Origin of the sequence: Kribbella yunnanensis (assembly GCF_039529655.1) — a bacterium.
Taxonomy (GTDB): domain Bacteria; phylum Actinomycetota; class Actinomycetes; order Propionibacteriales; family Kribbellaceae; genus Kribbella; species Kribbella yunnanensis.
The window spans coordinates 5,966-63,636 of the sequence record NZ_BAAANF010000013.1 but is presented as its reverse complement, the minus strand read 5'-3'; the positions used below and the strand labels follow the sequence as shown (position 1 = coordinate 63,636).

Here is a 57,671-nt window from a genome sequence, read left to right as displayed (position 1 = left end):
GTGGTGGCCCCCGCTCCCCCGCAGCCGCCGACGAAGGCGAGCGTGGCAGCCGATCGACTGCGGCCGTCCAAGGTATCGACCAGTCGGCCGGACAACGCGACCTCGTCGGCAGGTAGCCGGAACACTGCTTCCGCGCCGACATCGAAGGCGTGGCGGTACAGCTCATCCGAGACCGATCCGGATCCGGCCAGTACGACGCCGGTACGTCGTACTGGCGTGGTGCGGGCCAGTCCCGCGACCAGGTCGTCGCCGACGATCACCAGCGGGTAGTTGAGCCAACTGCGTCGCAGGCCGTGCAGATCGCGCTCGACGAGTGGCGTGATCGAAGCCGCGGCGGCGAGCCGGAGCAGGTCGTCAAGCAGTCGTTCGTTGGTAGTTGCCATGAGCACCGATGGGCGAAGCGCTGTGGGGTCCATGCCAAGAAGATGCAGTCGTCACCGGCGTTCCGGACAGCCCACTACTGCCCTGTGGACAACGGATTGTCGGCTTTCCGCCAGCAGCGGGTATCCGCCACAGTGAGCCCGCGACCAACTCGGCGGAAACAGTTACCGTTCCTTTCGAAGTGTCTTTAACTAAATTTCACCGGACGCTTTTCCCCGCCCCAGTTCCGGAGGACCGCCCCATGAGTCGATTGCGTTTTCTCACTGCGACGGCCGCAGTGGCCGCTACCGCCCTGGTCACTGCCGCCGGCGTCTCGCTCGCGAGTGCCGAGCTGCCATCTGCCGCCCCGGCCACGCAGGCCGACGTGATGGCACCGGCCGCGGCCGGCGGCGTCAAGACCGCCTACTTCACCCAGTGGGGGATCTACGCCAATGGGTTCTACCCGAAGAACCTGATCACCACCGGCGCCGCCGCCAAGCTGGACTTCCTGAACTACGCGTTCGCGAACATCCACCCGACCAACCACACCTGCTTCATGGCCAACCAGGCCGCGTCGCAGGACGAGAACAACCCGAACGCCGGTGACGGTGCCGGTGACGCGTTCGCCGACTACGGCAAGTCCTACGGCGCCGACATCAGCGTCGACGGAGTCGGTGACGTGTGGAACCAGCCGATCCAGGGCAACTTCAACCAGCTGAAGAAGCTGAAGGCCAAGCAGCCGAACCTGAAGATCCTGATCTCGATCGGTGGCTGGACGTACTCGAAGTACTTCTCCGACGCAGCGTCCAGTGATTCGAAGCGGAAGACGTTCGTCACCTCCTGCCTGAACATGTTCATCAAGGGCGACCTGCCGGTGATCGACGGCTTCGGCGGTGCGGGCAGCGCGGCCAACATCTTCGACGGTGTGGACCTCGACTGGGAGTACCCCGGTTCGCCGAACGGCCATGTGGGCAACCACTACAGCGCTGCGGACAAGCAGAACTTCACTCTGCTGCTGGCCGAGTTCCGGTCGCAGCTGAACGCGCTCGGCAGTGCCAACGGCAAGCGCTACTACCTGACCGCCGCCACACCGGCCGGGCAGGACAAGATCGCCACGATCGAGACCGACAAGATCGGGCAGTACCTCGACTACAACAACGTGATGACGTACGACATGCACGGTGGCTGGGATGCCACCGGGCCGACGAACTTCCAGGACCCCCTGTACCAGGCGCCGAACGACCCGAGTAACCCGATCCCACCCGGTACGGCGAAGTACTCCGTCGACGGTGCGGTCAAAGCGTGGACCACGGGCGATCCGGCGTACGGCATCCCCGGTGGGTTCCCGGCGAACAAGCTGACTATCGGCTACCCGTTCTACTACCGCGGCTGGAAGGGTGTGCCCAGCACTGCCAACGGCAAGTACCAGACCGCGACCGGTCCGGCCGACGGACATGCGTTGAGTGGCAACGTTCCTGGCGTTTCCTTCTACAAGGAGCTGACCGGCTTCGTCGACAACCCGTCTGCCACCTTCTGGGACGACACCACCAAGTCGTCGTGGTTCTACCAGGGCGGCACCTTCTGGACCGGTGACAACCAGCAGTCCATCAAGGCGAAGGCGGACTACGCGCACTGCAAGGGTCTGGCCGGCGCAATGATGTATTCGATGGAGGCGCTCGACGCCGGCGTCACGCTCTTCAACCACGTCGTGAACGCGGTCAACGCGGACACTCCGGGCTGCAGCGGTCCCACGCCGACCCCGACGCCCACTCCTACTCCCACCCCGACGCCGACTCCCACCCCGACGCCGACTCCCACGCCGACGCCGACTCCGACACCTACTCCCACCCCGACTCCGACGCCCCCGACGGCCACCCCGTGGGCGCCCAACACGTCGTACGCAACCGGTGCACTGGTGAGCTACAACGGCCTTACCTACAAGTGCATCCAGGGCCACACGTCCCTGACCGGTTGGGAGCCGCCGAACGTCCCCGCACTCTGGGGCAAGGTCTGATCACGTCCCGCCCTCTGATCGGAGCAACATGAAACGCATCTCGATGGCGATCGCAGCCATCACCGCAGTAGTGCTCGCACTTCTTGTCGCACCGGCCGCGAACGCGGCCGGGGTCATTGCGACCTTCACGAAGGTGTCTGACTGGGGCAGCGGCTTCGAGGGCAAAGTAACCATCAAGAACGACACCACGAGCTCAGTGAGCACATGGTCGGTGGCACTCGACTTCCCGTCGGGCTACTCGATCTCGAGCTCGTGGGACGCCACGCGGAGCAGCAGTGGGCAGACCCACACGTTCACTCCGCCCGGCTGGGCCGGACCGCTGGCACCTGGCGCCAGCGTCACCTTCGGCTTCAACGGCAGCCCGGGTAACTTCCCCGGTCTGGCCGCCTGCCGGCTGAACGGTGGCTCCTGCTCCGGCGGCGGCCCGGTCACTCTCCCGGGTGCACCGAGCGGCCTGTCCGGTACGTCGACCGCCTCGACCGTGAGCCTGTCCTGGTCCGCGGCCAGTGGTGCAGCCAGCTACAACATCTACCGCAACGGCGCGAAGGTCGGTACGTCGACCGGTACGGCGTACACGGACTCCGGTCTCACCGCCAGCACGAGCTACAGCTACCAGGTGAGCGGTCAGAACAGTGCAGGCGAAGGCCCGAAGACCGGATCGATCTCGGTCACCACGAAGGCCGGTACCGACCCGGTCGGCAGCCGGCGGGCAGCGCCGTACCTGTACATGGGCTGGGGCGACCCGCCCAACCCGCAGACCGTCATGAACGCCACCGGCATCAAGTGGTTCACCATGGCGTTCATCCTGTCGTCCGGCGGCTGCAACGCGGCCTGGGACGGTACGCGACCACTGCAGGGCAGTGCGGACGCCACTGCGATCTCGCAGATCCGTGCGGCCGGCGGCGACATCGTGCCGTCGATCGGTGGCTGGAGTGGTAACAAGCTCGGCCCGAACTGCAGCACACCGGAGGCACTGGCCGGTGCGTACCAGCAGGTCATCAACGCCTACAACCTGAAGGCGATCGACATCGACATCGAGAACTCCGACGAGTTCGAGAACGAGGTGGTCCAGGACCGCATCCTGAACGCCCTCAAGATCGTCAAGCAGAACAACCCGGGGATCCAGACGATCCTCACCTTCGGTACGTCGACCACCGGCCCGAACTACTACGGCAACCGGCTGATCGAGCGGTCCCAGGCACTGGGCGCCAACATCGACGTCTTCACGCTGATGCCCTTCGACTTCGGCAGCTCGAACATCTACAACGACACCGTCGGCGCCTCGACGGGTCTGAACAACAAGCTGAAGTCCGTCTTCGGCTGGACCACCGCCCAGGCCTACGCGCACCAGGGCATCTCCGGAATGAACGGTCTGTCCGACCAGCAGGAGATGACGACGACGGCGACCTGGCAGAACATCACCAACTGGGCCAAGACCAACGGCCTGGCCCGGCTGGCGTTCTGGTCCGTGAACCGGGACCGCGGCTGCGCAGGCGGCGGCGTGGTCTCCAACTGCAGTGGTATCGCCCAGCCCGACTGGGAGTTCACCCGCATCACTGCAGGCTTCTGACGGTCTGTACGGCGGGTGCTCGTCAGGGGCACCCGCCGTACCGGCTCAGGTCGAGACGACTGGGCGGGACCGGACAAACGTGCGGAACCGCTCAGCAGCAGGTGCCAGCTGCGCCCGGAGTCGCCAGGTCATCCCGATCTCGCGGCGTGACTGCACTCCGGCCAGCGGCACCGCCACCGCGCCACTGTCACTGCCGCGGATCGCACTCGACGGCAGAACTGCCACACCGAGCCCGGCACCGACCAGACTGTCGATGGTGTTCAGGTCGGTGGCCTCGAACGCCAGTCGCGGTACGAAGCCCGCAGTACGACACAGCTCGTCGGTGATCCGCCGAAACCCGAACCCTGGTTGCAGACCGACGAAAGGCTCGTCTGCAGCCGTAGCCAGCTCTACGCGCCGCCGGGAAGCCAACGGGTGTCCTGGTGGGACGTGCAGCGCCAGCCGTTGCTGCTCGAGCGGGTGCCAGCCGAACCGCTCCGGATCCGGCCTGGGCGCCGTGAGACCGATGTCCGCATCACCATTCTCGAGGTCCTCGACGATGCCGGTCGAGGGGCCCTGCCGCAGCGCGAACTCAGCACTGGGGCCTACCGCCCGGAACGCCTTCAGCAGATCCGGCAGCAGACTCGTGGCCACCGAGTGCAGGAACGCCAGCCGCACAATTCCCGACTCCGGATCGAGCAGCTCGTCGATCCGATGCTGAGCACGGTCGACGGCCGCTGTCCCCGCGCGAGCCGCCTCCAGCACGATGCGGCCGTACGGATTCAGGCGTAGCCCGCGATGCTCACGCTCGAACAGCGGTACGCCGAACGCCTCCTCGACCCGGCGCAGCGACCGGGACAGATTGGGCTGGCTGGTACCCAACACCGTCGCCGCAGCGGTGAGGTGTTCGGCCTCCGCGAGTACGGCGAACCAACGCAGATCCTCGACATGCATACGGATATCGTATCTATTTCTGCTGAGATCGACATTTTACGTATCCCCGCGATCGTGGCACCGTCGAAGACATGCACCAATCTGTCGCAGTCGGCTACCGGCCCGGAGACGCGGCGTACCGCCGGCTCTCAGTGGCACTGTTCGCAGCCGGGCTGGCGACCTTCGCCCTCCTCTACAGCACCCAACCGCTGCTCCCCGACCTGTCCGAGTCGTTCCACGTCTCCCCCAGCCAGAGTGCGTTCAGTGTGTCGTTCGCGACATTCGGCCTCGCTCTGGCGCTGCTGGTGGTCGGACCGGCGTCAGAGGCGATCGGCCGAACCACTCTTATGCGTTGGTCGGTCGCCGGTACGTCGCTCTTCGCACTACTCGCCGCGTTCGCGCCCACCTGGCATGCGCTGCTCGCACTGCGCGGTCTGCAAGGGATAGCGATGGCCGGTCTGCCAGCTGTAGCTATGGCCTACCTGCGCGAGGAGGTCCACGCCGACAGCCACGCACGCGCCAGCGGCCTCTACATCGCCGGTACGGCGGTCGGTGGCATGTCCGGCCGTCTTGTCGCCGGCGGTTTGGCCGACCTCGGCGGATGGCGGTTCGGAGCCGCCGGAATCGCCGTACTGGGTCTGGTCTGCGCAGCAGTCGTCTGGTGGCTTCTGCCGTCATCGCAGAACTTCCGTCCAGGTTCCGCACGCCCATTCTCTGGCCGGATACTGCGAGACCCCGCACTACTTGCGCTGTATGGAATCGCAGCCACTGCTATCGGGGGATTCGTAGCGGTCTACAACGGCGCAGTGTTCCGGCTGTCAGGCGAGCCCTACCTCCTGACCGCCGGTGCGTCCGGACTGGTCTTCTGCGTCTACCTGCTCGGATCGGCCGGGTCCGCAGGTGCCGGACTGCTGGCAGACCGCTTCGGACGACGCGCCGTCGTACCAGTGGGCTGTCTGATCACCCTGGCCGGCGTAGCGATCACTCTGGCCGCGCCACTACCACTCATCGTGCTCGGACTGGCAGTGCTGACGGCAGGGTTCTTCGCAGTCCACGGAGTCGCCAGTGGCTGGGTTCCAGCCCGAGCACACGCCGCAGGTATCGGAACCGGCCAGGCCTCGAGCATGTACGTGTTCTCGTTCTACCTCGGCTCATCCATCTTCGGAGGTCTAGCCGGTACGGCGTGGAGTCGCGCAGGCTGGAGTGGTGTCGCAGTGGAAGCCGGCGTGCTGTTCGCAATCGCTCTGGTGTTGGCACTCGCCCTGAAGGCTGTTCCTAGACTGGACACGTGACCAAGGCAACGGATGCGGCTGACCAGCTCGGACTGAGCTACGAACTGACCCAGCACGGCCCGGTGAACTCACTGGAGGAGGCCGCCGCGGCGAGGGGTATCGAACCGGCCAAACTGATCAAGACGATCGTGGTGCGGCTGGCGGACGACGACTACCGGTTCGTCCTGGTCCCGGGCGACCGTGAGATCGCCTGGCCGAAGCTGCGCACGCTACTCGGCGTGAAGCGGATGTCGATGCCAGACAAGGACACCGCCTTCGCGGTCACCGGCTACCTCCGCGGCACGATCACCCCGCTGGGCAGCACCCACGCCTGGCCGGTGATCGCCGACGAACGCATCACCGGCACCATCTCCATCGGCGGCGGCGACTTCGGCACTGGCATCACAGTGGACGCCGACGAGCTCGCGAAGGCCCTCAACGCGACAGTCGCCGATGTGACCGACTGAACCGACGGGGTGGGTGAAAGCCCACCCTATGAGTGGTTGAAGGGCCATGCCCCGGAGCGCTGATCCCCGGTTGGCTGGATGACATGACAACCACCGTGGATCCACCGGTCCGTGTCGGGAAACCCGCCGTCTGGGCGCTTGCCTTGCTGGCAGCCGCCACCGGCACCCTCGAGTCGGTAGTGACACCGACGCTCCCACTCCTGCAACGCGAACTGTCGATGAGCCGTGCTGAAGGAGCATTGCTCGGCGTCGCCATGCTCATCACGGGCGCCATCATCGCGCCCATCGCCGGCAACCTCGGTGACCGTTTCGGCGGCAAATGGGTCATGGTCCGGCTGATGGCGGTCGTGGCGACCGGTGGCCTGGTGTCCGCGCTGGCACCGAACCTGCCGGTCCTGCTGCTCGGTCAGGTACTGGAGGGCGCCATGGTCGGCGCGATGCCACTCTCGTTCATCCTGGTCCGCAAGCACCTCCCAGCGGGAGAGTCCGCGGTGGCCATCGGGGTGGTCAGCGGCATGTTCGTCGGCGGCGGCATGCTGGGCACGTTGATGGCCGGTCCGATCGCGGAGGGGCTGTCGCGGCACTGGATGTTCGCGATCCCGACCATGGCCATCGTCATCACGACCCTGGCCGTCCATCGGCTGATGCCGAACGATCCGCCGGCCCGGTCGGACGCCCGGATCGACTGGCCCGGTGTGGTGCTGCTGAGCGGCATCTTGGTGACGCTGATGGCCGTACTCCAGGTCGCACCCAACGCCATCGACCAACCGCTCCTGCTCGGCGCGCTCGTCGTACTGCTGGCCGGTCTGGTGACCGGATGGATCCAGGTTGAGCGCCGTGCTGCCGCACCGATGATCGATCTGCGCCTGCTGGCGAAGCCTGCGCTGTGGAGCTCCTATGTGATCACCTTCGCCGTCTGCGTCGGCACCGCGGGGGCGACTTACCTCGTGCCGCAGCTGTTCGACGTGTCCGCGGACGGGTACGGCTTCGGGGCAAGCCCCACCGACATCGGGCGCTACCTGTTGCCCAGCGCTATCGCGGCGGCCGTCAGCGGTCCGCTCGGTGGGCTCGCAGTACGGCGCTTCGGCTCGAGTGCCGTGCTCGCGACCGGAATCGGCGTCATGACGACCGCACTGTTCGCCCTGGCGTTCGTACACGCCGAGGTCTGGCACCTGGTCGTCGGCAAAGCGCTGATCGCCCTGGCGAGTGGCGTCTGCATCACCGCAATGGTCGTCAAGACCGCCGACGCGGTCGACGAGGAGAGCACCGGCATCGCCACGAGTCTGGTGCTGGTGACGCGCGTGCTCGGCTTCGCGTTCGGCGTACAGGTCAGCGGCTCCATCCTCGACGCCGGGAAGCTCTCCGGTACGACGGTCCCGGCTGAATCGGCGTACAGCACCGGCTTCGTCATCGCCGCCACCGTCACCGCACTGTCCCTGTTGGTCATCCGCACACTGCACAAGGGAGTCAAAGCATGAAGGCCCTGATCTCTGGAGCAAGTATCGCCGGCCCCGCGCTCGCGTATTGGCTGAACCGCTACGGCTACACAGTCACGGTGGTGGAGCGGGCGGGCGCACCACGCAGCGGTGGCTACCCCATCGACATCCGCGGCACCGCACTGGACGTCGTCCGGCGGATGGGGATCCTCCCGCAACTGCAGGACACCAAGATCGACCTGCGGCGGATCACCTTCCTCAACGAGGACGGCAGCACGGTTGCCGCAGTCAATCCGCACGCCGTCGCCGGCAGCGATGCCGGACAGGACCTGGAGGTACGGCGCGGAGACCTGACCAAGGCCTTGTACGCCGCAGTCCGTGACGACGTGGAGTTCGTATTCGACGACTCGATCGAGTCACTCGACCAGTCCGACCGGGGAGTCGACGTCACGTTCACCAGTGGTGGCACAGGGACGTTCGACCTGGTGTTCGGCGCGGACGGTCTGCACTCACGGACCCGGGCGCTTCTGTTCGGTCCGGAAGAGCAGTTCCTGCACTACCTCGGGTACTGCTTCGCTGGGTTCAGCATGCCCAACACCTTCGGCCTCTCCGACGAGGTGGTCATGTGGAACACCCCAGGCAGAGCTGCGGCTGTCTATGCCGTCGGCGACGACGAGGTGCACGCGCTGCTGACCGTCGCACAACCACAACCAGAGCCGTCACCAGACCTGATCGCTGAGACCTTCAGCGACGCGGGCTGGGAAGTGCCGCGCATGCTGACAGCGCTCCGCGACGCGGATGATCTGTTCGTCGACACCGTCAGCCAGGTCCGGATGCCACAGTGGTCCAGAGGCAACGTGGCACTGGTGGGCGACGCGGCCTACGCACCGTCGTTTCTGACTGGGCAGGGCACCAGCCTGGCGCTGGTCGGCGCGTACAGGCTCGCGCACTCCGTAGCCAACGAGGGCTTGGCGGCGTACGAAAGCAGCAACCGCGCGTTCGTGACCGCGAACCAGGGCAAGATCGGTGTGGGGGACGCCAAGCTGATCCCCACCACCAGTCAGGCACTGGAACAACGCAACACGATGCTGCGCAACTTAAACCAGTAGGCCTCGCTGTCCGGCGCGGAGGCCTGCTTGGAAGCGGGTGGTGGCGTCGAGGGCTCGGAGGATGCGCTGCATGCGGCGTTCGACGGTTCGTTGGGCTACTCCTAGTCGGCGGGCGATGGCCTGGTCTGTCAAGCCGGCAGCGGCCAGCGAGAGCAGTTGCTGGTCCTCGAAGCTCAACGGTCCGTCCGATGGCGTCGGGGACAGCGGACTGCCCTGATGCCAGAGGAGGTCGAAGAGTCGGAGTAGTCCGTCGAGCAGGCTGGACGGACCGACCTCGACGATCACGTCGTGGCTGGTCGGCAGCAGCGCCATCCGGCGATCGACGACCAGCATCTTGAGCGGTACGTCGCGCAGCATCCGGCAACCGGTGGATCGCGCAGCCATCAGATCGGTCGGCTCGGACAGCGAGTCCATGTCGAAGATCGTCCGGTACGTGACGCCGTGCGCCCGACGCGCCTCGACCGGCACGACGACGTACGGCGGTCGGTCCAGCACCAGTACTTCGTCCTGAGCGCACTGCTGCGCTTGGTAGAACCGCTGGGCGACCGCTTCGACGCCACGGATCACTGTGAACGCGTCATGCCGGGCTCTGAACTCGGCAGTCAGCACAGAGGCACCGACTCGGGCTTCGACGATGGCTGCCTGTTTCCGCAGCGCTAGTAACTCGACTGCTGCCTCAGGGACCGCTGGGAAGTACCGGGCTGGCCTCCCGGGCATGCGAGAGGCCAGCCCGAGTGAAAGCAGTGACCGCAGATGTCGGCTGACCCGAGTGGCCGGCCAGCCGGTGTCGTTCGCCAGGTCTGTCGTTGTGGACTCCGGGCGGGCCAGAAGCGCCCGATAGAGCTGCTCGTCCTCCGAGCAGACACCGAGCGCTTCCAGCACCGGAGCGGGGCGGTAGTTGTGCATCAGGGCAGGGCGTGGACGTGGGAGCCGACCTGATTCGCGAACGCGTTGCCGTTCAACGCATCCCAGTTGGTCGACCACGTCATCGCACCGCGCAGTGTCGGCCAGGGGGTGGTCGGCTTGTAGCTGCCGCAGTTCGTACCGCGCGCCAGACAGTCCAGCGCGTTGTTCACGATCGTCGGCGAGACGTAGCCACTACCAGCGGCCCGAGTCGACGCAGGCAGGCCCAGACCGACCTGGTCGGGACGCAGGCCGTTCTGCAGCATGATGCAGGCCTGTGCGGTGATGAAGTCGACCGAGCCCTGTGAGTACACCTGTCCGTTGCAGCCGTTCATCGAACCGGAGTTGTAGTACTGCACGTTGACGATGGTCAGGATGTCCTTGATCGCCAGCGCGAGTTTGAAGTACTCGAACGTCGTCGCCTGCATGTCGATCGTCTGCGGCGCCATGGTGATGATGAGGCCGCTACCGAACTGACTCTGCAGGCTGCGCAGCGCCTGGCCCATGTACTGCGCGTTGACGCCGTTCTCGAGGTCGATGTCGATCCCGTCGAAGCCGTACTCGCGCAGCACGCTCAGCGAGGTGCTGGCGAAGTTGGCCGCCGCAGTGGCGTTCGCAACCGAGATCGTCCCGTTCTGGCCACCGACCGACAGGATGACCTTCTTCCCGGCCGCCTTCTTCGCCGCGATGTCGGACTTGAACTGCGCGACCGTGTAGCCGCCCAGCCCTGCACTGTCGAGGTTGAACGTGATCCCACCCGGCCGGGCGGCATCCGCGTCAGCGAAGGCGACCGCGATCAGGTCGTACGCCGCAGGTACGTCAGAGATCTTCTGGACGGTCGCACCGTTGTTGAAGTTCTGCCAGTACCCGGTCAGCACGTGCTTGGGCAGGCTCCCGCCCGGATTGGTCGGCCCACTGGTCGTCGTCCCCGAGACCGAGGCGCCGTACGGCGAGCAGTTGCCGCTGGGGTCACACGCCCGCACCTTGAAGCTGTACGTCGTCGTCGGGCTCAGCCCGGTCGCCGTCCAGTTGGTGACGTTGCCGACGCTCTGTGCGGCCTCAGTCCCGCGTACGACGTCGTAGTGGTCGATGCCATTCGCATCTGTCGCGGCTGACCAGTTGAGCTGCAGCGAGCTCGACGTCGGGCTACCGACAGCCAGTCCGCCGGGAGTGGACGGCGGAGTGGTGTCCGGCGTACCGCCCGGGCCATCCAGTACGACGTCATCCGCGCCGTACGGCGGTAGTCCGTACCAACCGTGCAGGTAGATGGTCACCGACGTGGCCGAGGCGCTCGTGGTGAAGGGGACGGTCAGCTGACTCCAGGAGCTGCTGGTGGTCCAGGTCGACGCTCCCCCGTCCACACCGAGGTAGACGTTGGACCCGGTCACCCACGCCGACAGCGTGTACGCCGTACTGGGGCGGACCGAGATCGTCTGGCTGCAGCGTCCGATGTCGGAACCGCTGGGGGCCGACTGCAGTCCGTAGGAACCGGAGTGGGCGGAGCTGGTCACAGTGCCGGCAGCGCACTGCCAGCCGGACAGCGTGCCGGACTCGAACGAGCCGTTCACGACGAGGTTGGTGGCGGCATGTCCGGTCGCTGGGACCAGGACGAGACCCATCAGGGCGAGGACAAGGGCGATCAGGCTGGTGATGACCGCTGCCTGGGGGCGGCGTGCAGGCGGTTTCATGATTAGAAACTGTGGCTGCGTAACTACATTGTCAAGACCCTGCATAAAGTGAACGCGCTCTCACGCTGAGGAAACTGAAAAATATACAGATTCTGTACAGTGGAACGCGCTTCCCGCGAGAGCCCGCAGAATGGAACCTCGAAACTTTCAAACGCTCCATCGCGTAGCGAGAGCGACCTGAAGGAGGAAAGGCGACGGCCCCCGGCGGGGGGGGTGACCGGGGGCCGTCTTCGGCCACGGGCTCGGGGGGAGGAGCCGGGGGCCGTTCAGGAGGCGACAGTCTGCCACTGTCAGGGGGTATGTACCCCCCAAGTCTGGATCTCACACATCTCAGTTCTGTTGCAACCAGATGCGCACTTCCCAGGCGTCGCGGCCGGTGAACCGACCGTTGCGACCAGTACCACTGTCACACTGATCAACAGTCTAACGGGAGAGTCGCCAACACAAAAGCCCGGGTCGCCCGGCGTTTCTCCCGGATGCCTATCCTCGACCTCATGGAGCACGCCGAACAGCCCTCTGAGACCGCCCGATCGGCCGCCTTCTTCGATCTGGACAAGACCATCATCGCGCGCTCGAGCACGCTCGCTTTCTCCCGGCCGTTCTACGCCGGCGGGCTGATCAACCGGCGCGCCGTGTTACGCAGTGTGTATGCCCAGTTCGTCTATCTGCTCGGCGGCGCCGACCATGACCAGATGGAGCGGATGCGCGAATACCTGTCGGCGATGTGCACCGGCTGGGATGTCGGGACCGTGAAGGCGATCGTCGCCGACACCCTGCACCACATCGTCACGCCGATGATCTTCGAGGAGGCGGTCGAGCTGATCGACCGGCACCACGCGGCGGGCCGGGACGTGGTGATCGTCTCGTCGTCCGGCGCCGAGGTGGTCGAGCCGATCGGGGCGATGCTCGGAGCCGACAAGGTGATCGCCACCCGAATGGTAGTTGCCGATGGCAAGTATACCGGCGAGATCGCGGACTATGCCTACGGGCCGCACAAGGAGACCGCGATCCGGGCGCTGGCCGCGACCGAGGGTTACGACCTGGCGGCCAGCTACGCCTACTCGGACTCGATCACCGACGAGCCGATGCTGGCCGCGGTCGGACACCCGTTCGCCGTCAATCCGGACAAGGCACTGCGCCGGCTCGCGCAGTCGCGAGACTGGCCGGTACTGGATTTCAGCGAACCGGTGGGCCTCACCGAGCGTTCCCGCCTCAAGGATGTACGGCGTCCCGCACTGGCCGCCGGCGTGGTCGCGGGGATCGCTGCCGGGGCCTTCCTGCTGGCATCCAGGCGGCGTGGCAGATCATCGGTTGAGTAGCTGAAAGCTGAAGTTTGCTTCATTCTTCTCAACTCCATGAACACCGCGCTTACCCTTCACAGGAAGGGATTTCAGGAGTACAAAGGAAGCACAAAGGATCTTCGGATCCGGTAGAGATTGCACGGCGATCCGGCACCCACGCGGCGACCAGCCCATCCCAACCGGGCAGCGCGACCCAGGCCAGTCCTGTGGCGGCAGACAGGTGCACGCATGGTAACCAGATCGACGTGCCAGCGACGGCGCTCTCCCCGTGAGAGCGCCGTTCGCATTTCCCAGTACTACAGCGAATTCAGCCCGCCAGTGGTGACCGCTCGGCTCCCAGGGCAACGACTTCACAGGATCGGAGCAACCAATCCCGGACGCCGACCAGACCTCGCGCTGTGTAGTCATTGAGCGCCGGCACATAGGTTGCCGACAACTCCCAGTGACCGAGCTCCGGAACCGTGACCGCGACCGGATCGATGCCTCGGGCAACTAAAACCGCGCGCTCCGCGGCCCGGGCGACCAATCCGTTCGCGGTCGGGAAGGGACGCAGTACGGCGAGCTCGGCGTGCACGATCGCGGCAACCACCAGGCCCGGCGCCTTGGACGGCTGACTCAGCGCCTTGCCCAGCGCGCTCAGCCGCTCCCACATCTCCTCGGCGGGCGGTGCCGGCGGCAGTCCGGGGATGTCGTCGGGCACGGGCTCGCGGCTGGTCCGCAAATGGCCCAGTGTCGGCTCCGGTCCCAGGTCCGCCCCGGCCAACTGGTGCAGTCTGGTCCAGACCTGGACTGGTGCGGTGTCCACCTGCGGCGCAAGCCGCATCAGCTCACCGGTGATCCGGACCGCACCGGTGACCAGCGGGTCCGCACTGCCCTCCCGTGCCTCGTCCAGCGTCGCCGGACTGCCCGCCAGTGCAGCCGACGCGTGCGCACCCCGCAGCAACGCCTCAGCGGTCATGTCCGCGCCCACCTTGCGCAGTCCCCTGTCCCGGAGCAGTACGTCGACCGCATCCCGCGCCGCGCGCGCTGCCGACCCCACCCCCTCCAGACCGGCGAGTGGCTCGAACACATCTGTTGTCATAGCTGCAGCCTAAGATGACGTGGCATGGCGCTCGGTACCGTCCCTAAGTTCAGCATCGTGGTCCCCTGCCATGCCTCGCGGGCGTGGCTGCGACCGTGCCTGGACTCGGTGCTCAGCCAGTCGTTCACCGATTTCGAGGTGCTCGGGGTCGACGACGCGGACGCTGACGGCTCCGGGCGCATCCTGGACGAGTACGCCGCGGCTGATCCGCGGGTGCGGGTGCTGCACCTGGAGGAGAACGTCGGGCTCGGTCCGGCCCGGAATGCCGGGCTGAAGGAGTGCCGCGGGGAGTACGTGCTGTTCCTGGACGCCGACGACCTGTACCTGCCCGGCTCGCTGGAGGCGATCGCCCGCCGGATCGACGACACCGGGCAGCCGGACATCGTGCTGTTCGACTACGAGCGGATCTTCTGGGACGGGCGGCTGGTCGGCAACCAGCGGCACGACGCGTTCGCCCGGGAGGGCGCCGGGGTGTTCACCGCGGCGGAGCGGCCGATCTTCCTCACCTTCCTGGAGATCGTCTGGAACAAGGCCTACCGGCGCGACTTCCTCAGCCTGCACGGCTTCGCCTTCACCGCCGGCTTCTACGAGGACGCGCCCTGGACGTACTCCACGATGCTCACCGCGGAGCGCATCGCCACCCTGGACCGCGTGGTGGTGCACTACCGCCAGCACCGCACCGGGGGCAACATCCACGCCACCAGCGGCCGCCGGCAGTGGGACATCTTCGACCAGTACGACCGGGTGCACGCATTCATCCAGTCCGATCCGGAGCTGGCCGGCTGGCGCCGGTTCGCGTTCGACCGGTCGCTGGACCACATCCTCGCCGTACTGGCCAAGCCGGAGCGGATCGCACCTGAGGACCGGGCTGACTTCTTCCATGCGGCCCATGCGTTCGCCAAGCGGTGGAAGCCGGAGGACTACACCACTGACCGCAGCAGGCGCGGGTTCCGGCGCTGGCAGCTCATCTACGACGACTATGCGACGTACTCGACGCTCAAGGTGACCGGGAAGGTCCTGCAGATCCCGAGTCCCCGCAAGACCGCCGGCAAGCTGCTGCACCGCGCCAAACTCGACCCGAACCTGGCCGTGTACGCCGCCTCCCGGTGCACCCGGTACGCGTGCAACCCGCGGGCGATCTACGAGAAGGCGGCCGAGCTGGCGCCACAGGTCCGCGGGGTCTGGGTGATCGAGTCGGAGCACCTGGCCGACATCCCGGAGGGCGTCGAGTACGTCGTCGCGGGGTCACCGGCGTACCAGAAGCTGCTCGCGCGGGGCACGTACTTCGTCAACAACGCGAACTGGTCGAAGGATGTGCAGAAGCGCCCCGGACAGGTCCATCTGCAGACTCAGCACGGCACACCGCTCAAGACGCTGACCATTGCGCCGGACTTCGAGCAGGTGGACCACTGGGACTTCAACCTGTCCTCGAACCGGTACTCCTCGGAGATCTGGGAGCGCACCTACCCGTCGTACTTCGAAGAGCTCGAGTACGGGTACCCGCGCAACGACAGGCTGCTGGCGGCGACTCTGGAGGAGGTCCGGGCGGTCAGAGCGTCACTCGGGTTCGACGACTCGCAACTGGTACTGCTGGACGCCCGCGAGGAGTCACACTTCGACCTGGGCCGGCTGGACGAGGCGGTGGTGCTCGATGCGAACGCCGGTCCGCGTCTCGACGACCTGATGCTGGCGGCCGACGTACTGATCGCGGACTACTCCCCCCTCACCTTCGACTACGCGAACCTGGACCGTCCGATCGTGCTGCTGATCGACGGGCCGCCTCGGGACGCCTACTTCGATGTCACCGAGTTCTCCCCCGGTGTGGTCGCTCGGTCGGCGGAGGAGCTGTTCGCTGCGTTCCGCACTGGTGCTTTCGCCGCACCAGAGGCCGCCAAACACCGCCAGCTGTTCCGAGAGCGCTTCTGCGAGTACGACGACGGCCGGGCCGGCGAACGCGTCGTACGGCGGGTGTACCTGGGCGAGGACGACGTACCGGCGATCACGCCGTTGGCCGAGCGGTCACCGGCACCATCGGCGTACTGGAGCAATCGTCATGCATAATGGCTGACATGACGCGACGACGACAGACTGCCTGAACACCTCAGCCTTCCCTGTTCACGTCTGTCGTTTTGAAGGACTTCTCTCATGTCCGCTGTGTCGTCTGTGCTTGCCTCCAGACTGTCCGATGCGTCCACCACCGCCTTCGGTATCACCCTCGATCCCGAGCTGCGGTCGGCGACCAAGCCTGAGTTCGGCCACTACCAGACCAATCTGGCGCTGCGGCTCGGCAACCAGCTCAGCCTGCCCCCACGGGAGGTTGCTGCGCGCCTGGTCGCCGCACTGAAGGTCGACGACCTGTGCGAGACCCCTGCGATCGCAGGGCCCGGTTTCGTCAACCTGACCTTGCGGTCTGACGTTCTGGCGGCCGCAGTCAACGACCGTACGGCGTTCGCGCCGCGGGGCGAGCGGGTTGTCGTGGACTACTCGCAGCCGAATGTGGCGAAGCAGATGCATGTCGGCCATCTGCGGTCGACCGTGATCGGGGACGCCGTCTGCAACGTGCTGCGGTACGTGGGCTACGAGGTGATCCGGCAGAACCACGTCGGCGACTGGGGCACGCAGTACGGGATGATGATCGAGCAGCTGCTCGAAGAGGACCTGGACCCGGAAACCCTTGATTTACAGGGCTTGCAGGCGCTCTACGAGCGGAGTCGGCGGCACTTCGACAGTGACGGTGACTTCGCGGATCTGGCCCGGCTGCGGGTCGTCGCGCTGCAGACCGGCGATCCGGCGACCCGGGCGAGCTGGCAGCGGATGGTGGACGTCAGCCTGGCGGACTTCGAGCAGGTGTACGCACGGCTCGGCTCGGCGCTCACCAGAGCCGATGTAGTCGGCGAGAGCGCCTACAACGACGACCTGCCAGTGATCGTGGCCGAGCTCGAACAGGACGGTCTGCTGACCGAATCCGAGGGCGCCTCCTGCGCGTTCCTGCCCGGGTTCGTCGGACGCGACGGTGAGCCGCTGCCGGTCATCGTGCGGAAGTCGGACGGCGGTTTCGGCTACAGCGCTACCGACCTGGCGGCGATCCGGCATCGGGTGAAGACCTTGCACGCCAAGCGGATCGTGTATGTCGTCGACCACCGGCAGGCGCTGCATTTCGACATGATCTTCACGCTGGCCCAGGCAGCCGGCTGGTTGCCGCCGACAACTACAGCTGAGCATGTGAGCTTCGGCACCGTGCTGGGCCCCGATGGCAAGCCGTTCAAGACCAGAGCCGGCGGCACGGTCAAGCTGACCACCCTCCTGGAGGAGGCGGTGGAGCGGGCCGACGCGCTGCTGGCCGACAGGACTGGTATTGACCGCGCTGCAACCGCCGTGGCCGTTGGCATCGGGGCGATCAAGTACGCCGACCTGTCCAGCGACCGGGACAACGACTACGTGTTCGACCTGGACCGGATGGTCGCCATGTCCGGGAACACTGGTCCGTACCTGCAGTACGCGCATGCCCGGCTGACCCGGCTGCTCACGAAGGCCGGCGAGACCAGTGGCCTGGTGACTGTTTTGGAGCACCCGGTGGAGCAGCGGCTGGCGCTGCTGCTGACTGGCTTCGACGACGTCGTACTGCAGGTTGCGGAGACGCTGCAGCCGCATCGGCTGTGTACCTACCTGTACGAGCTGGCCGCTGTGTTGTCTGTGTTCTACGAACAGTGCCCGGTGTTGCGGGGTGAAAACCGGAGCAGCCGGATCGCGCTGTGCGCGGCGACCCGGCAGGTGTTGCAGGATGGGCTAGGTCTACTGGGCATCGCGGCACCCGACGCGATGTAACTGTCTGAAGGGGGTTGTCGATGCTGCCGTGGTCGATCGACTGGGCGGGAAGACTCGAGCAAAAGACGTACGACAGCGCGTTGCTGCGGGGGAACCCGCTGGGCGACCCGCACGAGCGGCCGGTGCTCGTCTACCTGCCACCCGGGTACGACGAGTCCGAGCAGCGCTACCCGGTGGTCTACGTGACCATGGGGTACACCGGTCATCTTGGGATGTTCTTCAACCGCGTGGCCTTCCGGCAGCCGTACCCGGAGTTGCTGGACGCGATGTTCGCGGTCGGCGACGTACCGCCGGCCATCGTGGTGTTCGTCGACACCTGGACCCGGTTGGGCGGTAGCCAGAGCCTCGACTCCCCCGGCGCCGGCCAGTACCTGTCGTACGTGTGCGACGAGATCGTGCCGTGGGTGGACGCGTCGTACCGGACCATCGCGGACCGCGACCACCGGGCGATGACTGGTAAGTCCAGTGGCGGCTACACCGCCATGGTGATGCCCCTGATGCGCCCCGACGTTTTCGGCGCCCTGGCGACGCACGCGGGTGACGCGAGCTTCGAGCTCAGCTACCGCAGCGACTTCCCCCGGATCGCCCGCATCCTGCGGGACAAGTACGACAGCGACATCCAGAACTTCCTGAAGGACGCCGCTGGGAGAGCAGGCCGGCTGCAGAACGAGGACATCGAGCTCTACGAGATCTATGGCGTCTCCTCGGCGTTCTCCGCCGAGCCGGATGGGACCGTGCTGCTGCCGTTCGACGACCTCGGCGAGGTGATCCCTGAGGTCTGGGAGCGCTGGCTGGCGCTGGACCCGGTCGAGATGCTCAAGCAACCGCAGTACGCCGACGCAGCGCGCTCGATGCGAGCCATCTGGATCGACGCCGGCCGCAGCGACGAGTACTACCTCGACCTCGGTGCGACTGCGTTCCACCGCGGTCTGCAGGCGATCGGCGTACCGGAGGAGAAGGTGTACTTCGAGCTGTTCGACGGCAAGCACGGCGGAATCGAGTACCGGTACCCGATGGCCGTCCGCTGGCTCAGCGAGCGGTTGCAGTGACCTGGCCCGAGGGGATCGTCGCCCGGTCGATCACCACGGGCGACGCACCCGCCTGGGCCGACCTACTCGCCGCCCGCGAGGCATTCGACCAGGACGGGGAGAACTACGACGCCTCCGACCTCCTGGAGGAGCTGGAGGACCCGCAGCTCGATGCCGAGCGGGCCACCGTCGGACTGTGGTCCGGCGACCAGATGATTGGCTACGCGAAGATCCATCCGGCCAGGACGGTCGTCGACGTCGATCGGGTGAGCGTCGAGGGCACTGTGCATCCGGAGTGGCGCCGGCGCGGTCTGGGCGGCGCTCTGATGCGCTGGACCATCCACGCCGCTGGTGAACAGCACGCGGCGACCTTCCCGGACTCCCCCGGTGAGGTTCGGGCAAGTGCCAAGAACACCCACGAGGGCTCGATCGCCATGCTGCGTGGCCTCGGCTTCGAGGAGGCCCGGTACTTCTTCGACATGAAAGCGCCATTGGACGGGCCGCTCCAGTCCTTCGAGACACCGGACGGTCTCCAGCTGGTGCACTACGACCCGTCGTTCGACGAGGCACTGCGGGTGGCTCACAACGAGGCCTTCCGCGACCACTGGGGTTCCGTGCCGCGCGATCCGGAGAGCTGGAAGACCCACGTGACCGGCTCGCGGGCGTTCCGCCCCAAGCTGTCGTACGTCGTACTGGACGGGGACACGGTGGCGGCTTACGCGCTGGGGTACGAGTGGGCCGCTGACACCGCGGTAACCGGGATTCGCGAGGTGTACGTCGGTCAGGTCGGCACGCGGCGCGCGTACCGCGGACGTGGGTTGGCCCGGGCTGCCCTGGCGACAGTGCTCGCCGAGGGGGCCCGGGCCGGTTACCAGCGCGCCTCGTTAGGAGTGGATGCCGACAACCCCACTGGTGCCCTCGGTCTCTACGAGAGCCTTGGCTTCGTTGTCCACAGCAAGTGGATCACCTTCCGCCGGGCCCTGTGAGCGGCGTAGCCAGGTCCACGGCTTCACGCTGATCACGATCATCGAGAGGCTCAGTACGGCGTACACGGCCGCACCGATGAAGGCTGCGTGGACACCGTCGGTCAGTACGGCGCGAGGCGTCGTACCGGCTGAGCCACGGCTCGCCGTACCGAAGACGGTGACGAGGATGCCGAGGCCCAGTGCGCCACCTACCTGCTGGACGACGTTCAGCAGACCGGATGCGGCGCCGGAGTCCTCCGGTGCGACGTTGGCGATGGCCCGGCCGACCAGCGGGATGAAGAGCATGCCTGCGCCGAGTCCGAAGACCACCATCGGTCCGACCACGTTGGCGAGGTAGGTGCTCGACGCGTCCAGCTGGGTGAGCCAGAGCGTGCCGGTGGTGATCAGCAGCGAGCCGAGGAGCATTAGACGCGTACCGTCGATCCGGTTGAGCACCCTCGGGACGACGCGCGATGCGGCGAACAGCAGACCGGTCATCGGCAGGAACGCCAGCCCGGCCGCCAGCGGGCTCAGCTCGAGCACCCCCTGCAGGAACTGCGTCAGGAAGAAGAACATCCCGAACATCGTGCCGACCACCAACAGCATGGTCAGGTACGACGCCGAACGCGATGCGAACCGGAAGAGTCGCAGCGGCACGATCGGGTGGCTGACGCGGCGCTCGATCAGTACGAAGGCGACCAGCAGGACCACACCGGCAGTGAATGCGGCGATCGCCTCGGGGGCGGTCCAGCCAATGTCGGCGACGCGGATGAAGCCGTAGACGAGGGATGAGATGCCGAGGGTGGACGTGATCGCACCGGCGATGTCGAACCGGCCGGTCTCACGCTCGGTCTCGGTCAGCACCTGACGGGCCGCGATGATCAGACCGATACCGATCGGGACGTTGATGAACAGACCCCAGCGCCACGATGCCCAGTCGGTCAGCATGCCACCGAGGACGAGGCCGACGCTGCCGCCGCCGGAGGAGACCAGGCTGTAATAGCCCAGGGCCTTCATCCGCTCCGGACCTTCGCGGTAGGTGAGCATCATCAGGGTCAGCGCGGCCGGTGCTGCGATGGCGCCACCGACGCCCTGCAGGACCCGGGCAGTGAGCAGGAGCTCGGCGCTCGGAGCGAGGCCGCCGAGCAGTGAGGCGAGGGTGAAGATACTGACACCGGCGATGAAGACGCGGCGGCGGCCGAGCAGGTCGCCGGCGCGGGCGCCGAGCAGGAGCAGGCCGCCGAAGGCCAGGGCGTAGGCGTTCTGCACCCAGGACAGGCTGGACGGACTGAAGTCGAGGGCGTGCTGGATCTTGGGCATTGCGATGTTCACCACGGTCGCATCCAGGATCACCATCAGCTGGGTGACCAGGATGACCGCGAGAACAACCCCGGGTCGCCGGGTGGTCGTGCCTGACATATTGCTCCTTACCCCGGAGGGGCTACAGTTGAGGGAGGAAGTGGAGCGTTCCTCCGTTTTACAATACGGAGGCCTCCTCCGCTTTGCAAGCGATATTCTCTGCGGACTTTTGCTGACCCTTCGACGGGAGGCTCGATGGTCTCGACACCGCTACCCTCCATGCGCCCGACCCGCGCGGACGCGGCCCGGAACTACGACCTGCTGGTGACGGCCGCCCGGCAGACGTTCGCCGAACACGGCACCGACACCTCGCTGGAGGAGATCGCCCGCCGGGCCGGCGTCGGCATCGGCACCCTCTACCGGCGCTTCCCGAACCGGACCGCCCTGCTCGAGGCCGTGTACGTCGAAGAGATCCAGTCGGTCTGCGATCGCGCCTATGACTTCGATCGGGAGCTGCCGCCGTTCGAGGCGCTGGCGGCCTGGCTGCGCAGTTTCCTCGGCTACGGCCTGTCCAAGAAGACCTTGGCCGCCGAGCTCATCGAGGCGCTGGGGAAGGACTCCGCGTTCTTCAAGGTCTGCAAGACCAACGTCCAGGACGCCGGCGAGCTGCTGCTGTCCAAGGCGAAGGCCAGCGGCGACGTTCGGACCGAGCTCGAGCTGGCCGACATCATGCGTCTGGTCGGCGGGATCAACATGGGCCGCGACATCGAGCCGGAGCAGGCGATGCGCCTGCTCGACATCGTGCTGTGCGGTCTCAGGCCTGCTGCGTCCTGACCTCGGCCAGCGACGGGCTTGCGGCGTCTCGCTCGGTGTAGCTGAGCTCAAGCGAGGGCCACGGGATCGCCAGCTCCGGATCGAACGGGTTCACCGCGATCCGCTCCGGCGACCAGGGCTCGTTCACCAGGAAGTTGTAGACCGTGTGCGGTGCGGTCGTGCAGAACGAGTTGCCGAGACCGCGCGGGACGTACAACGCATCGCCGGGGCCGAGCTCGAACGTCTCCACCTGCCCGGTGTGCAACTCGACGATCGCCACGAACACCCGGCCGGCCGACGGCGACAGGTACTTGTCCCACGGCTCGGCGTGAATCCCGCGCAGGATTCCGGCACGCTCGACGTACGTGACGTTGTGCTGGACGACGTCGTACGGCGGGATTCCGGCGGCGGCGAGTTTGTCGCGGTGGAAGCTCTCCTCGAACCAGCCGTCCGCGTTCGGCTGAAGGTCGAGCTCGATCCGCAGCAGACCCTCGATCGACGTCTCGTGCGCCTTCATCGCCGAACCTGTCGGCGCGCCTCGAGCTGCGCCTGGTCGGCCGCGCTCAGCCCGGCCTGCCAGCCGGCACCGTTGGTGATCCGCGTCCGCTTGGTCGTCGTGTTCGGGAAGAGCTTGGTGAACAAGGCCTCCACCTGCTCCTCGCGCCGCGTGAGCACCGGCAGCAAGCGATCCGCATCCACAGCCGGTACGGCGGCCTGGGTCGCCTCCGTCGCGGCCTGCAGGCGCTCGCCGATCCGCTGCGCGTAGGCCATCAGGAACGATTGCCGGAACGACCGCGTCCGGGATTCGCCGTACCGGCCGATGTGCTTGCCGGAGGCAATCATTGCGCGGTTCGCCTGCACCAGCAGGGAGGTGGCTAGGATCTCAGTGAGCTGCAGATCGAGGTCCGCCCCGATCACGGTGACGACGGCGAGCTGCTCGATCATGACCGTGCGGCAACGGTTCGCCGTGGCGACCGAGCCGACGAGTTGTGCCTTGGCCGACACATACGGCGTGTCCAGCCAGATCCGCCTGGCGGCTGAGTCGTCCGGGATTTCGACCGCGGGATCCGCCTCGACCAGCGCCCGGTCCAGCGCGAACTTCGCCATCAGCTCCTGCGCCTTGCCGGAAAGGGCTTCCGCCTCTTCCGGGAACTCGGTTGCCTCCGCCTTCGCGAGCAGGCTGCGGATCCGCGAGAGCATCTTCGCGTTCGCCGGAACCGCGGGCCGGTCGGCTGAGGTTCGCCGTACCGTCGTCCCGGGAGACGGGAACAGCCGGGCCAGCGGCGGCAGCGACTGCAGGAAGCCGGCCAGCGCGAGCGTGTGGCGCAATGCGAGGTAGCGCCCGATGCGCTGCCCCGTCGCCCAGGCAGTCAGATCGAGCTCTGTGTACGGCGTTTCGATGCCGAGGTCAATGAGTTGGTCGAGCCAGCGCGGATCGACCATGTCGTCGCGGTAGCTGCGATGTTCCGCGGCGATCGCAGCCGTCAGGAGCAGCTCGACGCCGGGATCGAACTCGCGACGGCCGTGCTGAGCGAGGTCGGACGGCGTCCAGCCACGCTCCCACGTGGTCCGCAGCAGGCCGGACAGGAACCCGTGCAGCACACGGTCCACCTGTGCCTGGTCGCGTTCGTCGTACGCGCCCAGGCGGGCCAGCTCGAGATCGGACCGATCGTCGCGCAGGGCAACGATCGCGGCCGCCATCGGCAGCAGGCGCAGGATTTCCTCGTCACTCACGCGGTCGAGTCTGACACCGTCCGGAGCCGCACCCAAACGGATCCGTTACAGCCTGTGGAAAACCTGGTGCCGGAAGCGGATGCGCGCGAAAATCTGCCCTAAAGGACCTCCGCCCCGCAGGGTCCAGGAACCTAGCCTGGCGACAACACAATCGGGGAGGAATGTGATGACTCAGCTTGCAGAGTTCAGCATCAGCGGGGCGGTACTGACGCCCGGGCAGGACGGGTACGACGACGCGCGGCGGCTGTGGAACGCGGTGCACGACCGGCGACCCGCAGTGATCGCTCAGGTGCAGAGCGCCGAAGATGTCGCGGCCGCCGTGCGCTACGGGGTGGAGAACGGCCTGGAAATCGCGGTCCGCGGCGGCGCGCACAGTATGTCCGGCGCATCGGCCGGCGACGACGGTCTGATGATCGACCTGAGCGGTCTGAACACGGTGACAGTCGACGCTGAGGCTCGGCGGGTCCGCGTCGGGGGCGGTGCGTTGCTGGGGGACATCGACGCTGCCACTCAGCCGCACGGCCTCGCAGTACCGGCGGGTGTGGTCAGCCACACCGGAGTGGGTGGTCTGACGCTCGGTGGTGGCATGGGCTGGCTGACCCGCAAGTACGGGCTGTCGATCGACAACCTGGAGTCCGTGCAGATCGTCACGGCGGACGGCAGCATTCTGCGCGCCGCCGAGGACGAGAACCCGGATCTGTTCTGGGGCGTCCGCGGTGGTGGCGGAAACTTCGGAGTGGTCACCGAGTTCGAGTTCCGGCTGCAGGAGGCCGGGCCGATGATCCACTACGGGCTGCTGTTCTTCAGCGCCGATCAGGGCACCGAGGTGCTGAAGCTGGCCCGGGACCTGAACCCGACGCTGTCGCCCGACGTCAACATCATCATCGCCGCGCTGAGCGCACCGCCGGAGCCGTTCGTGCCGGCTGAGCTGCACTTCGCGACCGGCTACGGTCTGGTCGTCGTCGGCCTCGGTTCGGCCGAGGAGCACGCTGCTGTGCTGCAGCAGATCCGCGATGAGCTGACTCCGGCGTTCGAGCTCGTGACACCGATGCCGTTCACCGCGCTGCAGCAGTCTCTGGACGAGCCGAACGCGTGGGGGCACTACTCCTACGAGAAGGGCTCCTACCTGACCGAGCTGACCGATGAGGCAATCGCTGTCGTCACCGAGCACGTGCCGCTGAAGAAGTCGCCGATGTCGGTCACGCTGTTCTACCGGCTCGACAAGGCGTACTCCGCGGTCGACGACGACGCCACCGCCTTCGGTGGCGGCCGAGACGACCGGTACGCCGTCTTCATCGTCGGCCAGTCTCCGGTGCCGGAGTTGTACGAAGGTGAGCAGCAGTGGGTCCGCACCTTCTGGGAGGCCCTACAGCTGGGCGGGCCTGACACCGGCAGCTACGTCAACGGTCTGACCGAGGCGGACGAGGATCGGCTCAGGGCGACGTTCGGGCCCAAGTACGAGCGGCTGCAGCAGCTCAAAGCGAAGTACGACCCGGACAACGTGTTCCACCGCAATGCGAACATACGGCCCGCCTAGAACGTTCTGGCTGCCTAGATCGACGCAGCTCCGTCGATGACGAGCACCTGACCGTTGATGTTGGTGTTGTCCAGCAGCAGCATCCGGACCACGGGGACGACGTCCTCCGGTTCGGTCAGGTGACCGGTCGGAGTACGGCGGACGATCTGGTCCAGCTGGTTCTGTCCGAGCACCGCTGACATCTCGGAGGCGAAGAAGCCGGGCGCAACGGCGTTGGCGAGGACGCGGCCACCCAGCTCACGAGCGAGTGAGCGGGTGGCCGCGTCCATGCCGCCCTTGGTTGCCGAGTAGGCCACCAGACCTGGGTAGCCGCGCTGCGCGCAGATCGAGGTGACGTTGACGATCCGGCCCTTCAGACCCTTGGCGAGCATCCGGCGCAGTACGAACCGGGTGAGGCTCAGGGGCGCGGTCAAGTTGGTCTGGATGATGTCCTCGAGCCGCTCCGGGCTGGTGTGGACGTGCAGGGAGTCCTGACCGATCGCAGCGTTGTTCACCAGGCCGTCGACCGGGCCGAGTGTCGATTCCACGGTCCTCACAAACGCTTGTACGGCTGGGGAGTCGTTGATGTCGACAGAACCGGCGTACAGGTGGTCGGGGTACTTGGACGCGAGTGCAGTGAGCTCTGGGGTCACTGTGCGGGCGAACGCGGCCACCTTGATCCCTGCGGCGAGCAGGTCGGTGACGATCGCCAGACCGAGGCCGCGGGAACCACCCGAGACCAGCACGACCGATGCGGGCGGTACGGACTCAGACATCGCTTTTCAGCGTCTCCTTCTGCGGGATCTCGTCCAGGAACCGGATCCGCCGCGGTACGCCGTAGTCCGGCAGGCGGCTCGAGCACCACTGCACGAGGTCGGCGTCGGTGATCGGACCGAGCGATCCGTTCGACACCACCTCGGCTGCGACCACCCGGCCGACCAGTGGAGCCTTGCGGGCGAATACTCGCGCCCAGGAGACACCGGGGTGTCCCATGAGCACGTTGCGGATCACACCAGCCGACACCTTCGAGCCGCCGACGTTGATCTCGTCGGTGTCGAGACGGCCGGTGATGAGGACTCGGTCGCCGTCGTACTCCACCCGGTCGCCGGTGTGCACCGCACCGACCAGCCCGGCGCCGTGGTGCGGTGAGCGGATCACCAGCTCGTCGCCCTCCACAGACAGCATCGGACGGTCCGGATCGGGCGCGCGCTGCAGCCACTCGCGCGGGAAGCCCGCCTTGCCGTCGTGCACCACGATCGAGGCGCCGACCTCCGAAGACGCGTAGATCCACGAGATCCGGGCCTTCGGGAACAGGTCGCGGAGCTGGTCGAGAATCGCCTGGTCGACCGGCTCACCGCCGAGCGTGATCTGCTCCAGCGGTACGGCGGCCAACGCCTCGGAGTCGCGGTAGATCGCCTGCCGCCAGAAGGTCGGCGTACCGGAGGCTGCTGTGACGCCGTGCTGGGCGGCGGTCTGAGGCCAGTCCTCCAGCTCGTGTGGCTCGATCACGACCAGGCCCTGATCTTGTTGGGTCAGTGAGATCGTGACGACCTGCCACCAGGCGTAGGTCCCGGGCGAGTAGGGCAGCAGCCAGGTGCGCGGCGGCTGGTCGGCGGTCACTGTGGTGAGTGACTCGAGCGTATGACCGATGCGCTTCGGGCGGCCGGTCGAACCGGAGGTGAGCAGCCATGCGCGGCCGGACTCCTCCACTCGCTTCAGCCGGGCCGGAGTCACCTCTCCGTCGGGCAGGACGATCGAGAACCCGGACTCACCGAGCTCTTCGCGCATGTACTCGTCTACTCGCGAGCTGGTCGCGACCAAGAGCTCAGTGCCGTGCACTGCATGGTGTCTGAGTGCCGCCAGCGCGTCGGCGCCGTTGTCGACCAGCACTGCGGCCGGGGAGGGCAGCTGTGGGAGCTTGTGCAGCGTCCGCCAGGTCAGGCTCTTGCCGGCGACGACCACGGTGTTGTCGTCACCGATCAGTGCGGTGGTCCGGCGCCTCGTAGTCACGCCGTCTGGAGTTGCTCGATGAAGTCCAGTACGTCGCCGACGGTGGCGATCCGGCGCAGCCCGGGGGCATCGAAGTTCAGCTCGTCACCCAGCTCGTCCTCGACTCGCAGTGCGAGCTCGGAGAAGTCCAGCGAGCGGAATCCGATCTCACGCAGCTCGGCTGTGTCGTCGGTTGGTAAGGACCTGCCCTGTGCAGTCATCACCTCACCCATCAACTCCCGGACCCTGACCCGCGCGACCGCACTCATGGTCCAGGAGCTTAGTACCCCGGGCCGGATCCGCGGGAGCGCGCCGGAGGGCCGCCTTGAGCCGCTTCACCCGGCTGGAGATCTCCCAGCCGATCAGCGCGATCAGTGGACTCGCGGCAGCGATCGCGGCGAGCAGAACCTCTTCGACCGGCAGGCCGGCGATGTGGAGGACGACCATGGGACCTCCCGGATGCTGCGAGACCTGGGAGGTTACTGAGTGTAAAGGGGATCATGCCGGTGGTAAACGGCTCGTCGCTGCCGTCGCATGCCTAGACTCTCCGGGTGACCGCACCTGGCGAGGAGGACCCGAAGACCGCACCAGAGGCGGTCACACAAGAGCTGCCACCCGTCCCAGCCGACCCAAAGCCCCCGGCCGATGCCCCAACGGGCACACCCAAGGGCAAGGCGGACGGCAAGGCCGAGGGCAACCCCGCCGAGAAAGCGGCCGAGGACAAGGCGGCTGGGGGTGAGGCCGAGGACAAGCCCGGCGAGAAGGCGGCTGAGGACAAGGCTGCCGGGGGCGAGGCCGAGGGCCAGGCCAACGACGCACCCGCCGAGAAGGCGGCTGAGGGTGCGACGCCTCCTCCCCCTTCTCCGAAGAAGCGGTTGTGGGGGCGGCGTAGCGGGCGTGGGAGCAAGGCCGAGGACAACGCCGATGGCACGCCCGCGGACAAGACCGAAGGCAAGCCCGGGGACAACGCCGAACGGAAGCCCGGGGACAACGCCAAGGGCAAGCCCGCGGACAAGGCCGGCGAGAAGGCGGCCGAGGGCAAGCCCAACGACGCACCCGGCGAGAAGGGGGCTGAGGGTGCGACTGCTCCTCCTCCTGCTTCGCCGAAGAGGCGGTTGTGGGGGCGGGGGGAGCGGCGGCGTAGTGGGCGGGGGATGAGTACGGCGGGGCTGGTGAGTTTGCCGGTGTTGCCGTTGGCGTGGTTTGTGGGGTTGCAGGAGCATCCGGTGTGGATGCCGATCGCGTACCTCGCGTATTTCCTCGTGGTGATCGCCATTCCGGGGACGATGTTCTGGCGGCGGCTGACCGGTGGGACCGGGTGGTTCACGGTGGACGCGGTGCTCGGGACTGCGTTCGGGCTTGCGGTTGAGGCACTGGTGTATCCGGTCGGGATGCTGTTCAGCATGCCGTTTGCGGCGTTGCTGATGCCCGCACTGGCAGTTGGCATGGTCCGTGCGCTCCCCCGCACGCCACGAGCCCCGCGACCGACACCATGGTGGGCAACTGCGGGCGTGATGGTCGCAGTCGGTGCAGCTGCCGCGTGGTTCGTCCGCACTGGCTCGCAGCTCATCCCGCTAAACGGAACAGCCGCACTCCGGCAGAACTCCGACGCACCTCACAACCTCGCCATCGCGGGTGAACTGACCCACCATTTCCCCCCGAGACTCCCGTACGCCGACGGCCGCTGGCTGACCAGCCACTGGGCGGCGTACGACCACATCGCATCGTCGCACTGGATCACGAGCATTCCACTCGACGTACTGACGCACCGGATGATCCCGTTCGCGTGGATCCTCCTCACGGTGGTTGGCGCAGCCGCGGTCGGCATGCTGCTGACCGGGCGCGCAGTAGCCGCACCGATCGCGGCCGGACTGACAGTGGCGGCCGGGGACCTCACCTCATGGCCGTGGGCCGTTTCGGACCGAGTCTTCTCGGACGGACCGTTCTCACTCGGCCAGCTCACCAACCCGCCGCAGGCGTTCTCGACTGCGCTGCTGCTACCGCTCATCGCAGTCACAGCACTGCTGTTGCGTCGACAGCCCGGCCGCGCGCCCCGCGCGCACATCTTCCGGTTGCTGGTGGCGGCCGCCGTACTGGTCGCTGCGCTTGCTCTCACCAAGGCGACCACACTGCCCGTGTACGGCGCCGGCCTGGCCGCCGCGTGGGTCTATCTGACCGTCCGCCGAGGCCGAGTCAACCTGCGCGGTCTCGTGCTCGGCCTGGGTGTCGCTGCGGCTTACGTGCTGACCTTCTTCGTCGTACTGCGTGGCACCGAGTCCAGCGTCCGCTTCGCCCCAGCCCGCACCTTCGAACTGCTCGGTGGAAAGCTCCCGGTGATCATCGCGGTGGTCGTCCTCGGCTGGCTGATGCCCGCCGCTGGCGCACTGCTGATCAGAAGCCGCGTACGCCGCGACCCACTCCCGGTGTTCCTGGTAGCCGGTCTACTCGCCGCAGTGGCAGCCGCATCCCTCCTGTACGACGAGGGCGGCGCACAGCTCTTCTTCGTCCGCACCGGCTTCCTGTACGGCGTTTTGCTGGCTACCTGGGGTCTGAGCTCACTAGAACGCAAGCAGTACTGGATTGCCGCCGTCGCACTGCTCATCGGTGCAGCGGCGATCTACTGGGGTCGCTACCGCTCCCCCGACTCGTGCACGTCGACCAACTGCTTCGGCCAGGGACTCGCAGTCGCACTGGTGATCGCAGCAATCGGCATCGGGCTCTTCGGGCTGATTCTGCGCGGCTCCCGCCGTACCTGGGCTGTCATCGCAGTCGCCGTCCTGCTGGGCACCACGGTGTCCCCGACACTGGCGTCGGTGCGCAAATTCGCTACACCGTCACTGACGGAGTACGAGTCGATCGCACCGGGCGGTATCGAGGCCGCTCGCTTCATCCGTCGCAACTCCGGTTCCAACGACCGGATCGCCACCAACGTGCACTGCCACAAGCCCAGCACCACCCGCTGCCTGGCCGGCTCGTACTGGATCGCCGGCTACGCCGAGCGCCGCGTTCTGGTCCAGGGCTGGGCCTATCGCACCCGTGTCGACGACACCTACCCCGGCAAGCCGCAGAGCGACTACTGGGACCAGGAGAAGCTCCGTCTCAACGACGAGGTCTTCACCAACCCCACCCGCGAACTCCTGGAGACACTGCGCACCAAGTACGGCGTCCAGTGGCTCCTGCTCGACGACCGCGTCACCCAGCCCCCGAAGAACCTCGACCGCCTCACCGACCTGCGCTTCGAACTGGGCAACGTCCGCGTCTACCAGCTCTACCCACCGCCACCGGCGAACAGCCCGTTCCCCACACCCACGCCGACTCCGTCGTTCCCGACCGGGACTCCGAGCTTCCCCACGGGCACCCCAGGTTTCCCCAGCCCGACGCCAAGCTTCCCGACGTTCCCGAGCCAGCAGCCGAGCGGCACGCTCCCGACACAGCAGCCCAGCACCCCCTTCACCCCCAGCCAACCCTTCCCGAGTGGGACGCTACCGACCGGCAGCGCCTCCACTCCGAACTTCGCACCCTCCCAAACCAGCACGACCCCTGGCACCTAGCACCGCAGCCCGTCAGGGGCCGAGAAGCGCTGCCGGGACGACGGCGATGCCGTCAGGACGTCGATAGGCCTCGCCGCCGGTCGAGATCACCACGGCGTCAAGCAGATCATCACCGATCTGAGCCTTCAGCCAGTGCAGGTGGCGGACGTCGTCATCGGTCACCACCGGCGACAACTTCACCTCGATCGCCACGACGCGATGATCCGCGCGTTCGACGATCAGATCCACCTCGTGATCGCCGTTCCTCGTCCGCAGATGACGAACCGTCGCCTCGGCGGCCTGCGCATAGACGCGGACATCCAGCGTGACCAAGGACTCGAACAGCTGTCCCAGCAGGACTCCGTCGCGAATACGCGGCCGCTCGCCTGTCACGTCGTCGAGCAGCGCTGTCGCGCCGACGCCGAGCAAGGCGGCAGCGAGCGCAGGATCGGCAAGATGGTGCTTGGGCGCCGACGCCAGCCGACTGAGTCGATTGCGAGTGGGGAGCCAGGCTTCGAGTGGTTCGAGCAGCCACAACTGGCTGAGCACATCGCGATAGGCCATCGTCGTTGTCTTGGCCGGCTTGTCGGCGTCTCCCGCAGTCGCCGCGTCGAGTATCGCGTTGTAGGCCGCGGTGGTCGCAGTCGCTGCCGCATAGGCAGCCAGCCAGGCTCGGAGCGTGGCCGGACGTTTCACCAGATGGCCTTGTTCAGGAAAATCCCGTTCGACGATCCGGTCGACGTATCCTGCGAGCTGCGCGCGCCGGGCCCGGGCCGCCAACGGCCGGATGCCGGGGAAGCCCGAGCTGACGATCTCCTCGGCGTACGTGGCCAACCGAACATCGGTCGCGCCGTCAACCGGCACCCCCGAGCCGGTCAACAAGCCCCGCAGACTGACCGTCGGAGACTCCAGACCACGCTCCGACAGCGCCATCGGCCGCATCCGCAGCCGCACGATGCGACCTGCGCCGGAGTGCGTCGGAGCCTTGACCGGACTCGCACTGCCGGTCAGCAGAAAGCGTCCCGGCGCGATGTCCCGGTCCACGCTTCGTCGCACGAGATCCCACACCGGTGGGTCCAACTGCCACTCGTCCAGCAGGACCGGCGGCTCTGCTCGATCGAGGCGACCTGGATCAGCCTCCAGCAGCAGTCGCTGCGCCGGATCGTCCAAGGTGTAGACAGTCCGGGCTCGACGCTGCGCCGTCTCGGTCTTGCCGACTCCCTTCGGTCCATCGAGCGTAATGGCCGGCAGGCCGGACAGCAGTTCGTCGAGCTCGGCGTCCACGACACGTGCGAGATAGTCTGCCACCCGGCAACGCTACCATTAGCAGGCCTCAAACCATACTGTTAGCAGCGCTTCTAGGCTACCGTTAGCAGGTCTCACATGCTCCCGTTAGCAGGTCAGCGCAGGCTGATGGTGGGGATGGCGACGCTCTGGTTCGACAGACGGTCCAGCGCAGTGACGGAGTACAGGTAGAGCTTGCCTGGGGTTGCGGTGGTGTCCAGGTAGGACTGCGACCGCGTGGTGGCTACCAGGTTGCGGGCGTCATTGTCGGGGCAGTGGTCGCCGGCCAGGAGCTCGCGGCGATAGACGGCGTACGACGTGCTGTCAGGTGAGGTGCTGCGCCACTTGAGCTGGACGCCGGCAGTCGTGCGGGTGGCGTGGACTGCGTGCGGCGGGAGTGGGGCGCGCGAGTCCAGCGCGGGCATGGCCGGGATGAGTGCTGGGCGGGTGTACCAGGTGTTGTTGAGGAGAGTGGTCGCACCGAGGCGGTCGGCGCGGACGTCCTTGGCGGAGAAGAAGATGTTGCCCTTGACCTCGGGGATCGTGCTGTCGAAGGCCAGGTGGTCGCTCAGCTCGGCCGGGTCCGCCCAGTCGGGCGACTGCGCCGACGTACCGACCTTGTAGGTCGCTTCGCCGATGTAGAGGTGCACGTGGGTGCCGCGAACCTGCTCGGCCCACCACGGGACGATCTTGTTGTAGTCCGCCGGTGCGAAGCCGCCGGCCCAGTAGACCTGCGGAACGATGTAGTCGATCCACTCCTCGCGCACCCAACGCCGGGTGTCCGCGGCCAGGTCGTCGTACGTCTGCACACCGGCAGTGGTGTCAGTGCCTTCCGGGTCGGTCGCCTTGTTGCGCCAGACGGCGAACGGCGAGATGCCGAACTTCACCCACGGCTTTTCGGCCTTGATGCGCCCCTGCACTTCCTGGATGAGCAGGTTGATGTTGTTGCGCCGCCACTCGGCCAGCGTCGGGATGCCACCGCCGTACTGCGCGTACGTCGCTGCGTCGTCGAAGACCTGGCCAGCTACCGGGTACGGGTAGAAGTAGTCGTCGAAATGAACACCGTCGATGTCGTAGTTCGACACCGCGTCCATGATCGCGTCCTCGACCAGCTGGCGCGCCGCTGGGATTCCGGGGTTGTAGTAGAGCTTCCCGCCGTACGTGACGACCCAGTCCGGGTGCTGCCGCGCCGGGTGGGTCGGGAGCAAGGCGTTGATGTCCGTGCCCATCGAGAGCCGGTACGGGTTGAACCACGCGTGCAGCTCAAGGTTGCGCTTGTGCGCTTCGGCCACCGCGAACTTCAGCGGGTCGTAGCCAGGGTCGCCGCCCTGCGTGCCGGTGAGGTACCGCGACCAGGGCTCCACCTTGGACGGCCAGAACGCGTCAGCGGTCGGCCGCACCTGCAGTACGACGGCGTTGTGCTTCTGGCGGACCGCATCGTCCAGCCAGCCGGTCAGCTCGGCCTGCTGCTGTGCAGCGCTCAGACCGGTCTTGGACGGCCAGTCGATGTTCACCACCGACGAGATCCACGTTGCGCGGAACTGCCGCAGCGGTGTCTTCGCATTGGGCGCACAGCGAGCGTCGTCCGACGGCGCCGGCGCGGCGGACGCCGTACTGGCTAGTCCGCCCAGCAAAAGACCTGCGGTGGCACCGAGAACGCCCATGGCACGCCAGACTCTCATGTCACTCTCCGACAATCGCACTAGATGAAGTGGAAAGATGTTTACACATCAAACCGTCGGTAGGAAGACGCTAGGTTAGAGGCATGTTGCGGGGGGCCACTGACGACGATGTCGACACCATCCGGCGGTTGCGGAACCAGCAGGCGAACAGGGATGTGAGCATCACCTCGCACGAGATCGGTGCGGCCGAGCACGCGGCGTGGTGGGCTGCGGCCTCGGTCGACCCGCGGCGACGGGTGCTGATCTACGTGCGGGACGGCGAGACTGCCGGCGTGGTCAACTTCTCCGACCTCGACGGCACGACCGGGTCGTGGGGGTTCTTCCTCGACGCGGAAGGGCTGGCCGAGCGCGATGAGACGCTGCCTGCCTGGATCGAGGTGATGCGCGAGGCGACGACGTACGCGTTCGACGAGCTCGGGCTGGACCTGCTGACCGGTGAGGTGCTCGAACACAACACCGTCGTACGGCAGATGAATCGGCGCTTCCGGTTCGTCGAGGGGGCGGCGTCGCAGCGCGGTGCGGTGAGCGTGATCCCGATCAGTCTGCGTCGCGAGGACCGGAGGAAGAAGTGAAGGACACCATCGAGATCGGTGGAGTGCCGGTCGGGCCGGAGCACCAGCCATTCGTCATCGCGGAGATGTCGGGGAATCACAACGGCGACCTGGAACGGGCGAAGGACATCGTGCGCGCGGTCGCCGAGTCCGGCGCGCAGGCTTTGAAGCTGCAGACCTACACCGCCGACACAATGACTCTCGATGTCGACCTCCCCGCCTTCCGGCTGCCCGTCGAGCACGAACTGTGGAGCTCGGCGCGGCTGTACGACTTGTACGAGGAAGCGCACACCCCGTGGGCCTGGCACGAGCCGATCTTCGAGCTGGCCAGCTCACTCGGGCTGGTCGCGTTCTCGTCCGCCTTCGACCCGACGGCCATCGACTTCCTCGAGAAGCTGAACGTTCCGGCGTACAAGGTCGCGTCGAACGAGATCGGCGACCTCCCGCTGGTCCAGGGCATGGCCGAGACCGGCAAGCCGATCATCATCTCCACCGGCTCCGCCACCCTCACCGACATCGACGCCGCCGTCCGCGCCGCCCGCGCGACCGGCAACGAGCAGATCATCGTCCTGTCGTGTACGGCGAGCTATCCGGCACCGCCCGAACAGTCCAACCTCCGCGCCATCCCCGTCCTCCGCGACGCCCTCGACGTCCAGGTCGGCCTCTCCGACCACACCATGGGCATCGGCGCCGCCATCGCCGCCGTAGCCCTCGGCGCCACCGTCATCGAAAAACACGTAACCCTCAAACGAGTGGATGGCGGCATCGACTCGGCCTTCTCCCTGGAACCCTGGGAACTCGAGTCGCTCGTCGAGAACACGCGAGTAGCGCAGTTGGCCCTCGGGAAGCCGGTGATCGGTCCGAAGGAAGCGGAGCAGAACGTGCTGCGTTTCCGCCGTTCCCTTTATGTCACTCAAGATGTGCGAGCCGGCGACCAGATCACCCGCTCCAATGTCCGCTCGGTCCGGCCCGCGGGCGGTCTCGCCCCGCATCTCTTTCCTGAGGTTGAAGGCCGCAGCTTCCGAACCGACGTGACGGCCGGTACGCCGTTCACCTGGGACCTGCTGTGACCGAGTACTTGTTGTTTCCGGGGCGGCATCATGTTCTGACTCGGTTTCAGGGCGAGTTTCTGCGGGAGGCGGCGCAGGGGCGGACTGTGGTTTGGGCGGTGACTTCGGCCAATCACCGGACTACGAAGCGGAATCCTGTCGGGTTCGATCGGCGGGAGGCGGCGATTGAGCGGTTCAGCGTCGCCGAGGGGATTCGGTCGTTGGTGGTGGGGGTGGTGGATACGCCGCCTACGGATGAGTTTGCCGAGGTCACCGTTAAGGCTATTGAGGCTGGGACGGATGACCTTGTGCGGTTGACGCCGGGGAACACGGTGGTGGCTTGTTCGACGCCTGAGGTGAGCAAGTTGTATGAATTGCTCGGGTTTGAGGTTGTCGGCGTGGAGCCTGAGGGGGTGTTGCGGCCTTGGGACGTGTTGCTGATGGTTGCTGCTGGCAATGATGAATGGCGGGCGGTGGCGCATCCGGCGACAGTGGATGTGTTCGAGCGGTATGCACTGGATGCGCATGTGCAGCGGTGTGTGAACGATCCGGTGGTGGGCGACGACGGTGGGCTCACGACGACGCGGGACTACAAGACGTACGCCGATGCATTCGAGACGGCGGCGGATCGGAAATGGCAGCAGATCAAGGAGTTCGTCCGGCCGGGGCGGATTCTGGACATCGGGTGCGCGACCGGGGCGACGTTGCAGCTGGTCGATGCGGATCCGCGGTTCCACGAGTCGGACCTGATCGGGGTCGAGGTCGCACGGCATTTGTACGCCGAATGCGAGCACAAGAAGGAACAAGGGCTCTTCCGGAACCCCAACGTGTACTTCTACCAGCGGAACATGCTCGGCTCGGCGGTCTTCCCCGCACGGTCGATCGACACCACTTTGACGTTGGCGTTGACGCACGAGATCTGGTCGTACGCCGATGGGTCGCGGGCCGAAACCGTGCAGCGGTTCGCGGATGCGTTGTTCGCGCATACCGCGCCGGACGGTGTCTGGATCAACTCCGATGTCTGCGGACCGGCTGAGCCCGAGCGGTCCGTCGTACTGCGGTTGGATGACAGCGACGGCGCCAACCCGGCCGAGCCGCTGGAACTCGAGTCGCTCGATGACCCCGCGTCGTACGTCGGTCAGTTGTCGACGCGGGCGCGGTTCTTCCAGTTCGCGCAGGACTTCCGGCGGAATGCGAACGTGCCGTTCGAGTACGCCGTACAGGGTGATCGGTTGGTACTGCGGTTGGCCGATGCGATGGACTTCCTGACCCGCAAGGACTATGTGGACAACTGGCTGAGCGAAACGCATGAGCAGTTCTGCGGGCTCAATTTCGCCGGCTGGTCAGCGGTCGCGGAGCGCGCCGGATTCCACCTCGACCCGTCATCGAAGGCCTGGCGCAACAACTGGGTCATCGACAACCGCATCGCCCCAGTCGCCTCGCTCACGAGTTCCACGGGAGACCCAATCGACTGGCCCGACACCCACCAACTCCTCATAGCCCGCCGCTAACGCGGACGTTAGGGCGGGGGTTGCGTCAGCCGGCAACTTTGGGGTGCCATACGCGAAATAGTTGCCGTCCAACGCGCGATCGACAGCACGGGCGCGTGTGAGGGGTCGGTTAGCGGGTAGTCGGTTGCTTTCCCGCACGGCAACCACAGCCCGGCAACCCCAGACGGCGTGAGCCGCGGTAGCCGGGCCTCGCCAACCAGCCCAGCCACCCGCGCGGCCCGCCCTCTTGCTTTGTCGGCCGTCTTTTGGCGGTCGAGTCCGGGGTACAGACCGAAAGGGGCTCGGCCGAGGGCGTGCGCTGTGGCTGAGGTGCGCGATGCTCGAGGTTCACGTTAGTCGGCAATTTTTCGGGTCCAGGCGCCGATTTTCTTCCGACTAACGCGCCGGGCATCCCCGGGGGCCCGAGATCGTGGGCCGGCGATCACCTTGAGCACCGATCAACCACGTGAGGCCCGCCGAAACAGTCGAACCGTGCTCAAGGTTGCCCCGACCGGCTCACCTTGAGCACCCCTCAACCACCTTCCGGCCGCGCACGTGGTTGCCCCGTGCCCAACGTCGTACCGGCTCGTGGTGCGAGCCACTGGGTTGACGTGGCAGGCAGGGGTTAGCGGGGTGGGCGGAGTTTGTTGAGGTGTTTGTGGAGGTGGCGCTTCGCCTTGCCTGCCAGTTTGCGGGGGTTGCGGATCTGGGCGGCTCGGGCTACTGCGCGGGCCAGGGCGTAGGAGCGGGAGCGGTGGAGTTTGTTGCGGTCGGCGGTGGCTTTCTGGACCTGGGTGCGGAGTTCGCGGATGCGGTTCTCGCGGGTTTTGAGGGCTTTGTTGCGGAAGCCGAGGGTGCGCTCGAGGCCGAAGACGTGGCCTTGGAGCTCTGTTAGTTCTTGGCGTGCTCGGTCGGCGTCGGCGAGGGTGGTGCGGAGGTCGGGGTGGGTTTGTTCGCGCGGGTCCAGTACGGCGGCCAGGGCGGCGGAGAGTTGTTTGCCCCAGGCAAGTTGTTCGGCGACGGCGGATTCGACGTGCGGGGCGGTTGCGGGGGTTGGGTCGGCGGGGATCACGCCGGACATCGACAGCCAGGTGGCGACCAGGTCGTCGCCGATCATCCAGGGCGGCCAGGGGTGGCGGCGGTGGGTGTCGACGAGGCGTTTGTGGAAGCGGAGCCAGGCGGTGGCGAGCAGGTCGTTCTTGTCGACTCGTTCGGGGGCTACCCAGCCGGAGATGCCGTAGGCGAAGGTGTCGCCGTCGACGATGATGTCGTCCCAGCGGAGTAGGACTCGTGAGCTCTTCGCCCACTCGCCCAGCGCGGCGGCAACCTTCCGGAACCCCGGCACATCCTCAGCCGCAGCCAGCCGGAACAGCACGGTTTCGACTGTCTCCCCGCCGGGGATCTCCGTCGGCACGACCGTCGGGTCGAAGAGCAGCTCCGAGTTCTCCGCCGGCCTGGCGAGGCCTACGGCCTCTGGTGGGAGGGGGGTGAGCGAGCCGACTCCCCTGTCGGCGGAGGTGGTGAAGGAGGGTGCGTCCACCAGCCCAGCACCGGTGGTGGGGGTGAGGGTGAGGTGCCAGCCGGTGGGCGCGAGGGCTGACGCGTCCGCGAAGGCGGTGGCGCAAGGCCCGGACGGACTGGGATCCGACGCGTGCGCGGTGACGCCGGCGGAGGCGGTGGTCGACGCGTGTGGGGCGGTGGTGGGGATGGCGGTGGCCGACGCGTGTGGGGCGGCGCCGGGGAAGGCGGTGGCCGACGCGTGCGCGGTGACGCCGGCGGAGGCGGTGGTCGACGCGTGTGGGGCGGTGGTGGGGATGGCTTTGAGGGTGGTGGGGCCGGACTGGGTGTAGAGGGCGTGGGGGGTGGTGGTGTTGCAGATGGCTAGCCAGGTGGTGGGGACGGCGGAGAGGAGGCCGGCTCGGGCTGCTGATTCGAGGGGCTCGGTGGGGGAGGTTAGGAGGGGGGTGTCTACGGACTCCAGGGCCTCGACGGCTAGGCGGGTGGGGAGGTGGCCGGGGCGGGCAGTGGTGGCGGCTTCTGCGGCTATCAGGGTGTGGGAGGAGAAGTCGGCGTACAGCTGGGCCGGCCAGGGCAGCGCTGCTTGGAACTGGGGTACTGAGACTGGGCGGGTTGGGTCGTCGTGGAGGGGGATCCACTCGTCGTTGCCGTGGCGGAGGTGGGGTGGGCGGCGGTCCAGGAGGTTCTGGAGGCTGAACTCGTTCTGGAGACCTAGTACGACGACGGGGTCGGGTGCGGTGAGTGTTTGGAGCGCGGCTAGGCGTTCGGTCCAGGTGAGGTGGTCGCTGTCGTAGCCGAGGACTCGGTCCAGGCCGTCTGCGGCGATAACTACCTCGAAAGGCGCAGTGTCCTCGAACAAAGTAGGAGTGGCAGTGCGCAGGCCGTCCAGGGCACCGGCTACCACGTGGAGGCACGGGCCGAAGGTTTCGGTCAGTTGCTCGGCGTCGGAGACGGAGCGGACCAGGATGGTGACGTCGGCCGAGTGGGCTAGCACTGACTCGATCAGGAGCGGGGAGTGCGGGCCGAGGATGAGTGTGCGGCGGTTGGCCGGGATCACGTCGGTCAGCAGGGCGGCGAGCACCGGCTGGCGGGTGGTGTGATCGGTCCAGGGCTGCATCTCACCACGGACCACCAGAACCTCAGACACGCTCTCTCCAATCGAACAGCATCCGCAGTTCCGCGGCCGGCATCATCCAGTCCTTGCCGAGCTCCAGGTCCGTGGTCGCTCGTGCTGCTTCCAGGTCGATCGACGTGCCGAGCATCTCCGGCCACAGTCGCTCGATCCGGCTCTGCCCACCGAACAGGGGGTTCTCACCGTCCATCTCCATCGGGTCGCCGTACACAGCTGGTTCGCAGCCGGCAGCGACGCCGTAGAAGATGGCGGTGGACAGCCGGTTGGCCGCGACGCGCTTGTGTTTACGCAGCTCGGCCAGTTGCTTGTAGAGGAACTGCTTATCGGTCCCCTCGTAGGAGAAGCCGCGCCGCCCGAACGACACCACCCGGAAGCCCGCGTCCTCGTAGTACTGGCGTACTTCGGGACGCTCGTACTCCGTGTAGTACAGGCTGAACGTCACCGGACCGGGCTCGGTCTCGCGGATCTCGTCGATGAGCCGCTGGTGGTCGCCGTGGATCTTGCCGCCCTCCCAGCCATGGAAGAGGAACCACAGCGTCCCCTCCCGCTCCTCCTCCGGCACCGAAGCGACGGGAGGCACCAGGTCGAGCAGGTACAGGAACGGCGCGCCAATGCTGTGGTAGTTCCGCCGCCCGAGCGCATGGCCGCGCCGTCGTGGCGCATCGCTCCAGGTGAACCGCCACGCGCCGTCGTAGAACTCGTGCACCGGATTCCACCCACAGCCGATGTTCCAGCCGTGCTGCAGGTATCCGCGGAGTCGTGGCGGCTGGTCGTACTCCAGCCCGGCATAGCGCGCCAGGATGTGCGCCTGCCCGTAGTAGTGGTTGTGGTGATGCATCAGCGCACCTCCACGTGCAGAGTGCCCGCATGCGGCCGTACGGCGAGCGAGTGCCCAGCACTGCGGACTACCAGCGGCAGGCGGCTGCAGAGGAAGGGCTCGCACTGTACGGCGTGGGCCGAGCCGTCATGCAGGACCGCGAACAGGATCCAGTCGGCCAGCGAGGCAGTCGGATCCACCGACACTCGTCGCTCAACCGTCGGGTCGACGACGGGGACAAGCGCGTCCAGCTCAACCACAGCGGACCAGCCGTCATCGGAGAAGCTCCGCCGCGCCAGCACCTCCACGTAGTCGTCGGTGCCCGGCAGGAAGCGCCGCCACGCGAACGACACCTCACCCCAGTCCGGTCCACGCGCGACCAACATGTTGCCTGCAGCAACTACAGCCGTGGCCGCGAAGCGGATCGGTGACTCGTGCAGGTTGACGTAGCCGCCGGTGGAACGGGTCATCGTGACCACCCGGCCGCGCTCGGCGTGCGACACCGCGCGGTCACCGGCGGTCCACAGCAGCAGCTTCTCCTCACCGGCCGGACCGCGGAGCCGGAAGGCCCGAGTGGTCCGCTGGCTGAACGGATCGTCCGGATTGATCTCCGCCATGATCGGTCCGATCGGCAGCCACGCGGTGAAGTCGCGCCCGTCCACCTTGATCGGCACCTGCTCCTCGCCACCCGACACCGGGCGCGTGACGAACAACGAAGGCTCATCGAACGACGACCGCCCGTGCAGCACGAGCGCTTCCGGCGTGTGCTCGATCGACGTCAACCGGCAGGGGTCGGACAGTCGCCGTACGGCGAAGCACCCGTCCTTGCCGGGACCGGGCTGAACCCAGCTGGTCGGGGAGATCCACGCACCGGGCGGCCAGCCCGGACTGCCCGCAGCCTGGCCGCGGAGCCGATCCCGACGCCGCAAGCGCCCCAACTTCAGCTGTACGTCGAAATGTGTCGGACCGGCCGTGCACCGGGCCAGGAGCTCCTCGTCGAGCACCACCTCGAACCCGACGCGACTCGTGTCCCCGTGCAGGTCAGTGGCGTCATACCGGCGGACGTGCAGCGGATACGGCAGTCCGGCGATCACCAGGTCGATGCGCAGGCTGGACGACTCACAGATCGCCAGGTGCTTGATCTCCGCGGTGCCCTTCACGGACAGCTTCCCGTCGACCCACTTGACCTCGCGGACACTGGTCGCCAGCGTCAGGTCCTGCTCGGCAACCCGGTACAGCTCGGGCGACACAGCGCCGTCGTACAGGCCTGGGTAGTTGTAGACGTACTGCTTGCGCTTCCGCGGTCGCGGGAGGACCCGGGCACCGCCGCGTAGACCGCCGTCTTCGCGGAAGATCGCGAGTCGCCGGAGCAGGTCGACGTCTCCGGCGCGCAGTGCGGCGTGCTGGATGCGGTCGTAGCGGTGTGCGCGTTCCAGCGCGGCAGGGTCGAGTCGGCCGAGCAGACTGCCGGCCAGGTCGACCAGGGTTTGCTCTTCACCGTCCGGAACCGTGCCGAACGCCATCATCAGCGTCAGGAGATCGATCTGAGTGAAGTGTGCGTGCAGCTTGCTCCGGATCGCCGGCAGCGCCTTGTCGGCCAGGTCCATCACCAGTCCGGCGGAGGTGACCCGGTCCTCGAGGTTGCCGAGCTGGAACTTCTGCTGCGTGATCGACTCACCGGACTCCCGCTCGCGCCAGTAGTAGACCGGTGCGGCGATGGTGTCGACGGTGACGGCATCCAGGTGCGCCTGCAGGGTGACCGGGTAGTCCTCGTACCGGATGGCGGGGAACTCGTACCCGTACTCGTCCCAGAAGGAGCGCCGATAGACCTTGTTCCAGACCATCCGGTCCAGGACCAGATCGGTCACCTCGGACACGTGGGTGGCGAACCGGTCCCGCATGAACGGCTGGCGGTGCAGCCAGGACGGGCGGACGCCGGAGCTGTTGTTGAACCGCCGCGCGTTACCGCCGGCGAAGTCGGAGCCGGTCCGGTCCAGCGCGCGGACGAGCTTCTGGAAGCCGTGCCGGGTAACCAGGTCGTCGCTGTCGACGAAGGTCAGGTACTCCCCCTGCGCGTGCCGGACGCCGGTGTTCCGGGCCGGTCCGAGACCGGCGTTGTCCTGCTGCACGATCCGGAACCGCGAGTCCCGGGTGCAGAAGTCCTTCGCGATCACCGCACTGTCGTCGGGAGACCCGTCGTCGACCAGGATCGCCTCGAAATCGGTCCAGGTCTGCCGGGCGATCGAGTCCAGACAGTCGCCGATGTACTCCCCGACGTTGTAGAACGGCACCACCACGCTCAGCCGAGGCGTCACAAGTGGCCTGCAAGGGAGGTAGGTCGAACGATAGCGGTGTCCAGGTGCGTGCATCGTGGTGCTTGGTCAGTGGCCTCGATGCGGAGCATCGTGGGCGCTGGGCAAGTGGCGCGAGGTGCGTGCCTGGGCGCCGATAGCGTCGAGCTACATCCCTTGCAGGCCACTGGTGGCAGTACTCCCCTCGCCCGAGGGGTGCGCCCTGGCCGCGCACCCTACGTAGCGGCAACGAGGTGGACTGTGAGGAGGTTATGCACCGGTTCGAAGCCGTAACGTGCCCAGATCCGCTGGATTCCGGTCTGGTGCGCTTGGGTGGAGACCACCAGGCGGCGCGTGGTGGCCGCATCCTCGATGGCTGACAGCAGGTGCCCGTACCGGCCGCGGCCCTGCTCAGCCGGTACGACGCCGGCCAGCTGGATCTCGGTCCAGGACCGCCGCTCGTCGATGGACGCCAGCGCGAGCACCCGCCGGTCCGGACCGCGCAGGACGACCGCACCGGCCTCCCGGATCCGCCGCCGGGCCCACTCCTGCCGCCCGGCCAGTGCGACGGCCCGGTCGAACATCGGGTTCGCGCAGTAGTGGTTCCCGGAGTCGCCGAAGATGTCGGCCACCACGTCGTCGACCAGTACGTCGTCCGCCGCCGGCTCGAGTTTCGCCGTGAACCCGGCCAGTGGCGCCGGCCGCCGACCCTTGCCGGCCGGGAGCGACCAGTACACGACGGTGTCGGCCAGCAGCGCGTTCCGCGGTCCCCCGGACAAGGCGGCGAACCACGTGGTCTCCCGCGCCGGATACCGCAGTACGACGACGTCCGCCGTCGACCGCTCGATCGCAGCGAGCACCTCGGCGAGTGGCGTCCCAGCCGAGGCAGACACCGACATCCGGTCAATCGAAACGCCGAACCGCTTCGCCGCGTCCACCGACGGGCGGATGCTGAGCTCACCGGATTCGAGCGCTTCGTACCAACTCATAGGAGTTGGCAGCTTAGCGAATGCACGCCTATGGTGGCGCGGGTGCCGACCCTCACTGTGGGCACGTCGGCACGTCCGACCGCCCGCCCCAGTCGGCGGACCGCCGTGAACCAACTCGCAAAAGCATCAGCCGGTGCCGCTCTGGCCGTGCTGGTGATCTGGCTGATGGCCGGAGCCACGTCTGCCGACAGCGTCTTCGCTATGGTGCGTTTCTGGCTGCTCGGGATCGCTCTGCCCGGTGTCGTGCTGTGGCGGCTTGCCAGTCCATTCCGGCACAACCTGGTCGAGGATGTGGCCGCTGGTTCGCTGGTCGGAGTCTCCGCGCTGCTGCTCGTCTACATGGGTGTCTCGCCGCTCGGGCTGCAGCGCTGGGCCTGGCTGTGGGAACTCCCGGTCGTGGCGGTGGCGTTCGCCGTACCGCGGTGGCGTCGTCGGGTGCTGAGTCGGGTCGAGCGCCCGGTGAGCCCGCTGACTGCCTGGTTGCTCGCCACTGCGTGTGCGCTGCCGGTCTATGCGATCGCTCGGCCGCGGAACGTCGCACCGGCTCCCTACACAGACCCGGCGTACAACAACCCGGACATGGCGTACCAGCAGGCTCTGGCGGCCAGTGCGAAGTACGACTTCCCGTTGCAGGCGTCGTATGTGCACGGCGAGCAGATGGACTACCACTACTTCTTCCACCAGTTCACCGCGGCAGTGAACTGGGCGACCGGGGTCGACCTGACCGATCTGATCTACACGATCGGCTGGATCCCGCTGACGCTCGCCGGCTGCGCGCTGATCTTCGTGCTCGCCGACCGCTTCGCACCGGGCTCACGCTGGGCCGGTCCGCTCGCCGTCGCGGTCGCCGCGATCGGTGGCACCGTGAACGTGTACCCGGGCTTCACACTGCCGCAGGAGAGTCTGACCGCCTACCTCTGGGGCAGTCCGACGCAGAACCTCGGCAGTGGGCTGACCGTGCTGCTGGCGATCGTGATCGTCGATATCCTGCGCGGCCGCAACAGCCGCGGTACCTGGCTGATCGGTCTGCTCGTCGCGGCGGCCGCCTCCGGCTCCAAGGCGACGATCCTCCCGCTGGTCCTCTGCGGCCTCGGGCTCGTCGTGCTCGTTCGCCTCTGCCAGCGCCGGATCGCACGGCGTGCGGTCGTGATGGCGGTAGCGGTGACCAGTGTGATCCTGACCGCGATCGTGGTGGTCTTCGGCAACCACTCGACCGGGCTGTCACTCCGGCCGTGGGTCACCTTCGCGAAGATCGGCGTCTACCCGTTCATCGCTTGGCAGCGCGAGTGGGACACCGGCGACTACGACCACAGCTCGATGTGGATCAGCGCGGTCGTCACCTGCTTGGCCTGGTTGCTCGGTACCGCCGGACTGGTCGTTCTGGCCGGTACGGCGAAGCGCTGGTTGCGTGACGCCGGGATGATCTTCCTGATCGGGGTAGCGGTCGCTGGGTTCTGCGGAATGGCTCTGACCGACCAGTCCGGTTCCAGCCAGATGTACTTCCACCGAACCGCCGTACCGATCATCGCCGTACTGGCTGCCGTCGGTGCGCACATGCTGGTGTTCAGCATCCGCAGAGCCAAGTGGCTGGTGCTCGGGTCAGTCCTGGGCGGTATGGCGGCGACTGCGGTCGCTCGGCGAATCATCCGGGCGCTACCGCATGACGCCGTGCTGTTCCGCCGGGAGGACGGCACACTGACCGGACTGGTCCTGCCATGGGTCCTGACAATCGCCCTGCTCGCACTGGTCGGTGTCCTCGCGGCGGTCTGGCTTCGGCAGCGGACTGGTCGCGTAGTTCTGGCGGGGTTCGTGCTGGCGGCTATGGGTGCAGGTCTTTACCTGCCACTGCGTGCACTGCCGAGCATGGGCGACGCGAAGCCGACCGAAACCGTTGCCGAGGACACGTTGTTGGGCCCGTCGGCCACGCAACTGGCCGCAGCGCGGTGGTTGCGCGACCACACCACCCCCGACGAATTGATTGCCACCAACGCCCATTGCGCACGCAAGAGCGCACTGGGCTGCGACGCCCGGCACTTCTGGATCGCCGGACTCAGCGAGCGGCACGTCCTGATCGAGGGCTGGGCCTACACGAACACGATCAACGACCAGGTCGTCAGCACCGCCCTGAACCCGAACATCCTCCCGTACTGGGACCAGGACAAGCTCGCCGAGAACGACCGCGTCTTCGTCGCACCCACCCGCGACAACCTGCAGGAGCTCCGCACCGAGTACGGCGTCCGCTGGCTGTACGCCGACCCTGCGCAGACCGCCGTGTCCCCGGAACTGGAGGCGCTGGCAACGGTCCGCTTCCGGGCTCCGGATGCTGTCGTCTACGAACTCGGATAACCCTGTGTAAACGCGCGGATTCGCTCGTGCCCCGTCGAGGGGCGTTGGTGCCTTTAGCGGTGGTCCAGTCGTTCGCTGGCAAGGCGGAGGAGGAGCGCGATGCGGAGCATCTCGCGACGACGACAACGCCGCCAGCGGGCGTCTGGGGCGCCGCTAAAGGTGCCGAACGCTCCTCGACGGGGCACTAGGGTGTGCGCATGCGCGCACGGGCACGGCGGCGGGGGCCGCGAACGGCGGGGCCGTCCCTCACGGGGTTACTGGCGGGTGTTGCCGTTGGCATCCTCGGGATCGGGTTGTTGCTGCAACACTCCACCTTCTTCGAGGTGGTCCGGTTCGTCCTGTTCATCGCACTCGGCGTCGCGCTACCCGGTTTCGCACTGTGGCGGCTGATCGGCAACTACAGCCGCAACCTGGTCGAGGACCTGGCCGGCGGCTTCGCAGTCGGCACCGCGGGACAGATCGTGGTCTATCTGGCCGCTGCGTCGATCGGACTGCAGGCGTGGTCGTGGGTGTGGGGCCCGGTCGTGCTGGTGCTCTCGTTCATCGACAGTGACATCCGAGCACGGGTGTGGCGGCGGGTTGCGCAACCACTCCGGCCGTTGCAGGCGTGGTTGTTCGCACTGTCGACCACGGTCGTGGTTCTGATCGTCTACCGGCGCGGTCCGGGCCAGTTCCTGCCCGCATACACCGATCCGCTCCGCTCGTACCCCGATCTGGCGTTCCAGCAGGCCGTGGCCGCCAGCGCGAAGTACGACGTACCGGTCTCGACGCTGTGGCTCGGTGGTGAGCCGATGAAGTACCACACCTTCTACCACCAGTCGACGGCTGCGACCGCATGGGCGACGCGGATCGACCTGACCGACCTCATCCACTCGCTGACCTGGCTACCGCTGTTCCTGGCCGGGTGCGGATTGGTCTTCGCGCTGGCCAGTCGTTTTGCTCCGACGGCCGAGACCGGTGCGACTTGGGCTGGGCCGCTCGCCGTACTGATCGCTGGACTGGGCGGTGCGATGCAGCCGCTTCCAGATGCTGGTTTTGGTGGTTTGTCCACGGCAGTCGCGGCGTATCTGAGTCCTACGCAGAACCTGGGCGTCATGATCGCCATGGCGCTGTGCGTCGTCGCAGTCGACCTCCTGCGCGCAGAGCCGCCGCGGAGTCGCTGGGTGCTGCTGGTTCTGCTCGCACTGGTTGCTGCGGGCGCCAAGTCGACCATTTTGCCCTTGCTGGGCTTCGGATTCGCGTTTGCCTTCGTCCATGCCGGTATGGCACGCAAGAGCAATCGGACTGCGTTGCTGGGCGGTCTACTGGCGTTTGTTGTGTTCGTCGCCGCGATGCTGACGATCTTCGGCGGGAGCACGTGGGGCACGGAGATCAAGCCGTTCAAGACCTTCAGCCAATTGTCGTCCTCGCCGCTCGCGACGCTGCTGAGCTGGGGGCTCGCGGTCTGCGGAATGTGGTTCCTCGGCCGCAAGTGGCGTGACGTCGGTACGGCGTTCCTGATGGGGTTCGCGGTGGCCGGACTGATCGGCACGTTGATGACCGCGCAGTCCGGGATCAGCCAGCTCTACTTCCTCCGTACGGCGTTCCCGGCGATCGCAGTGCTCGCCTGTGTCGGACTGGCCAATCTGGTTGGCCGTCTGGGTGACCGGCGTGGTGTGGCGCTGGTGGGGATCGCTGGGGCGCTCAGCCTGGCCGGGCTCGCGGTTGCGCGTTCTAAAGCCGCTGGTGACAGAGATCCGTGGCTATGGATGCTGGCCGTGCTTCTGATCGTCGGAGTGGTCGTCGGGCTTGGCTGGAAGGTGTTTCGTCGACCGGGCAACCTGGGAATCGCGATCGTGGCCGCTGCGGTGGCCGCGTGCATGATCGGCTCGGTGCTAGTACCGCTGCAGGCGTTTGTGTCGGACAGTGCGTCGAAGCTGGTCTACGCCAAGGTCTCTCGTGGCGGAGCGACCGCTGCCGAGGCAGGGGCTGCACGCTGGTTGCGGCGGAACACGCAGCCAGGTGAGCTGATCGCGACCAACGCGCACTGCATCATCCAGCGCGACAACGTGTGCGACAGCCGGCACTTCTGGCTCGCCGCGCTGTCCGAGCGACCGGTACTGGTCGAGGGCTGGTCGTATTCGAACCAGGCGAACCGGATCGCGCTGGAGACCAACTCGAATCCGAGCCTGATCCCGTACTGGGACAGCAGCAAGCTGGCCACGAACGACACCGCGTTCAAGTCGCCGTCGGCTGACGTTATCCAGCGACTGCGCAATGCCGGGGTGCGCTACCTGTTCGCCGACCGCCGGGCCGGTGCCGTGTCACCGAAGCTCGGGGAGTTCGTCAGCATCCGGCACGCGACACTCGACGTGACGATCTACGAGATCAAGTGAAGTAGCGCATCCGCGACTCGGACACGCCCCTGACCGTCGACCATGCGCCAGCCTGCGGCCGCGAGTCGCGTTCGCTCGGCTGAGTCAGTCAGCAACCGCTTCAGCACGGCGGCTGCGGCTGTCGGGTCCGCCTGGAGTTCGGAGAGCACTCCGACACCAGCCGCCGTACCGGTGGCGATTGCGCGCTCGTAGCCCATCACCTGGTTGTCGACGACACACACCAAACCAGCGGTCGCGCCAAGACACAGCAGCTCCCAGGTCGACGTACCGGACGCGCTGATGGTCACGTCCGCCTCGCGCACTGCGGCAGCGAGCCGGTCGGTCGGGGCGATGACGTTGACGAGCGAGGAGACCGCAGTGATCTGTGCGGCCAGTTCGGGGGTCGGAGCAACCACGGTGGCGTCGAAAGGTACGCCTGTCGCGACCAAAGCCCCTACGACGGCCGGACCGGCGCCGAAGGCATCCGTTCCACCGAAAAAGGCAAACACCTTCGGTACGTCGACCATCCGCGCGGCCGGCGGGTCTACCGGGCGCAGGGCGCGGATCTCGTCGCGGATCAGCACGTAGTCGAGCCCTGCGAGGCGGACCGAGTCGGGCGGCAGGACCGGGTCGTCCAGCTCGGCGGCGAGGTTCTGGTCGACGAGTACGTCGGCCACTGCGCCCCGGAAGTCGCCGTCCACAATGGCGAGTGTCGGTAGCCCGCTGGAACGGACTGCCGAGTAGACCGCCGCGTCGAGGTCATACGAGTCGAACACGACCGCGTCGTACCGGCTGAGCACCTCCACGTGCTCCGCAGGAGTCCAGACCGCAGGACGAATGGTGATGCCACGGGCGGTGAGCTGGGCTGCTGCCCAGGGGACTGTGTCAGCGTCGCAGATGAAGTCCACGGCGAGCCCACGGCGCTGGAGCTCTTCGGCGAGAGCGAGGCAGCGCATCACGTGGCCGATGCCCCGGGTCGGTCCTACATCGCAGCGCACTCCGACACGGCTCACGCACAGACCGTATCCAGTGGATTGAGAGGGTCGCTAACCGGGCAGCTATTGTTTCGGAGCGGCAACCGCTACCGTCCGTCAGAAGGAGCCTGCTCGACGTGTCCATCCTCACCGGCTCCGACATTCTCGTCACCGGCGGCACCGGGTCCTTCGGCCGGGCGTTCGTGCGGCACGCGCTGGAGCGGCTGAATCCGCGCCGGATCATCGTCTTCAGCCGCGACGAGCTGAAGCAGTGGGAGGTCCGCCAGCTGTTCGGCGACGACTCCCGGCTGCGGTTCTTCCTCGGTGACGTCCGGGACCGGGCCCGGCTGCTGCGGGCGATGCACCGGGTCGACTACGTCGTCCACGCGGCGGCGCTGAAGCAGGTCGATAGCGGCGAGTACAACCCGTGGGAGTTCGTCCAGACGAACGTGATCGGCTCACAGAACGTGATCGAGGCCTCGATCGACTCCGGGGTGAAGCGGGTTGTCGCACTGTCCACCGACAAGGCGTCCAGCCCGATCAACCTGTACGGAGCGACCAAACTGACCGCGGACAAGCTGTTCATCAACGGCAACCACTACGCGGCGGCGTACGACACCCGGTTCGCTGTGGTGCGGTACGGGAACGTGATGGGTAGTCGCGGGTCGATCATCCCGAAGTTCCGCGCGCTGCACGCGGCCGGGCAGTCGCTGCCGATCACCGATCTGCGGTGCACGCGGTTCCTGATCACGCTGCCGCAGGCGGTCGAGTTCGTGGTCGACTCGTTCGAGCTGATGACCGGCGGTGAGCTGTACGTGCCGCGGATCCCGTCGATGAAGGTGACCGACCTGGCCGAGGCGATCGCTCCCGGCGCGGCCATGCACGACGTCGGACTGCGCCCCGGCGAGAAGCTGCACGAAGAGATGATCAGCCCGGAGGAAGGCCGGCGGGTGCTCGCCATCGGCAACCGCTTCGTGCTGCAACCCGATCTGGCGACCTGGGGCTACATTCCGCCGGAGGGCGGCGTACAGCTGGACGAGGGCTTCCACTACGCGTCGGACACCAACGACACGTGGTACACGATCGAGGAGATCCAGAAGATCCTCGAGGTGGATCACTAGTGCTTCCCTATGGTCGGCAGTCGATCTCTGCTGCGGATATCGCGGCGGTGACCGCAGTGCTGCAGGGAGACTGGTTGACGACCGGTCCGGCGGTTGCTGCGTTCGAGGCGGCGGTGTCGGAGCTGGCGGGTGGGCACCGGGCTGTTAGCTGTACGTCGGGGACCGCGGCGCTGCATATCGCGTATGCGGCGCTTGGTGTCGGGCCGGGCGATGAGGTGGTGACGACGCCGATGACGTTCGTCGCTACCGCGTCGTGCGCGGCTCTCCTTGGTGCTCGCGTCGTTTTCGCCGATGTGGACCCGGACACTGCGCTGCTTGATCCGGCAGCAGTTGCGGCGGTGACGACTGAGCGGACGAAGGTGATCGCGGCGGTCGACTACGCCGGGCAGGCTGCGGACTATGCGGCGCTGCAACCGCTGGCCGACGCGGTGGGCGCGCGGACTCTCGCCGATGCGGCGCACTCGATTGGCGGGAGTGCCGGTGGGCGGCCGGTCGGGGATCTGGCTGACGTGACGACGATGTCGTTCTTTCCGACGAAGAATCTGACGACCGGTGAGGGTGGTGCGGTCGTCTGCAAGGACCCGGCGGTCGGTCAGCGGGCGCACGAGTTCCACTTCATCGGGCTGGTGCGGGATCCGGCGCGGTTCGAGATCGTCGATGAGGGTCCTTGGCATCAGGAAGTGCATGAGTACGGCGTGAACTACCGGCTCACCGATCTCGGCGCGGCGCTGGGGCTCTCTCAGCTCTCGCGGTTGGGTTCGTTCAAGCGTCGCCGGGCGGAGATCACTGCGCGTTATAACCAGGCGCTCGGTGGGGTGGATGGACTGCGTACGCCGGTGCAGCGGGCGGGTGTTGATCCCGCGTGGCATCTGTATCCGGTGCGGGTGCTCGGCGGGCGCCGGCGCGAGATCTTCGAGGGAATGCGGGCGGCCGGTATCGGTGTCCAGGTGAACTACATCCCCGTCTACTGGCATCCTGTCTTCGCACGGCAGGGTTATTCCCGCGGCCTGTGCCCGAACGCGGAGGCCTTCTACGCCGAGGAGCTCTCCCTCCCGCTCTACCCGGACCTCACCGACAACGACGTCGACCGGGTGATCGAGACCCTCACTAGACTGGTTGGCTAACGTGACTGAAGTGACCCGATCGAATCTGGTCGGTGGAGAGATGCTCAACTGGTCGGACCTCCATCCGGCCGACAGCCGCCCCGCCGTCTCCGGGCCGGCCGCAACCGCGGTACTCGCCGCCGCCTTGAAACCCGGCGACACCGTACTGATCGCCGGCCCCCACAGCCACAGCCTGTACGCCGACCTCGCGGCGAAGGCCGAGTCGATCGACATCCTGGTCCGGTCGGCGCCGGATGCCGAGGAGCTCGCGGAGTCGCTCACCCACGCGAAAACCCAGGTCTACTGCGGTTCGCTGGACCGGTTCGAGACGGACGAGACGTACGACCTGATCGTCGCCCTGGACGGCTTGGAGCGTCTGGTCGGCCCCGACACCGAGTCACTGCCGTGGACAGATGCACTGGCCAAACTCGTCAACTGCCTGTCCCCCCACGGGCGGATGTTGCTCGGCGCAACAAATACCTTCAGCGTCAACCGCCTCATCCAACCCGACATCACCGCCGCCCTCCCCCGAGACGAGGACTGGGGACGAGCAGTAGCCGACACCGCCCCCGCAGGCCTCACCCCCCTCGAAACCGCGCTGCGCGCGGTTGGGGTGAAGGTGGAGGAAAGGCAGAGCGCACCCAAGGTGGAGTCGCCCACGAGCGTCGTGAGCGACGCAGGTGCTGGCGCAGGTGTGAGCGGCGCGGGTGCGGACGCGGGTGTGAGCGGCGCGGGTGCGGACGCGGGTGTGAGCGGCGCGGGTGCGGACGCGGGTGTGAGCGGCGCGGGTGCGGACGCGGGTGTGAGCGGCGCGGATGCGGACGCGGGTGTGAGCGGCGCGGATGCGGACGCGGGTGTGAGCGGCGCGGATGCGAGCGCGGAGGGCGCGGGTTTGAGTGGGCTTCGGGCGGGCGTCCTCTCCGCTCGCATCCACGGGTTGTATCCGTCATTGGTTGAGGCTGAGATCCTCGTTGGCGACAACGCGCAGCTGACAGGCGCGCGGGCGGCTCGGGTTGTTGCTGGGCGCAATGGTGGGCCTGCGTTGATGGATCCGTATCGGGTGGTGATGGATGCCGCGCGGGCTGGCCTGCTGGTGGAGTTGGCGCCTGCTTGGTACGTCGTGGTTGGTGTCGAGTTGCCTGTTGAGTCCGTCGACGGTGAGTTGGTGGAGGAGCGGTTGCTGGCGGCGCTTCGGGTGGACGATCAGTTGGCGTTGCGGCGGGAGATCACGGCGTACGTCGAGTGGTTGCGCACCACGTCGACGGCGGGAGCTGCGGACAACGTGATCGTGGACGGGACGTCGTACCGGCTGTTTGGCGAGGGAAGCGGCGGGACGGTCGAGGAACAACTCGAACGGTTTGTGCGGCGGGCGTTGGAAAGTGGCTCGAGGCAACCTTGGCCTGCGGGGGGTGGGGTGGAGGAGCTGACGGCTCGGTTGGCTTCGATGGTGGGGATTACGTTGGCGCCGGCAACGACGCGCGACGTGATTCGGCCGTTGGGGAGTGCTGAGCAGCTCAGCACGGTTGCTCGGTTGGCGGATGAGTTGGCGCATGCGAGTGCTCGGGCGATCTTGTTCGAGGGGACTGCTAGTGGGATTCGGCGGTCGGTGCCTTATCGGCTCGGGCATGCGATGTTGAATCCGGCGCGGGTGGTTCGGCGTCGGCTGAAGCGTGTGTTGCGGAGGCGCTGATGCACCACGCTAACCACTTCTACGGGCATGCGGACGTGATGGCGGCGTACGCCGGTCTGCGCAAACCGCCGCGGATCTGGGGCTACCTGCAACACGGGTGGAACATCCTGGACGGGTTCGCCCATGGCACCAACTTCGCGCCTGGAATGCCGAAGTACGTGTGGTCCGACAGCGTGCGAAGGCGCGGTCAGTCGATGGGACTGCGCAACTACTCGGTGATCGGTTCGGTCTGGCTGTATCTGCTGAAGGTGCACCCAAACCTCGCAACTCCCGCGAAGAAGGCCAAGGGCACGCTCTTCTATCCGTTCCACGGCTGGGAAGGGCAGAACGTGCTCGGCGACCACGGCCGGATCGTTGCCTCGATCAACGAGCATGAGACCGCCCCGGTGACCGTCTGCCTGTACTGGAACGAGTACCAGCAGCCCGCCATCCGCAAGGTCTACGCCGACGCCGGCTTCCGCGTCATCACCCACGGCTACCGCGGTCTGCACTGGCGCAAAACCGACGCCGACTTCCTCCTAAAACAACTCCGCGAGCTCCGCAGCCACACCCGCGTCGCGTCCAACCGGCTCAGCTCCGCCGTCCTGTACGGCGCCTCGATCGGCCTGCAGCCCGGGGTGTACGGCGACCCGATGGTGCTGGAGAACGAGCACCCGTCATTCGGCGGGCAGGCGCGGATCAAACGCCTCTGGCCCGAACTCGACCAGCCCTTCGTCCCGGCGAAGATCGCCCAGGAGTTCACCGACACCGAACTGGGCGTCGACCACGTCGTCTGCCCAGCGGAGATCCGGGAGCTGTTCCGATGGAACGACTGAAGATCGGCATCGTCACCCAGGTGCGCGTGACGAGCTCGCGGTTGCCGGCCAAGGTCCTGCTCACCGCCGGCGGGCAGTCCTTCCTCGAACACCACCTGGACCGGCTGCGGCAGACCGGTCTCCCGGTGATCGTTGCCACGACGACGAACTACAACGACGACGTGATCCTCGAGGTGGCCAAGCACGCGGGCGTCCCCGTGCACCGGGGCTCGGAGGACGACGTACTGAGCCGGTTCGCCGGTGCCGCTCGCGAGCACGAGCTGGACGGCCTGGTCCGGGTCACGTCGGACTGCCCGCTGATCGATCCGGCGATCATCTCCGCGGCCGTCGACCGCTGGCGGTTCGAGAAGGACCTCGACCTCTACATCTCGAACTGCCTCGAGCGCACCTACCCGCGCGGCATGGACTACGAGGTCTTCTCCGCGAAACGCCTGTACGACGCGGAGGCCAACGCGACTCTGCAGGCGGACCGCGAACATGTCACGCCGTACCTGCACCAGAACCGGTCCGGCGAGATGCGCCTGCTGAACCTCCCGTGGGCCGGCGGCGGAGCGTCGTACCGGCTGTGTTTGGACACTCCCGACGACTGGCAGTTGCTCGATGCCCTCTTCGAGGAGCATGGCGCGACGAACCTGAACTGTGCCGAACTGGTCGAGATTCTGGACACTCATCCCGAGCTGACCACGCTCAACGCCCACATCGAGCAGAAGAAGCTCGGCGAGTAGCCGCGTGCAAGCGGTCGGCTACGGCATGATTTACCGTGATGAGCACCGATGATCCAGCCCCCGGCCCCTCCGACGCGGCACGCGCCACGTCGTTCGGGGCCGTCGCGGCCGCGTACGACGCGGGCCGGCCGACCTTTCCGGTCGACGCGCTGACCTGGATCCTCGGCCCGGGGCGCGGGCTGCAGGTGCTCGACCTGGGTGCGGGTACTGGCAAGCTGGCCGCGGTCGCGGCCTCGCTCGGGCACGATGTGGTCGCGGTCGACCCGTCCGAGGAGATGCTCTCGGTCTGCCGGAAGCGGCCCGGTATCGACACGATGGTCGGTGCCGCCGAGTCCATCCCGCTCGCGCACGCCTCGGTCGACGCGGTCATCGTCGGGCAGGCGTTCCACTGGTTCGACCACGCCCGGGCGCTGCCCGAGATCGCCCGGATCCTGCGACCGAACGGCGTACTGGGTCTGCTGTGGAACAACGCCGATGTCGTCGTGCCGTGGGTGCGCCGGATGATGCAGGCGATCCAGGGGCCGGACAGCCACGGCACCGACAAGTTCGACCCGATGCCGACGCTGCTGCAGTCGGATATGTTCGCCGGGGTGGAAACCGCACGGTTCCGGCACTGGCAGGACCTGGACCGGTACAACCTGCGGCAGCTTGCGGAGTCGCACTCTCGGATCGCGATGCTGACCGACTCCCGCCGGGAGACGGTGCTGGAGCAGGTCGACGCGATCTACGACGCCAGCGCGCGCCCGCCCGAGCCGCTGCGGATGCCGTACTTCACCGAGTGCTACCGGACTCGGCCGAGCGATCTGGCGAACTACCGCCGTACCCTCGACGCGCCGGTCGCACCGCACCTGTAGAAACATTTTGATTGCGGACACGCCCGATAAGTCACAAACCACCTACTTAGGGCTAACGTGCACGCATGGACGAGGATGTCGTGCGCGAGCGGGATGCCCGCGCCTACGAGGCCGTGCACGACGCGGCCGACTTCACCGAGCTGAAGCGACGGTACAAGAACTTCGTGGTGCCGTGGACGATCGCCTTCATGACGTGGTACCTGGCCTACGTGGCCTGTAACAACTGGGCCCGTGACTTCATGAACACCAAGGTGGTCGGCCATATCAACATCGCGTTGATCTTCGGCCTGCTGCAGTTCGTGTCGACCTTCGTGATCGCCGCCGTCTACGGCCGGTACGCGAACCGCAAGCTCGATCCGCTGGCGGCCGGCCTGAACGCCAAGTACAAGAGGGAGCGCCGCCGGTGAACTTCGTCCCGCTGTTGATTCCTCTCGCTGATGGTGAGCCCGGCAACCGGGTGCTCACCATCTCGCTGTTCTCGGCGGTCGTTGCCGTGACGCTGTACATCACCTGGTGGGCGTCCCGGCAGAACAAGACCGCTGCCGACTACTACGCCGGCGGCCGCAACTTCAGCGGCGCGCAGAACGGCCTGGCCGTTGCCGGCGACTACATGTCGGCGGCATCCTTCCTCGGCATCTCCGGCCAGATCGCCCTCTACGGGTACGACGGCTTCCTGTACTCGATCGGGTTCCTCGTGGCCTGGCTGGTGGCGCTGCTGCTGGTCGCGGAGCTGCTGCGGAACTCCGGCCGCTTCACGATGGCCGACCAGCTCGCCTTCCGGATGAAACAACGCCCGGTCCGTACGGCGGCCGCGTCGTCCACGATCGTGGTGTCGATCTTCTACCTGCTGGCCCAGATGGTCGGCGCCGGTTCGCTGGTCGGGCTACTGCTCGGAGTGAAGAGCGAGGGCGTCAAGGCCGCGGTCATCGTCCTGGTCGGCGCGCTGATGATCGTCTACGTGACGATCGGCGGGATGAAGGGCACCACCTGGGTGCAGATCGTGAAGGCCGTGCTGCTGATGACCGGCACCGTGCTGATCACCTTCCTGGTGCTGCTGAAGTTCCACTTCAACATCTCCGACCTGCTCGGCGCGGCCGCGTCGAAGTCCGGCAAGGGCGAGTCGTTCCTGCAGCCGGGTCTGCTCTACGGCAAGGACCTGGTCGGGCAGATCGACTTCCTGTCGCTCGGACTCGCGCTCGTCCTCGGTACGGCGGGGCTCCCGCACATCCTGATCCGCTTCTACACCGTGCCGGACTCGCGGTCGGCGCGTCGCTCGGTGCAGTGGGCGATCGGCCTGATCGGCGCCTTCTACCTGATGACGCTGGCCCTCGGCTTCGGCGCCGCGGCGCTGCTGAACACCGCGAAGGGTTCGCCGGTTGCGGAGTCGAAGGGGAACGTCGCTTCCCCGCTGCTGGCCGAGTCGGTCGGTGGTGGCGCCGGTTCGGTCGGTGGGTCGATCCTGCTGGCGCTGATCGCGGCGGTCGCGTTCGCCACGATCCTCGCGGTGGTTGCGGGTCTGACGTTGACCTCGGCCTCGTCGTTCGCACATGACCTGTATGCCAACGTCATCGCGAAGACCAAGCCGTCGGAGAAGAGCGAGCTGCGGGTCGCCCGGTTCGCGGCGATCGGGATTGGTGCGGTCGCGATCGCACTGGCGATCCCGGCGCAGAAGCTGAACATCGCGTTCCTGGTCGCGCTGGCCTTCGCGGTGGCCGCCTCGGCGAACCTGCCGTCGCTGCTGTTCAACCTGTTCTGGAAGCGGTTCAACACCTCGGGCGCGGTCTGGAGCATCTACGGCGGTCTGATCTCCGCGGTGGTGCTGGTGGCGTTCTCGCCGGTGGTGTCGGGTAAGCCGACGTCGATGATCACCGGCGCGGACTTCGCCTGGTTCCCGCTGTCGAACCCGGGCATCGTGTCGATCCCGCTCGGCTTCCTGTTCGGTGTGCTCGGTACCTACCTCGGCAAGGACAAGTCCTCCGAGGGCCGCTACACCGAACTGTCCGTCCGCGCGCTCACCGGCGCCGGCGCAGAAGGTGCCACCAAGCACTAGATTCTCTCCTCCAAAGGCCGGTCCG

Annotated in this window: 46 protein-coding genes (1 of these 46 cut by a window edge); 27 read left to right on the top strand and 19 right to left on the bottom strand. The window is 67.0% G+C overall.

Annotated features, from left to right (window positions below; translation table 11 throughout):
* Positions 1 to 416, bottom strand: the beginning of a protein-coding gene (ssd, locus tag ABD231_RS18230) for a septum site-determining protein Ssd (RefSeq protein ID WP_344152856.1). Its footprint begins 643 nt before the window's first position; the window shows 416 of its 1,059 coding nt (coding positions 1–416); it begins with the start codon at positions 414 to 416; the stop codon falls past the left edge of the window.
* A gap of 206 nt (positions 417 to 622) precedes the next feature.
* Here ssd and ABD231_RS18225 point away from each other — a divergent pair, with 206 nt between their 5' ends.
* Both ABD231_RS18225 and ABD231_RS18220 read left to right on the top strand, forming a co-directional pair.
* On the top strand, positions 623 to 2,374 hold the full coding sequence (locus ABD231_RS18225; RefSeq protein ID WP_344152853.1) for a glycosyl hydrolase family 18 protein: 1,752 nt from the start codon (positions 623 to 625) through the stop codon (positions 2,372 to 2,374).
* A gap of 28 nt (positions 2,375 to 2,402) precedes the next feature.
* A complete protein-coding gene (locus ABD231_RS18220) occupies positions 2,403 to 3,944 on the top strand; it encodes a glycoside hydrolase family 18 protein (RefSeq protein ID WP_344152850.1) in 1,542 nt (513 codons plus the stop codon).
* Between the two features lie 45 nt (positions 3,945 to 3,989).
* Here ABD231_RS18220 and ABD231_RS18215 read toward each other — a convergent pair whose 3' ends face one another.
* Positions 3,990 to 4,877 (bottom strand): LysR family transcriptional regulator, encoded by an 888-nt coding sequence (locus ABD231_RS18215; protein ID WP_344152847.1) that lies wholly within the window; start codon positions 4,875 to 4,877, stop codon positions 3,990 to 3,992.
* A 71-nt stretch (positions 4,878 to 4,948) separates the two neighbouring features.
* Here ABD231_RS18215 and ABD231_RS18210 point away from each other — a divergent pair, with 71 nt between their 5' ends.
* From ABD231_RS18210 to ABD231_RS18195, 4 genes are all read left to right on the top strand, one after another.
* Positions 4,949 to 6,148 (top strand): MFS transporter, encoded by a 1,200-nt coding sequence (locus ABD231_RS18210; protein WP_344152844.1) that lies wholly within the window; start codon positions 4,949 to 4,951, stop codon positions 6,146 to 6,148.
* On the top strand, positions 6,145 to 6,594 hold the full coding sequence (locus ABD231_RS18205) for an aminoacyl-tRNA deacylase (protein WP_344152841.1): 450 nt from the start codon (positions 6,145 to 6,147) through the stop codon (positions 6,592 to 6,594). Before ABD231_RS18210 ends, ABD231_RS18205 begins: the two co-directional genes overlap by 4 nt.
* A gap of 83 nt (positions 6,595 to 6,677) precedes the next feature.
* The gene (locus ABD231_RS18200) at positions 6,678 to 8,072 is read left to right on the top strand and encodes an MFS transporter (RefSeq protein WP_344152837.1); all 1,395 of its coding nucleotides are present in this window, start codon (positions 6,678 to 6,680) and stop codon (positions 8,070 to 8,072) included.
* Positions 8,069 to 9,139, top strand: coding sequence for an FAD-dependent monooxygenase (locus tag ABD231_RS18195; RefSeq protein ID WP_344152834.1), 1,071 nt, complete (start codon positions 8,069 to 8,071; stop codon positions 9,137 to 9,139). Before ABD231_RS18200 ends, ABD231_RS18195 begins: the two co-directional genes overlap by 4 nt.
* Here ABD231_RS18195 and ABD231_RS18190 read toward each other — a convergent pair.
* Both ABD231_RS18190 and ABD231_RS18185 read right to left on the bottom strand, forming a co-directional pair.
* The gene (locus ABD231_RS18190; RefSeq protein ID WP_344152831.1) at positions 9,128 to 10,045 is read right to left on the bottom strand and encodes a helix-turn-helix domain-containing protein; all 918 of its coding nucleotides are present in this window, start codon (positions 10,043 to 10,045) and stop codon (positions 9,128 to 9,130) included. The genes ABD231_RS18195 and ABD231_RS18190 overlap by 12 nt on opposite strands.
* Entirely contained in the window at positions 10,045 to 11,730 is a 1,686-nt protein-coding gene (locus ABD231_RS18185) for a chitinase (RefSeq protein WP_344152828.1), read from the bottom strand. Before ABD231_RS18185 ends, ABD231_RS18190 begins: the two co-directional genes overlap by 1 nt.
* Before the next feature lie 494 nt (positions 11,731 to 12,224).
* On the opposite strand from ABD231_RS18185, the gene ABD231_RS18180 reads away from it, so the two are divergent.
* Positions 12,225 to 13,049, top strand: a complete 825-nt coding sequence (locus tag ABD231_RS18180) for an HAD family hydrolase (RefSeq protein WP_344152825.1) — start codon at positions 12,225 to 12,227, stop codon at positions 13,047 to 13,049.
* Between the two features lie 289 nt (positions 13,050 to 13,338).
* Here ABD231_RS18180 and ABD231_RS18175 read toward each other — a convergent pair whose 3' ends face one another.
* The gene (locus tag ABD231_RS18175; RefSeq protein WP_344152822.1) at positions 13,339 to 14,112 is read right to left on the bottom strand and encodes a Fic family protein; all 774 of its coding nucleotides are present in this window, start codon (positions 14,110 to 14,112) and stop codon (positions 13,339 to 13,341) included.
* A 24-nt stretch (positions 14,113 to 14,136) separates the two neighbouring features.
* Here ABD231_RS18175 and ABD231_RS18170 point away from each other — a divergent pair, with 24 nt between their 5' ends.
* From ABD231_RS18170 to ABD231_RS18155, 4 genes are all read left to right on the top strand, one after another.
* Complete coding sequence (locus ABD231_RS18170) at positions 14,137 to 16,173, top strand: bifunctional glycosyltransferase/CDP-glycerol:glycerophosphate glycerophosphotransferase (protein WP_344152819.1); 2,037 nt, start codon at positions 14,137 to 14,139, stop codon at positions 16,171 to 16,173.
* 84 nt (positions 16,174 to 16,257) lie between these two features.
* Positions 16,258 to 17,937, top strand: a complete 1,680-nt coding sequence (gene argS, locus ABD231_RS18165) for an arginine--tRNA ligase (RefSeq protein ID WP_344152816.1) — start codon at positions 16,258 to 16,260, stop codon at positions 17,935 to 17,937.
* A gap of 20 nt (positions 17,938 to 17,957) precedes the next feature.
* The gene (locus tag ABD231_RS18160; protein WP_344152813.1) at positions 17,958 to 18,986 is read left to right on the top strand and encodes an alpha/beta hydrolase; all 1,029 of its coding nucleotides are present in this window, start codon (positions 17,958 to 17,960) and stop codon (positions 18,984 to 18,986) included.
* Positions 18,983 to 19,951 (top strand): GNAT family N-acetyltransferase, encoded by a 969-nt coding sequence (locus ABD231_RS18155; protein ID WP_344152810.1) that lies wholly within the window; start codon positions 18,983 to 18,985, stop codon positions 19,949 to 19,951. Before ABD231_RS18160 ends, ABD231_RS18155 begins: the two co-directional genes overlap by 4 nt.
* Here the strand turns inward: ABD231_RS18155 and ABD231_RS18150 are convergent.
* Positions 19,850 to 21,349: an MFS transporter gene (locus tag ABD231_RS18150; RefSeq protein ID WP_344152807.1), complete on the bottom strand. Its 1,500-nt coding sequence runs from the start codon at positions 21,347 to 21,349 to the stop codon at positions 19,850 to 19,852. The two genes, ABD231_RS18155 and ABD231_RS18150, sit on opposite strands and share 102 nt — an antisense overlap.
* A 159-nt stretch (positions 21,350 to 21,508) precedes the next feature.
* Here ABD231_RS18150 and ABD231_RS18145 point away from each other — a divergent pair, with 159 nt between their 5' ends.
* On the top strand, positions 21,509 to 22,063 hold the full coding sequence (locus ABD231_RS18145) for a TetR/AcrR family transcriptional regulator (RefSeq protein ID WP_344152804.1): 555 nt from the start codon (positions 21,509 to 21,511) through the stop codon (positions 22,061 to 22,063).
* Here ABD231_RS18145 and ABD231_RS18140 read toward each other — a convergent pair.
* Together ABD231_RS18140 and ABD231_RS18135 are read right to left on the bottom strand one after the other, a co-directional pair.
* Complete coding sequence (locus ABD231_RS18140; RefSeq protein ID WP_344152801.1) at positions 22,044 to 22,559, bottom strand: dTDP-4-dehydrorhamnose 3,5-epimerase family protein; 516 nt, start codon at positions 22,557 to 22,559, stop codon at positions 22,044 to 22,046. The genes ABD231_RS18145 and ABD231_RS18140 overlap by 20 nt on opposite strands.
* The gene (locus tag ABD231_RS18135; protein ID WP_344152798.1) at positions 22,556 to 23,776 is read right to left on the bottom strand and encodes a DUF2786 domain-containing protein; all 1,221 of its coding nucleotides are present in this window, start codon (positions 23,774 to 23,776) and stop codon (positions 22,556 to 22,558) included. The genes ABD231_RS18140 and ABD231_RS18135 overlap by 4 nt, the downstream gene beginning before the upstream one ends.
* 166 nt (positions 23,777 to 23,942) lie before the next feature.
* Here ABD231_RS18135 and ABD231_RS18130 point away from each other — a divergent pair, with 166 nt between their 5' ends.
* Positions 23,943 to 25,313 (top strand): FAD-binding oxidoreductase, encoded by a 1,371-nt coding sequence (locus ABD231_RS18130; RefSeq protein ID WP_344152795.1) that lies wholly within the window; start codon positions 23,943 to 23,945, stop codon positions 25,311 to 25,313.
* Positions 25,314 to 25,327: 14 nt separating this feature from the next.
* Here the strand turns inward: ABD231_RS18130 and ABD231_RS18125 are convergent, their stop codons facing one another.
* Genes ABD231_RS18125 through ABD231_RS18110 form a run of 4 tightly spaced genes read right to left on the bottom strand, consistent with a single transcriptional unit; the run spans position 25,328 to position 27,728 of the window.
* Positions 25,328 to 26,068, bottom strand: a complete 741-nt coding sequence (locus ABD231_RS18125) for an SDR family NAD(P)-dependent oxidoreductase (RefSeq protein ID WP_344152792.1) — start codon at positions 26,066 to 26,068, stop codon at positions 25,328 to 25,330.
* Positions 26,061 to 27,302, bottom strand: a complete 1,242-nt coding sequence (locus tag ABD231_RS18120; RefSeq protein ID WP_344152790.1) for an AMP-binding protein — start codon at positions 27,300 to 27,302, stop codon at positions 26,061 to 26,063. The genes ABD231_RS18125 and ABD231_RS18120 overlap by 8 nt, the downstream gene beginning before the upstream one ends.
* Positions 27,299 to 27,550, bottom strand: a complete 252-nt coding sequence (locus ABD231_RS18115) for an acyl carrier protein (protein ID WP_344152787.1) — start codon at positions 27,548 to 27,550, stop codon at positions 27,299 to 27,301. Before ABD231_RS18115 ends, ABD231_RS18120 begins: the two co-directional genes overlap by 4 nt.
* Positions 27,507 to 27,728, bottom strand: coding sequence for a hypothetical protein (locus ABD231_RS18110; protein ID WP_344152784.1), 222 nt, complete (start codon positions 27,726 to 27,728; stop codon positions 27,507 to 27,509). The genes ABD231_RS18115 and ABD231_RS18110 overlap by 44 nt, the downstream gene beginning before the upstream one ends.
* Before the next feature lie 104 nt (positions 27,729 to 27,832).
* Here ABD231_RS18110 and ABD231_RS18105 point away from each other — a divergent pair, with 104 nt between their 5' ends.
* On the top strand, positions 27,833 to 30,832 hold the full coding sequence (locus ABD231_RS18105; protein ID WP_344152781.1) for a hypothetical protein: 3,000 nt from the start codon (positions 27,833 to 27,835) through the stop codon (positions 30,830 to 30,832).
* A gap of 12 nt (positions 30,833 to 30,844) precedes the next feature.
* On the opposite strand, the gene ABD231_RS18100 is transcribed toward ABD231_RS18105, so the two are convergent.
* Together ABD231_RS18100 and ABD231_RS18095 are read right to left on the bottom strand one after the other, a co-directional pair.
* Positions 30,845 to 32,119, bottom strand: coding sequence for an ATP-binding protein (locus ABD231_RS18100; protein WP_344152778.1), 1,275 nt, complete (start codon positions 32,117 to 32,119; stop codon positions 30,845 to 30,847).
* Between the two features lie 92 nt (positions 32,120 to 32,211).
* Positions 32,212 to 33,777: a glycoside hydrolase family 10-like protein gene (locus ABD231_RS18095; protein ID WP_344152775.1), complete on the bottom strand. Its 1,566-nt coding sequence runs from the start codon at positions 33,775 to 33,777 to the stop codon at positions 32,212 to 32,214.
* Between the two features lie 83 nt (positions 33,778 to 33,860).
* Here ABD231_RS18095 and ABD231_RS18090 point away from each other — a divergent pair, with 83 nt between their 5' ends.
* From ABD231_RS18090 to ABD231_RS18080, 3 genes are all read left to right on the top strand, one after another.
* Positions 33,861 to 34,349: a GNAT family N-acetyltransferase gene (locus ABD231_RS18090; RefSeq protein ID WP_344152772.1), complete on the top strand. Its 489-nt coding sequence runs from the start codon at positions 33,861 to 33,863 to the stop codon at positions 34,347 to 34,349.
* Positions 34,346 to 35,398 carry a pseudaminic acid synthase gene (gene pseI, locus ABD231_RS18085; RefSeq protein WP_344152769.1) on the top strand — a complete coding sequence of 351 codons (1,053 nt, stop codon included), beginning with the start codon at positions 34,346 to 34,348 and terminating at the stop codon, positions 35,396 to 35,398. Before ABD231_RS18090 ends, pseI begins: the two co-directional genes overlap by 4 nt.
* Positions 35,399 to 35,775: 377 nt before the next feature.
* The gene (locus ABD231_RS18080; protein ID WP_344152766.1) at positions 35,776 to 36,888 is read left to right on the top strand and encodes a class I SAM-dependent methyltransferase; all 1,113 of its coding nucleotides are present in this window, start codon (positions 35,776 to 35,778) and stop codon (positions 36,886 to 36,888) included.
* 604 nt (positions 36,889 to 37,492) lie between these two features.
* Here the strand turns inward: ABD231_RS18080 and ABD231_RS18075 are convergent.
* From ABD231_RS18075 to ABD231_RS18060, 4 genes are all read right to left on the bottom strand, one after another.
* Complete coding sequence (locus ABD231_RS18075; protein ID WP_344152763.1) at positions 37,493 to 39,532, bottom strand: hypothetical protein; 2,040 nt, start codon at positions 39,530 to 39,532, stop codon at positions 37,493 to 37,495.
* Positions 39,525 to 40,355: a hypothetical protein gene (locus ABD231_RS18070; protein ID WP_344152760.1), complete on the bottom strand. Its 831-nt coding sequence runs from the start codon at positions 40,353 to 40,355 to the stop codon at positions 39,525 to 39,527. The genes ABD231_RS18075 and ABD231_RS18070 overlap by 8 nt, the downstream gene beginning before the upstream one ends.
* Positions 40,355 to 42,649 (bottom strand): glycosyltransferase family 2 protein, encoded by a 2,295-nt coding sequence (locus ABD231_RS18065; protein WP_344152757.1) that lies wholly within the window; start codon positions 42,647 to 42,649, stop codon positions 40,355 to 40,357. Before ABD231_RS18065 ends, ABD231_RS18070 begins: the two co-directional genes overlap by 1 nt.
* A gap of 212 nt (positions 42,650 to 42,861) precedes the next feature.
* Positions 42,862 to 43,614, bottom strand: a complete 753-nt coding sequence (locus tag ABD231_RS18060) for a GNAT family N-acetyltransferase (RefSeq protein WP_344152754.1) — start codon at positions 43,612 to 43,614, stop codon at positions 42,862 to 42,864.
* A 42-nt stretch (positions 43,615 to 43,656) separates the two neighbouring features.
* Here ABD231_RS18060 and ABD231_RS18055 point away from each other — a divergent pair, with 42 nt between their 5' ends.
* Positions 43,657 to 45,960, top strand: a complete 2,304-nt coding sequence (locus tag ABD231_RS18055; protein WP_344152751.1) for a hypothetical protein — start codon at positions 43,657 to 43,659, stop codon at positions 45,958 to 45,960.
* Between the two features lie 197 nt (positions 45,961 to 46,157).
* The gene (locus ABD231_RS18050) at positions 46,158 to 48,335 is read left to right on the top strand and encodes a hypothetical protein (RefSeq protein WP_344152748.1); all 2,178 of its coding nucleotides are present in this window, start codon (positions 46,158 to 46,160) and stop codon (positions 48,333 to 48,335) included.
* On the opposite strand, the gene ABD231_RS18045 is transcribed toward ABD231_RS18050, so the two are convergent.
* Entirely contained in the window at positions 48,320 to 49,327 is a 1,008-nt protein-coding gene (locus tag ABD231_RS18045) for a PseG/SpsG family protein (RefSeq protein ID WP_344152745.1), read from the bottom strand. The two genes, ABD231_RS18050 and ABD231_RS18045, sit on opposite strands and share 16 nt — an antisense overlap.
* 98 nt (positions 49,328 to 49,425) lie before the next feature.
* Between ABD231_RS18045 and pseB the strand changes: the two genes are divergently transcribed.
* From pseB to ABD231_RS18005, 8 genes are all read left to right on the top strand, one after another.
* Entirely contained in the window at positions 49,426 to 50,409 is a 984-nt protein-coding gene (gene pseB / locus ABD231_RS18040) for a UDP-N-acetylglucosamine 4,6-dehydratase (inverting) (protein ID WP_344152742.1), read from the top strand.
* Positions 50,409 to 51,533, top strand: coding sequence for an aminotransferase class I/II-fold pyridoxal phosphate-dependent enzyme (locus ABD231_RS18035; protein ID WP_344152739.1), 1,125 nt, complete (start codon positions 50,409 to 50,411; stop codon positions 51,531 to 51,533). Before pseB ends, ABD231_RS18035 begins: the two co-directional genes overlap by 1 nt.
* 10 nt (positions 51,534 to 51,543) lie before the next feature.
* A complete protein-coding gene (locus ABD231_RS18030; RefSeq protein WP_344152737.1) occupies positions 51,544 to 53,202 on the top strand; it encodes a hypothetical protein in 1,659 nt (552 codons plus the stop codon).
* Positions 53,202 to 54,017 (top strand): hypothetical protein, encoded by an 816-nt coding sequence (locus ABD231_RS18025; RefSeq protein ID WP_344152734.1) that lies wholly within the window; start codon positions 53,202 to 53,204, stop codon positions 54,015 to 54,017. Before ABD231_RS18030 ends, ABD231_RS18025 begins: the two co-directional genes overlap by 1 nt.
* On the top strand, positions 54,005 to 54,742 hold the full coding sequence (locus ABD231_RS18020) for a cytidylyltransferase domain-containing protein (protein ID WP_344152731.1): 738 nt from the start codon (positions 54,005 to 54,007) through the stop codon (positions 54,740 to 54,742). Before ABD231_RS18025 ends, ABD231_RS18020 begins: the two co-directional genes overlap by 13 nt.
* A 38-nt stretch (positions 54,743 to 54,780) precedes the next feature.
* A complete protein-coding gene (locus ABD231_RS18015; RefSeq protein WP_344152728.1) occupies positions 54,781 to 55,596 on the top strand; it encodes a class I SAM-dependent methyltransferase in 816 nt (271 codons plus the stop codon).
* A 65-nt stretch (positions 55,597 to 55,661) separates the two neighbouring features.
* Positions 55,662 to 56,003 carry a DUF485 domain-containing protein gene (locus tag ABD231_RS18010; RefSeq protein WP_344152725.1) on the top strand — a complete coding sequence of 114 codons (342 nt, stop codon included), beginning with the start codon at positions 55,662 to 55,664 and terminating at the stop codon, positions 56,001 to 56,003.
* A complete protein-coding gene (locus ABD231_RS18005; RefSeq protein WP_344152722.1) occupies positions 56,000 to 57,646 on the top strand; it encodes a solute symporter family protein in 1,647 nt (548 codons plus the stop codon). Before ABD231_RS18010 ends, ABD231_RS18005 begins: the two co-directional genes overlap by 4 nt.
* Positions 57,647 to 57,671: the final 25 nt, after the last annotated feature.

Bases quoted from the DNA above. Each gene is read 5' to 3' on its own strand.
- ABD231_RS18015 (WP_344152728.1), top strand. From the start codon at position 54,781: ATGAGCACCGATGATCCAGCCCCCGGCCCCTCCGACGCGGCACGCGCC.
- ABD231_RS18195 (WP_344152834.1), top strand. From the start codon at position 8,069: ATGAAGGCCCTGATCTCTGGAGCAAGTATCGCCGGCCCCGCGCTCGCG.
- ABD231_RS18140 (WP_344152801.1), bottom strand. From the start codon at position 22,559: ATGAAGGCGCACGAGACGTCGATCGAGGGTCTGCTGCGGATCGAGCTC.
- ABD231_RS18125 (WP_344152792.1), bottom strand. From the start codon at position 26,068: ATGTCTGAGTCCGTACCGCCCGCATCGGTCGTGCTGGTCTCGGGTGGT.
- ABD231_RS18110 (WP_344152784.1), bottom strand. From the start codon at position 27,728: ATGGTCGTCCTCCACATCGCCGGCCTGCCGGTCGAAGAGGTTCTGCTC.
- argS (WP_344152816.1), top strand. From the start codon at position 16,258: ATGTCCGCTGTGTCGTCTGTGCTTGCCTCCAGACTGTCCGATGCGTCC.
- ABD231_RS18150 (WP_344152807.1), bottom strand. From the start codon at position 21,349: ATGTCAGGCACGACCACCCGGCGACCCGGGGTTGTTCTCGCGGTCATC.
- ABD231_RS18210 (WP_344152844.1), top strand. From the start codon at position 4,949: ATGCACCAATCTGTCGCAGTCGGCTACCGGCCCGGAGACGCGGCGTAC.
- ABD231_RS18225 (WP_344152853.1), top strand. From the start codon at position 623: ATGAGTCGATTGCGTTTTCTCACTGCGACGGCCGCAGTGGCCGCTACC.
- ABD231_RS18145 (WP_344152804.1), top strand. From the start codon at position 21,509: ATGCGCCCGACCCGCGCGGACGCGGCCCGGAACTACGACCTGCTGGTG.
- ABD231_RS18160 (WP_344152813.1), top strand. From the start codon at position 17,958: ATGCTGCCGTGGTCGATCGACTGGGCGGGAAGACTCGAGCAAAAGACG.
- ABD231_RS18175 (WP_344152822.1), bottom strand. From the start codon at position 14,112: ATGACAACAGATGTGTTCGAGCCACTCGCCGGTCTGGAGGGGGTGGGG.
- ABD231_RS18010 (WP_344152725.1), top strand. From the start codon at position 55,662: ATGGACGAGGATGTCGTGCGCGAGCGGGATGCCCGCGCCTACGAGGCC.
- ABD231_RS18220 (WP_344152850.1), top strand. From the start codon at position 2,403: ATGAAACGCATCTCGATGGCGATCGCAGCCATCACCGCAGTAGTGCTC.
- ABD231_RS18115 (WP_344152787.1), bottom strand. From the start codon at position 27,550: ATGAGTGCGGTCGCGCGGGTCAGGGTCCGGGAGTTGATGGGTGAGGTG.
- ABD231_RS18185 (WP_344152828.1), bottom strand. From the start codon at position 11,730: ATGAAACCGCCTGCACGCCGCCCCCAGGCAGCGGTCATCACCAGCCTG.
- ABD231_RS18025 (WP_344152734.1), top strand. From the start codon at position 53,202: ATGCACCACGCTAACCACTTCTACGGGCATGCGGACGTGATGGCGGCG.
- ABD231_RS18060 (WP_344152754.1), bottom strand. From the start codon at position 43,614: ATGAGTTGGTACGAAGCGCTCGAATCCGGTGAGCTCAGCATCCGCCCG.
- ABD231_RS18050 (WP_344152748.1), top strand. From the start codon at position 46,158: ATGCGCGCACGGGCACGGCGGCGGGGGCCGCGAACGGCGGGGCCGTCC.
- ABD231_RS18095 (WP_344152775.1), bottom strand. From the start codon at position 33,777: ATGAGAGTCTGGCGTGCCATGGGCGTTCTCGGTGCCACCGCAGGTCTT.
- ABD231_RS18020 (WP_344152731.1), top strand. From the start codon at position 54,005: ATGGAACGACTGAAGATCGGCATCGTCACCCAGGTGCGCGTGACGAGC.
- ABD231_RS18180 (WP_344152825.1), top strand. From the start codon at position 12,225: ATGGAGCACGCCGAACAGCCCTCTGAGACCGCCCGATCGGCCGCCTTC.
- ABD231_RS18200 (WP_344152837.1), top strand. From the start codon at position 6,678: ATGACAACCACCGTGGATCCACCGGTCCGTGTCGGGAAACCCGCCGTC.
- ABD231_RS18070 (WP_344152760.1), bottom strand. From the start codon at position 40,355: ATGCATCACCACAACCACTACTACGGGCAGGCGCACATCCTGGCGCGC.
- ABD231_RS18190 (WP_344152831.1), bottom strand. From the start codon at position 10,045: ATGCACAACTACCGCCCCGCTCCGGTGCTGGAAGCGCTCGGTGTCTGC.
- ABD231_RS18090 (WP_344152772.1), top strand. From the start codon at position 33,861: ATGTTGCGGGGGGCCACTGACGACGATGTCGACACCATCCGGCGGTTG.
- ABD231_RS18215 (WP_344152847.1), bottom strand. From the start codon at position 4,877: ATGCATGTCGAGGATCTGCGTTGGTTCGCCGTACTCGCGGAGGCCGAA.
- ABD231_RS18170 (WP_344152819.1), top strand. From the start codon at position 14,137: ATGGCGCTCGGTACCGTCCCTAAGTTCAGCATCGTGGTCCCCTGCCAT.
- ABD231_RS18130 (WP_344152795.1), top strand. From the start codon at position 23,943: ATGACTCAGCTTGCAGAGTTCAGCATCAGCGGGGCGGTACTGACGCCC.